General features: G+C 62.9%; 56 protein-coding genes (2 of these 56 only partly in view). 45 read left to right on the top strand and 11 right to left on the bottom strand.

Annotated elements, in window-relative coordinates:
• From AAG793_RS04590 to AAG793_RS04530, 13 genes are all read left to right on the top strand, one after another.
• Nucleotides 1-146 carry the 3' portion of a metalloregulator ArsR/SmtB family transcription factor gene (locus tag AAG793_RS04590; RefSeq protein WP_341904646.1) on the top strand. 238 nt of this gene lie to the left of the window's left edge, so only the last 146 of its 384 coding nucleotides appear in the window; the start codon falls outside the window, past its left edge; the stop codon is at nucleotides 144-146.
• Nucleotides 147-158: 12 nt separating this feature from the next.
• Nucleotides 159-1508: a sulfite dehydrogenase gene (gene soxC, locus AAG793_RS04585; RefSeq protein WP_341904644.1), complete on the top strand. Its 1350-nt coding sequence runs from the start codon at nucleotides 159-161 to the stop codon at nucleotides 1506-1508.
• A complete protein-coding gene (locus AAG793_RS04580; RefSeq protein ID WP_341904640.1) occupies nucleotides 1495-2634 on the top strand; it encodes a c-type cytochrome in 1140 nt (379 codons plus the stop codon). The genes soxC and AAG793_RS04580 overlap by 14 nt, the downstream gene beginning before the upstream one ends.
• Nucleotides 2635-2841: 207 nt before the next feature.
• Nucleotides 2842-3309, top strand: a complete 468-nt coding sequence (gene soxY, locus AAG793_RS04575; RefSeq protein WP_341904638.1) for a thiosulfate oxidation carrier protein SoxY — start codon at nucleotides 2842-2844, stop codon at nucleotides 3307-3309.
• Between the two features lie 101 nt (nucleotides 3310-3410).
• Nucleotides 3411-3722 (top strand): thiosulfate oxidation carrier complex protein SoxZ, encoded by a 312-nt coding sequence (soxZ, locus tag AAG793_RS04570; RefSeq protein ID WP_341904635.1) that lies wholly within the window; start codon nucleotides 3411-3413, stop codon nucleotides 3720-3722.
• Nucleotides 3723-3803: 81 nt separating this feature from the next.
• On the top strand, nucleotides 3804-4601 hold the full coding sequence (gene soxA / locus AAG793_RS04565; RefSeq protein ID WP_341904633.1) for a sulfur oxidation c-type cytochrome SoxA: 798 nt from the start codon (nucleotides 3804-3806) through the stop codon (nucleotides 4599-4601).
• A 35-nt stretch (nucleotides 4602-4636) separates the two neighbouring features.
• Nucleotides 4637-5293: a sulfur oxidation c-type cytochrome SoxX gene (gene soxX / locus AAG793_RS04560; protein WP_341904632.1), complete on the top strand. Its 657-nt coding sequence runs from the start codon at nucleotides 4637-4639 to the stop codon at nucleotides 5291-5293.
• Nucleotides 5294-5436: 143 nt separating this feature from the next.
• Nucleotides 5437-7161 carry a thiosulfohydrolase SoxB gene (gene soxB, locus AAG793_RS04555; RefSeq protein WP_341904630.1) on the top strand — a complete coding sequence of 575 codons (1725 nt, stop codon included), beginning with the start codon at nucleotides 5437-5439 and terminating at the stop codon, nucleotides 7159-7161.
• Nucleotides 7162-7455: 294 nt separating this feature from the next.
• Nucleotides 7456-10359, top strand: a complete 2904-nt coding sequence (locus tag AAG793_RS04550) for a 2-oxoglutarate dehydrogenase E1 component (RefSeq protein WP_341904627.1) — start codon at nucleotides 7456-7458, stop codon at nucleotides 10357-10359.
• A 54-nt stretch (nucleotides 10360-10413) separates the two neighbouring features.
• On the top strand, nucleotides 10414-11673 hold the full coding sequence (gene odhB / locus AAG793_RS04545) for a 2-oxoglutarate dehydrogenase complex dihydrolipoyllysine-residue succinyltransferase (RefSeq protein ID WP_341904625.1): 1260 nt from the start codon (nucleotides 10414-10416) through the stop codon (nucleotides 11671-11673).
• An 11-nt stretch (nucleotides 11674-11684) separates the two neighbouring features.
• On the top strand, nucleotides 11685-13124 hold the full coding sequence (lpdA, locus tag AAG793_RS04540) for a dihydrolipoyl dehydrogenase (RefSeq protein WP_341904622.1): 1440 nt from the start codon (nucleotides 11685-11687) through the stop codon (nucleotides 13122-13124).
• Nucleotides 13125-13144: 20 nt separating this feature from the next.
• Nucleotides 13145-14248 (top strand): cell division protein ZapE, encoded by a 1104-nt coding sequence (zapE, locus tag AAG793_RS04535; protein ID WP_341904619.1) that lies wholly within the window; start codon nucleotides 13145-13147, stop codon nucleotides 14246-14248.
• On the top strand, nucleotides 14245-14910 hold the full coding sequence (locus AAG793_RS04530) for a hypothetical protein (RefSeq protein ID WP_341904616.1): 666 nt from the start codon (nucleotides 14245-14247) through the stop codon (nucleotides 14908-14910). The genes zapE and AAG793_RS04530 overlap by 4 nt, the downstream gene beginning before the upstream one ends.
• A gap of 28 nt (nucleotides 14911-14938) precedes the next feature.
• Here the strand turns inward: AAG793_RS04530 and AAG793_RS04525 are convergent, their stop codons facing one another.
• Complete coding sequence (locus AAG793_RS04525) at nucleotides 14939-15709, bottom strand: protein phosphatase 2C domain-containing protein (protein WP_341904613.1); 771 nt, start codon at nucleotides 15707-15709, stop codon at nucleotides 14939-14941.
• An 85-nt stretch (nucleotides 15710-15794) separates the two neighbouring features.
• On the opposite strand from AAG793_RS04525, the gene AAG793_RS04520 reads away from it, so the two are divergent.
• Complete coding sequence (locus tag AAG793_RS04520; protein WP_341904611.1) at nucleotides 15795-15998, top strand: DUF465 domain-containing protein; 204 nt, start codon at nucleotides 15795-15797, stop codon at nucleotides 15996-15998.
• Nucleotides 15998-18010, top strand: a complete 2013-nt coding sequence (locus AAG793_RS04515) for an ATP-dependent DNA helicase (RefSeq protein WP_341904609.1) — start codon at nucleotides 15998-16000, stop codon at nucleotides 18008-18010. Before AAG793_RS04520 ends, AAG793_RS04515 begins: the two co-directional genes overlap by 1 nt.
• On the opposite strand, the gene AAG793_RS04510 is transcribed toward AAG793_RS04515, so the two are convergent.
• Entirely contained in the window at nucleotides 17973-18797 is an 825-nt protein-coding gene (locus AAG793_RS04510) for an outer membrane protein assembly factor BamD (protein WP_341904606.1), read from the bottom strand. The two genes, AAG793_RS04515 and AAG793_RS04510, sit on opposite strands and share 38 nt — an antisense overlap.
• 17 nt (nucleotides 18798-18814) lie before the next feature.
• Here AAG793_RS04510 and AAG793_RS04505 point away from each other — a divergent pair, with 17 nt between their 5' ends.
• From AAG793_RS04505 to AAG793_RS04400, 22 genes are all read left to right on the top strand, one after another.
• On the top strand, nucleotides 18815-19867 hold the full coding sequence (locus tag AAG793_RS04505) for an RluA family pseudouridine synthase (protein ID WP_341904603.1): 1053 nt from the start codon (nucleotides 18815-18817) through the stop codon (nucleotides 19865-19867).
• 106 nt (nucleotides 19868-19973) lie between these two features.
• Nucleotides 19974-20732, top strand: coding sequence for an SMC-Scp complex subunit ScpB (gene scpB, locus AAG793_RS04500; protein ID WP_341904601.1), 759 nt, complete (start codon nucleotides 19974-19976; stop codon nucleotides 20730-20732).
• A 10-nt stretch (nucleotides 20733-20742) separates the two neighbouring features.
• Complete coding sequence (locus AAG793_RS04495) at nucleotides 20743-22374, top strand: pseudouridine synthase (RefSeq protein WP_341904598.1); 1632 nt, start codon at nucleotides 20743-20745, stop codon at nucleotides 22372-22374.
• Between the two features lie 224 nt (nucleotides 22375-22598).
• Nucleotides 22599-23024 carry a nucleoside-diphosphate kinase gene (gene ndk / locus AAG793_RS04490; RefSeq protein WP_341904595.1) on the top strand — a complete coding sequence of 142 codons (426 nt, stop codon included), beginning with the start codon at nucleotides 22599-22601 and terminating at the stop codon, nucleotides 23022-23024.
• A 91-nt stretch (nucleotides 23025-23115) separates the two neighbouring features.
• The gene (gene rlmN / locus AAG793_RS04485) at nucleotides 23116-24264 is read left to right on the top strand and encodes a 23S rRNA (adenine(2503)-C(2))-methyltransferase RlmN (protein ID WP_341904592.1); all 1149 of its coding nucleotides are present in this window, start codon (nucleotides 23116-23118) and stop codon (nucleotides 24262-24264) included.
• Nucleotides 24261-25076: a type IV pilus biogenesis/stability protein PilW gene (pilW, locus tag AAG793_RS04480; protein ID WP_341904589.1), complete on the top strand. Its 816-nt coding sequence runs from the start codon at nucleotides 24261-24263 to the stop codon at nucleotides 25074-25076. Before rlmN ends, pilW begins: the two co-directional genes overlap by 4 nt.
• Nucleotides 25069-26133, top strand: coding sequence for a RodZ domain-containing protein (locus tag AAG793_RS04475; RefSeq protein WP_341904587.1), 1065 nt, complete (start codon nucleotides 25069-25071; stop codon nucleotides 26131-26133). Before pilW ends, AAG793_RS04475 begins: the two co-directional genes overlap by 8 nt.
• Nucleotides 26133-27419: a flavodoxin-dependent (E)-4-hydroxy-3-methylbut-2-enyl-diphosphate synthase gene (gene ispG, locus AAG793_RS04470; RefSeq protein ID WP_341904584.1), complete on the top strand. Its 1287-nt coding sequence runs from the start codon at nucleotides 26133-26135 to the stop codon at nucleotides 27417-27419. The genes AAG793_RS04475 and ispG overlap by 1 nt, the downstream gene beginning before the upstream one ends.
• A gap of 5 nt (nucleotides 27420-27424) precedes the next feature.
• Nucleotides 27425-28795 (top strand): histidine--tRNA ligase, encoded by a 1371-nt coding sequence (gene hisS, locus AAG793_RS04465; protein ID WP_341904581.1) that lies wholly within the window; start codon nucleotides 27425-27427, stop codon nucleotides 28793-28795.
• A 107-nt stretch (nucleotides 28796-28902) separates the two neighbouring features.
• Nucleotides 28903-29598, top strand: a complete 696-nt coding sequence (locus AAG793_RS04460) for a tetratricopeptide repeat protein (RefSeq protein WP_341904578.1) — start codon at nucleotides 28903-28905, stop codon at nucleotides 29596-29598.
• Nucleotides 29595-30755: an outer membrane protein assembly factor BamB gene (bamB, locus tag AAG793_RS04455; RefSeq protein ID WP_341904575.1), complete on the top strand. Its 1161-nt coding sequence runs from the start codon at nucleotides 29595-29597 to the stop codon at nucleotides 30753-30755. Before AAG793_RS04460 ends, bamB begins: the two co-directional genes overlap by 4 nt.
• Nucleotides 30756-30797: 42 nt before the next feature.
• On the top strand, nucleotides 30798-32141 hold the full coding sequence (gene der / locus AAG793_RS04450; protein WP_341904571.1) for a ribosome biogenesis GTPase Der: 1344 nt from the start codon (nucleotides 30798-30800) through the stop codon (nucleotides 32139-32141).
• A gap of 35 nt (nucleotides 32142-32176) precedes the next feature.
• Nucleotides 32177-32461 (top strand): RNA chaperone Hfq, encoded by a 285-nt coding sequence (gene hfq, locus AAG793_RS04445; protein ID WP_341904568.1) that lies wholly within the window; start codon nucleotides 32177-32179, stop codon nucleotides 32459-32461.
• 38 nt (nucleotides 32462-32499) lie between these two features.
• Nucleotides 32500-33639 (top strand): GTPase HflX, encoded by a 1140-nt coding sequence (gene hflX, locus AAG793_RS04440; protein ID WP_341905415.1) that lies wholly within the window; start codon nucleotides 32500-32502, stop codon nucleotides 33637-33639.
• A gap of 57 nt (nucleotides 33640-33696) precedes the next feature.
• Nucleotides 33697-35103 carry an FtsH protease activity modulator HflK gene (gene hflK, locus AAG793_RS04435; RefSeq protein WP_341904564.1) on the top strand — a complete coding sequence of 469 codons (1407 nt, stop codon included), beginning with the start codon at nucleotides 33697-33699 and terminating at the stop codon, nucleotides 35101-35103.
• A gap of 11 nt (nucleotides 35104-35114) precedes the next feature.
• Complete coding sequence (gene hflC, locus AAG793_RS04430; RefSeq protein WP_341904562.1) at nucleotides 35115-36017, top strand: protease modulator HflC; 903 nt, start codon at nucleotides 35115-35117, stop codon at nucleotides 36015-36017.
• 3 nt (nucleotides 36018-36020) lie between these two features.
• Nucleotides 36021-36209, top strand: coding sequence for a DUF2065 domain-containing protein (locus AAG793_RS04425; protein WP_341904559.1), 189 nt, complete (start codon nucleotides 36021-36023; stop codon nucleotides 36207-36209).
• 92 nt (nucleotides 36210-36301) lie between these two features.
• The gene (locus tag AAG793_RS04420) at nucleotides 36302-37498 is read left to right on the top strand and encodes an ATP phosphoribosyltransferase regulatory subunit (RefSeq protein ID WP_341904557.1); all 1197 of its coding nucleotides are present in this window, start codon (nucleotides 36302-36304) and stop codon (nucleotides 37496-37498) included.
• A gap of 52 nt (nucleotides 37499-37550) precedes the next feature.
• Nucleotides 37551-38891: an adenylosuccinate synthase gene (locus AAG793_RS04415; protein ID WP_341904553.1), complete on the top strand. Its 1341-nt coding sequence runs from the start codon at nucleotides 37551-37553 to the stop codon at nucleotides 38889-38891.
• 63 nt (nucleotides 38892-38954) lie between these two features.
• Complete coding sequence (locus tag AAG793_RS04410) at nucleotides 38955-39479, top strand: phosphoribosyltransferase (RefSeq protein ID WP_341904550.1); 525 nt, start codon at nucleotides 38955-38957, stop codon at nucleotides 39477-39479.
• A gap of 263 nt (nucleotides 39480-39742) precedes the next feature.
• Entirely contained in the window at nucleotides 39743-40930 is a 1188-nt protein-coding gene (locus tag AAG793_RS04405; RefSeq protein WP_341904548.1) for a PLP-dependent transferase, read from the top strand.
• Between the two features lie 68 nt (nucleotides 40931-40998).
• Complete coding sequence (locus AAG793_RS04400; RefSeq protein WP_341904545.1) at nucleotides 40999-41181, top strand: hypothetical protein; 183 nt, start codon at nucleotides 40999-41001, stop codon at nucleotides 41179-41181.
• 71 nt (nucleotides 41182-41252) lie between these two features.
• Here the strand turns inward: AAG793_RS04400 and mnmH are convergent, their stop codons facing one another.
• Nucleotides 41253-42305: a tRNA 2-selenouridine(34) synthase MnmH gene (gene mnmH / locus AAG793_RS04395; RefSeq protein WP_341904543.1), complete on the bottom strand. Its 1053-nt coding sequence runs from the start codon at nucleotides 42303-42305 to the stop codon at nucleotides 41253-41255.
• The gene (locus tag AAG793_RS04390) at nucleotides 42302-42928 is read right to left on the bottom strand and encodes an arylesterase (protein ID WP_341905412.1); all 627 of its coding nucleotides are present in this window, start codon (nucleotides 42926-42928) and stop codon (nucleotides 42302-42304) included. Before AAG793_RS04390 ends, mnmH begins: the two co-directional genes overlap by 4 nt.
• Before the next feature lie 164 nt (nucleotides 42929-43092).
• Between AAG793_RS04390 and AAG793_RS04385 the strand changes: the two genes are divergently transcribed.
• On the top strand, nucleotides 43093-43830 hold the full coding sequence (locus tag AAG793_RS04385; protein WP_341904540.1) for an ABC transporter ATP-binding protein: 738 nt from the start codon (nucleotides 43093-43095) through the stop codon (nucleotides 43828-43830).
• On the opposite strand, the gene AAG793_RS04380 is transcribed toward AAG793_RS04385, so the two are convergent.
• On the bottom strand, nucleotides 43831-45654 hold the full coding sequence (locus AAG793_RS04380; protein ID WP_341904538.1) for a hypothetical protein: 1824 nt from the start codon (nucleotides 45652-45654) through the stop codon (nucleotides 43831-43833).
• Nucleotides 45655-45827: 173 nt separating this feature from the next.
• Between AAG793_RS04380 and rlmB the strand changes: the two genes are divergently transcribed.
• Entirely contained in the window at nucleotides 45828-46586 is a 759-nt protein-coding gene (gene rlmB / locus AAG793_RS04375; RefSeq protein ID WP_341904536.1) for a 23S rRNA (guanosine(2251)-2'-O)-methyltransferase RlmB, read from the top strand.
• 36 nt (nucleotides 46587-46622) lie between these two features.
• Here the strand turns inward: rlmB and AAG793_RS04370 are convergent, their stop codons facing one another.
• Nucleotides 46623-47555, bottom strand: a complete 933-nt coding sequence (locus AAG793_RS04370) for a sodium-dependent bicarbonate transport family permease (RefSeq protein WP_341904532.1) — start codon at nucleotides 47553-47555, stop codon at nucleotides 46623-46625.
• Nucleotides 47556-47815: 260 nt separating this feature from the next.
• Between AAG793_RS04370 and nhaR the strand changes: the two genes are divergently transcribed.
• Complete coding sequence (gene nhaR / locus AAG793_RS04365) at nucleotides 47816-48730, top strand: transcriptional activator NhaR (RefSeq protein ID WP_341904529.1); 915 nt, start codon at nucleotides 47816-47818, stop codon at nucleotides 48728-48730.
• A 39-nt stretch (nucleotides 48731-48769) separates the two neighbouring features.
• On the opposite strand, the gene AAG793_RS04360 is transcribed toward nhaR, so the two are convergent.
• From AAG793_RS04360 to AAG793_RS04350, 3 genes are read right to left on the bottom strand one after another with little or no spacing between them, the layout of a single operon-like run.
• A complete protein-coding gene (locus AAG793_RS04360; RefSeq protein ID WP_341904527.1) occupies nucleotides 48770-49354 on the bottom strand; it encodes a chromate transporter in 585 nt (194 codons plus the stop codon).
• Nucleotides 49351-49935 (bottom strand): chromate transporter, encoded by a 585-nt coding sequence (locus AAG793_RS04355; RefSeq protein WP_341904523.1) that lies wholly within the window; start codon nucleotides 49933-49935, stop codon nucleotides 49351-49353. Before AAG793_RS04355 ends, AAG793_RS04360 begins: the two co-directional genes overlap by 4 nt.
• A gap of 57 nt (nucleotides 49936-49992) precedes the next feature.
• Nucleotides 49993-50871, bottom strand: a complete 879-nt coding sequence (locus AAG793_RS04350) for a HAMP domain-containing sensor histidine kinase (protein ID WP_341904520.1) — start codon at nucleotides 50869-50871, stop codon at nucleotides 49993-49995.
• A 296-nt stretch (nucleotides 50872-51167) separates the two neighbouring features.
• On the opposite strand from AAG793_RS04350, the gene AAG793_RS04345 reads away from it, so the two are divergent.
• Nucleotides 51168-51836, top strand: a complete 669-nt coding sequence (locus AAG793_RS04345) for a DsbA family oxidoreductase (RefSeq protein WP_341904517.1) — start codon at nucleotides 51168-51170, stop codon at nucleotides 51834-51836.
• Nucleotides 51837-51893: 57 nt separating this feature from the next.
• On the opposite strand, the gene AAG793_RS04340 is transcribed toward AAG793_RS04345, so the two are convergent.
• A complete protein-coding gene (locus AAG793_RS04340) occupies nucleotides 51894-52163 on the bottom strand; it encodes a hypothetical protein (RefSeq protein WP_341904515.1) in 270 nt (89 codons plus the stop codon).
• Between the two features lie 75 nt (nucleotides 52164-52238).
• Nucleotides 52239-52397: a hypothetical protein gene (locus AAG793_RS04335; protein WP_341904511.1), complete on the bottom strand. Its 159-nt coding sequence runs from the start codon at nucleotides 52395-52397 to the stop codon at nucleotides 52239-52241.
• Between the two features lie 214 nt (nucleotides 52398-52611).
• On the opposite strand from AAG793_RS04335, the gene AAG793_RS04330 reads away from it, so the two are divergent.
• From AAG793_RS04330 to AAG793_RS04315, 4 genes are all read left to right on the top strand, one after another.
• A complete protein-coding gene (locus AAG793_RS04330) occupies nucleotides 52612-53073 on the top strand; it encodes a CHRD domain-containing protein (protein ID WP_341904508.1) in 462 nt (153 codons plus the stop codon).
• Nucleotides 53074-53263: 190 nt separating this feature from the next.
• Nucleotides 53264-53725: a MarR family transcriptional regulator gene (locus AAG793_RS04325; protein WP_341904505.1), complete on the top strand. Its 462-nt coding sequence runs from the start codon at nucleotides 53264-53266 to the stop codon at nucleotides 53723-53725.
• A 20-nt stretch (nucleotides 53726-53745) separates the two neighbouring features.
• Nucleotides 53746-55068, top strand: coding sequence for a homogentisate 1,2-dioxygenase (hmgA, locus tag AAG793_RS04320; RefSeq protein WP_341904502.1), 1323 nt, complete (start codon nucleotides 53746-53748; stop codon nucleotides 55066-55068).
• Between the two features lie 96 nt (nucleotides 55069-55164).
• Nucleotides 55165-56214: the 5' end (the start) of a YgiQ family radical SAM protein gene (locus tag AAG793_RS04315; RefSeq protein ID WP_341904498.1), read on the top strand. Its footprint extends 1359 nt past the window's final position; the window shows 1050 of its 2409 coding nt (coding positions 1-1050); the start codon lies at nucleotides 55165-55167; its stop codon lies off the right edge, out of view.

Below are 56214 nucleotides of genomic sequence, written 5' to 3'. Positions count from 1 at the left end.
CGCAGGTGATTTACCGGGTTCAGAGCGAGAAGGCTGTGGCTCTGTGCCGCAGCGTGTGTACCCAGATCGCCATCGAGCTGGACGAGCCCGAGTCGGTGGTGGACGGTGAGCGTCTGTCGCCGCTGCCTGTGCCGTCGTCGCTTTGAAGGGGTGAGTTGATGTTGAACCGGTTCATTCGTCGTGCACCTGAAAACTTCCTGTCGTCTGCCGACGTGTTTGCCTTGCGCGCAGGGCGCCGCGGCTTTCTTGCGGCTGGCGTGGCGGCTGCGGTCACTGCCACCAGCCCCTCGCGCGCGCAGCCTGCGGTCAGTGCCGGTGCGGCAGTGGGTGCGGGTGATCCTGCGATTCTGGAGCATCAACCGCACAGCCAGGGCCTCGGGCAGCCGGTGGCCGCCCGGGGTTATGGCGTGCCCAGCGAGTGGGAGAAAAACCTGCAGCGCCGTGAAAGCCCAGGCCTGACGCGTGTGGGCCAATCGAGCGTGAGCTTCTGCCCGCTGCAAAGCCTGTTCGGGATCATCACGCCGAGTGGCCTGCATTTTGAGCGCCACCACCAGGGCTGGTGGGACATCAATCCGCAGAACCACCGCCTGATGATCAACGGCTCGGATGACACACTGCTCAAGCGGCCCATGGTGTTCGGCATGGACGACCTGATGCGGCTGCCCTCCATCAGTCGCATGCATTTCATCGAGTGCGGCGCCAACACCGGCATGGAGTGGGGCAATGTAGCGGTGCCTACCGTGCAGTACACCCATGGCATGCTCAGCTGCAGCGAGTTCACCGGTGTGCCGCTGCGCACCTTGCTGGACATGTGTGGGGTGGACTGGAAGCGGGGCAAATTCATCCTTGCAGAGGGTGCTGATGGTTCCGGCATGACACGGACCATTCCCATGAGCCTGGTCGCCAATGGTGAAGTGTTTGTGGCTTACGGACAGAACGGCGAGATGCTCAGGCCGGAGAACGGCTATCCGCTGCGTCTGGTCGTGCCTGGGGTGCAGGGCGTCAGCTGGGTGAAGTACCTGCGCCGCATTGAGGTCGGCGACATGCCTTACGGCACCAAGGACGAAACCCTTCACTATGTGGACTTGCTGCCCAGTGGTTTGCATCGGCAGTACACCAGCATCCAGGAGGTCAAAAGTGTGGTGACTTCGCCCAGCGGCGGGCAGGTGCTGCTGCAGAAGGGATTCCACACCATCACCGGTCTGGCGTGGAGCGGCCGTGGCCGCATTCGCCGGGTGGATGTGTCGACCGATGGCGGACGCAACTGGCGCGCGGCACGGCTTGAAGGGCCGGTGCTCTCGAAGTGCCTCACGCGTTTCAACGCCGACTTTGTCTGGGATGGGCAGCCGGCCATTTTCCAGAGTCGCGCAGTTGATGAGACCGGTCATGTGCAACCCACCTACAGCGAACTGCGCAAAGTACGCGCCTCGCGCAGCATCTATCACAACAACTCGATTCAGTCGTGGCTGCTTTCAGCCAACGGAGAGGTCAGCAATGTCCAGGTTTGACGCGTTGCTGCGGCTTCGACCGTGGGTGGTGGTGTGCGGACTGGTGCTGGCTACGCAGGTGATGGCGCAGCAGCCAAGCCCCAAAGGCCAGGCGCTGAACGCTACGGCCCTGCCGGGGATCGGGCGCACAGCCACTCCCCAGGAAATCCGTGCATGGGACATTGATGTGCGGCCAGACTTCAAGGGGCTGCCGAAGGGGCAGGGCTCCGTCAGTCAGGGGGAAGTGGTCTGGGAGTCCAAATGCGCTTCGTGCCATGGCACCTTTGGCGAATCATCCGACGTGTTCACGCCCATCGCGGGTGGTGTGCGTGCCGAAGACCTGAAAACCGGTCGTGTCGACAGCCTGATGCCCGGCTCCAACCAGCCCAGCCGAACCACGGTGATGAAGCTGTCTACGCTGTCCACCTTGTGGGACTACATCAACCGTGCAATGCCGTGGAACGCGCCCAAGACGCTCACCACGGATGAGGTGTATGCCGTGACGGCCTACATCCTGAATCTTGGCAACATCCTGCCTGCTGATTTCACGCTGTCAGACCGCAACATCCGCGATGTGCAGGCCCGCCTGCCCAACCGCAACGGCATGACCACCGCGCACGCCCTCTGGCCCGGCAAGGAACTCGGGGGCAGCACCCGGCCTGACGTGCAGGGTTCTGCCTGCATGCGTGACTGCAAGGCCGAGGTGGTGGTCAAGAGCTTCATGCCGGATTACGCACGCGATTCACACGGCAATCTGGCGGAGCAGTCCCGAACCATCGGACCCACTCGTGGTGCAGACACGACCCGGCCTGGCGCCGGGGCAAGTGTCGCTGCTGCAAGTGGCAGTGGCGGGGAGGGCAAGGCGGTCACTGTGGCAGCCCAAAACGCGCCATCAGCCCCCGATGCCCTGATGCGCAAAGGCGCCTGCCTGGCCTGCCACGGCATGGACAGCCGCGTGGTTGGCCCGTCTTTCAAGGAGGTGGCGGTTCGCTACAAAGACCGGTCCGACGCGGTGAATTACCTCTCCGGCAAAATACGCACTGGTGGCCAAGGCGTGTGGGGTGCGATCCCCATGCCGGCGCAGAGTCTGAGCCCCGCCGAGGCAGATCAACTGGCGGTTTGGTTGATGTCTCGCGAGGCCAAGTGATCAAGTGATCAAGCGATGGGCGGCGACAACAAGAAGCGGAATCGGGTTAGAGCAGGGGTAAAAGATGAAATCAGGGGCGGCCAGTGGGCCGGCGTCAGGACAAACACCCTGACGCGATGGTCTTTTTTTCGGTCCAATCGGTGTCAAGGCGGCTAACAGCGGCAACACCACTATCAGTTATCAAGAATTTTGAAGAAGGAGTTCATCATGGAACGTCGTGATTTTCTGGCCACCGGCTCCAGTGCAACCGCACTGGCCCTGGCAGCCGCCAGTGGCTTGAGCCCGGCACACGCGCAAAGTGCATCCAGCTGGAACAAGGCTGCGTTTGAGAGCAAATCACTGGCCGATGTGGCCAAGGCCATGGGTGGCGTGGGTGCACCCGTCGAAAGCAAGGACCTGGTGCTCCAGGCCCCCGAGATCGCTGAAAACGGCAACGTGGTGCGCGTGGGAGCCCAGAGCAATCTGGCCAACACCGTGCAGATCGCTCTGGTTGTCGAGAAGAATCCGAATGCGCTGGCTGCGCTCTTCGACATTCCCGCTGGTACCGATGCAAGTGTGGCAACCAATGTGAAGATGGGTCAGTCGTCCAATGTGTACGCCCTTGCCAAGGTGGGCGACAAGATGTTCTACGCCGTCAAGGAAGTCAAGGTCACGCTGGGCGGATGCGGCGGTTGAGTCTGCTGAAGCCACGCGCCGCGTGCGCCTTCGGGGTATTCCATTCACAGCAGGGCACCGCTCAGTCCGTGTCCGATCAAGTGCAAGTCAGGAGATAAAAAATGTCAGATCCAATGAGAATCCGGGCCCAGGTTCAGGGCGACAAGACCACCGTTCGTGTGCTGGTCAGCCACGACATGGAAAGCGGCCAGCGCCGCGATGCAGCCGGCAAAATCGTGCCCGCCTGGTTCATCCAGGACATCAGCGCCACCTGGAACGGAAAAGTGGTCATGCACGCGCAGTGGGGCGCAGCGGTGTCCAAGAACCCCTTCGTCCAGTTCAGCTTCAAAGGCGGAAAAGCCGGTGACAAGGTCGCCGTGAGCTGGGTGGACAACCGGGGCGACAAGCGCACCGATGAGGCCGCCATCGCCTGATCACGCGAGTGCCGGGCCATGGGCGGCGGCGTCAGGTCCGGCATGGCAGACAATGCATCCAATAACTATCAGGAGACATCCATGAAATGGAGCCTTTTCGGCATGGTGGCCTTGGCCGCCCTGCCTGTTTCAGTCATGGCACAGAAAAGCACGGCGGAGGGAATCGCCGAGTACCGTGCGATGCTGGCCGATGGCAACCCTGCAGAGCTGTACGAGGCCAAAGGCGAGGGCTTGTGGAAGCAGGCACGCGGCCCGAAGAACGCATCCCTTGAAAAATGTGATCTTGGCAAGGGTCCTGGCGTGGTCAAGGGCGCTTTTGTCGAGATGCCGCGCTTTTTTGCCGATACCCAGCGGGTGCAGGACCTCGAATCCCGGCTGCTGACCTGCATGGAGCAGCTGCAGGGTTTCAACGCCGAGGAAATCGCCAAAACCGGTTTTGGCCGGGGCGAGCAGCGGAACATTGAGTCGCTGGTGGCCTATGTTTCCGCCGAATCGCGCGGCATGAGCTTCAATCTGCCGCAGTCGCACGCCAAGGAAAAGCTGATGTACGAAGTCGGCAAAAAGGTGTTTTACCTGCGTGGCGGCCCGTACGACTTTTCCTGTGCCTCCTGCCATGGCGAAGACAACAAGCGCGTTCGCCTGCAGGACCTGCCCAATCTGACCAAGCAACCCGGCGCGAGCGTCGGATTTGGTTCCTGGCCTGCCTACCGCGTCTCCAGTGGTGACCTCTGGAGCATGCAGCGGCGCTTGAACGACTGCTACCGTCAGCAGCGGTTCCCGTTCCCTGGCTACGCATCTGACGCCACCATCGCGCTGGGCGTGTTCATGGGCGTCAACAGCAAGGGTGGCGCCTCCACAGCACCGGCCCTGAAGCGCTGATTACGGCCCTATTCCGGCACACAGGATTGAACATCATGAATAAAAAAATCAAACATGCAGGTGCGTTGACGGCGGGCATTGCTCTGACGGCGCTTCTGGCAAGCTGTGCAGTCGGCCCGACGCCGGCTGAGGTCGATGCCGCTACCGCGCAGGTGATCAAAAGCTCGTTTCGCGAGCAAGGCATCGCCAAAATGGATCGCCTGAATCTGGACGCGTCCAACCAGGCGTGCTCTGACTCAGAGGGCCGTCCGCTCGACGACAAGCTGGCCAAGGCGATCGAAGAAGCGAACTTGAAGACAGTCAAGCTGCCTGCCGATGGCAAGTATCTGGGCAACTGGGCCGAAGGTGAGAAAATTGCCCAGAATGGTCGTGGCCTGACATGGAGTGACCGGCCCGGCGAGGCCAATGGCGGCAGCTGCTACAACTGCCACCAGATCAGCAAGGCCGAGCTGTCTTACGGCTCCATCGGTCCAAGCCTCTACAACTACGGCAAACTGCGCGGCGTGGCCGACCCGGCGTCCGAGGCGAGCAAGCCCATCGTCGAGTACACCTGGGGCAAGCTGTGGAATGCCAAGGCCTACAACGCCTGCTCCGGCATGCCGCGGTTTGGCCACGGCGGCATTTTGAGCGAGCAGCAGATCCGCGACGTGATGGCCTTGCTGCTCGACCCGAAGTCGCCAGTCAACAACTGATCGTTGATCAACCTGGGTCGGGACCCCGAAACGGGGTACCCGACTACCGAATCCGGGGCCACCAAGGGCTGGCCCGTTTCCTGAACTTTTTGATGCTCGCTGGGACCGGTTGATACGGTTCGTCGGGCAGGGGTGACAACGTCATGAATCTTTCCCGTCGCGAGTTCACCAGCGTGTTGGCCGCTGCCATGGCCGCTGGCTTTCCTTTGGGTCGTGAGGCCACAGCCGCTCAGGCTGCCGCGCTGTATGACGTGCGCCCGACAGGCAATGTGCATTTTCTGCACATGACGGATTGCCACGCACAGCTGCTGCCCATCTACTTCCGGGAGCCGTCGGTCAATCTCGGCGTCGGCAGCATGCGGGGGCAGTGGCCGCATCTGGTGGGGGAGCAGTTGTTGAAAGCGGCCCGCCTCAAGGCAGGTAGCGCACAGGCCCACGCCTTCACCTATCTCGACTTCGAGCGGTCGGCACGCCAGTACGGCAAGGTGGGAGGCTTTGCCCACCTGGCGACCCTGGTCAAGCGGCTCAAGGCCAGCCGGCCGGGCGCCTTGCTGCTGGATGGCGGTGACACCTGGCAAGGCAGCGGCACGGCGCTGTGGACCGAGGGGCAGGACATGGTCGATGCGGCCAAGCTGCTCGGCGTGAACGTAATGACCGGGCACTGGGACTTTACCTACGGCGAAGCGCGCATCAAGAAAATCGTCGAGCAGGATTTTGCGGGCAAGGTGGATTTCGTCGCGCAGAACGTCAAGACCAGCGACTTCGGTGATCCTGTCTTCAAACCCTATGTGATCAAGGAAATGAACGGTGTGCCGGTGGCCATCGTCGGGCAGGCCTTCCCCTACACGCCAATCGCCAACCCGGCGTGGCTGACACCCAACTGGACCTTTGGCATCCGCGAGAGCGAAATGCAGGAGACCGTGAACGAGGCGCGCGCCAAAGGTGCCCAGGCGGTGGTGCTGCTCAGCCACAACGGCATGGATGTGGACCTGAAGATGGCCTCCCGCGTGACAGGCATTGACGTCATTCTGGGCGGCCACACCCACGATGGCGTACCGGTCCCGATCACCGTGAAGAACCGAGGCGGCCAGACGGTGGTGACCAATGCCGGCAGCAACGGCAAATTTCTCGGCGTGCTGGACTTGAGTGTGAGAAATGGCAAGGTGACGGATATCCAGTACCGCCTGCTCCCGATTTTTGCCAATTTGCTGCCCGCTGACCCGGAGATGGCAGCCCAGATTGCCCGCGGCCGTGCGCCCTATGAGGCCCGGTTGTCTGAAAAACTCGCGACCACCGAGGGCACGCTCTACCGGCGTGGCAACTTCAACGGGACGTTCGACCAGGTGGTTCTGGACGCCCTGATGGCGGTGCGCGGCGCTGAAATTGCCTTTTCGCCCGGTTTTCGCTGGGGGACTTCGCTGCTGCCCGGGCAGAGCATCACCCGCGAGCATCTGATGGACCAGACCGCCATCACCTACCCGTGGACCACGCTCACCGACATGCGCGGCGAAACTATCAAGACCATCCTGGAAGACGTCGGCGACAACCTCTTCAACCCCGATCCGTATTACCAGCAGGGCGGTGACATGGTGCGCGTGGGTGGGCTGAGCTACACCTGCGAGCCTGGGGCAAAGATGGGCGAGCGCATCCAGAACATGCGCCTGAACGGTCGTTTGATCGAAGCCGACAAGACCTACAAGGTGGCCGGCTGGGCGCCAGTGGCGGAGGCCAGCAAAAACGCCGGCCCGCCGGTATGGGAGGTGGTGGAGATCTACCTCAAGGCCCAAAAGACCCTTTCGGCCATCAAACCCAACCAGCCTGCGCTGGTCGGGATGGCTGGTAATCCGGGTGTCGCGGCGGCGTCCTGATCGCTTGAGCGTTCGATGGCCTTCTGCGCCAACCGTAGAGTCGATCTCTGCGCTGATTTCTGAGCCAACACCGCTCCTTGTTCATGCCTTATTCGTTTGAGGCATAACCATGTCTTGGGCGTGTCATGGTTCAGTGGCACAATCACAGCTGTTTCTGAAGGCCCTTCCTGCCACAGTCGCATCCGCTAATCGGTCCAGCCGTGTTGCGGAAGGTTAATCAACCGGCCATGACCCAGAATGATCTGGCGTGATGGCTAGCTAATGTTTCCCCAAGGGAAACGGAGGTCAGCGAGTATGAGTTCCATTCCGCAGACGCCTGCATCTGCAGCGCCGTCCGTCTATTCTGCCTATCAAGGCAACACCTACCTCTTCGGCGGCAACGCGCCCTACGTCGAGGAGATGTACGAAAACTACCTGGCCAACCCTGGCAGCGTGCCCGACACCTGGCGCGAGTATTTCGACGCGCTCCAGCATGTCCCGGCCGTGGACGGCACCAACGCCAAAGACGTTCCGCATCTGCCCGTTGTCAACGCCTTTGCAGAATTGGCCAAGCAGGGCCAGACCCGCGTGGTCGTCGCCAGTGGCGCCGATTCGGAAATGGGCCGCAAGCGCACCGCCGTCCAGCAGCTGATTGCCGCTTATCGCAACGTCGGCGCCCGCTGGGCCGACCTCGATCCGCTCAAGCGTGCCGAGCGCGACAAGATTCCTGAGCTGGAGCCCTCCTTTTACGGCTTCACCGATGCCGATCAGGAAACCGTGTTCAACACCAGTAACACCTTCTTCGGCAAGGAGAGCATGAGCCTGCGCGAGCTCATCAACGCCCTGCGCGAAACCTACTGCGGTACCATCGGCGCCGAGTACATGTACGCGACCGACCAGAACCAGAAGCGCTGGTGGCAGCAAAAGCTCGAATCGATTCGCAGCAAACCCAATTTCACCAAGGAAAAGAAGCTTCACATCCTGGATCGCCTGACGGCCGCAGAAGGCCTGGAGCGATTCCTTCACACCAAATATGTGGGCCAGAAGCGCTTCTCGCTGGAAGGTGGCGAGAGCTTCATCGCCAGCATGGACGAGCTGATCCAGCAGGGCGGTATCAAGGGCCTGCAGGAAATCGTGATCGGCATGGCCCACCGTGGCCGCCTGAACGTGCTCGTCAATTCCCTGGGCAAAGTGCCAGCAGACCTGTTCGCGGAGTTTGAACACACCGCACCGGAAGACCTGCCAAGCGGTGACGTCAAGTACCACCAGGGTTTCAGCTCGGACGTCACCACGCCTGGCGGCCCGGTTCACCTCACGCTTGCGTTCAACCCATCCCACCTGGAGATCGTCAACCCGGTAGTCGAAGGCTCGGTGCGCGCCCGCATGGATCGCCGCGCTGATCCCCAGGGCATGCAGGTGCTGCCCGTGCTGGTACACGGCGACGCCGCGTTTGCAGGGCAGGGCGTTGTCATGGAAACGCTGGCATTGGCCGAAACCCGTGGCTATTACACGGGTGGCACGGTGCACATCGTGATCAACAACCAGATCGGTTTCACCACCAGCGACCCGCGCGACAGCCGCTCGACGCTGTACTGCTCCGACGTTGTCAAGATGATTGAGGCGCCCGTGCTTCACGTCAACGGCGACGATCCGGAAGCCGTGGTGCTCGCCACCCAGCTGGCGCTCGAGTTCCGCATGGAATTCCACAAGGACGTGGTGGTCGACATCATCTGTTTCCGCAAGCTGGGCCACAACGAGCAGGACACGCCCGCACTCACCCAGCCGCTGATGTACAAGAAAATTGCCCAGCACCCTGGCACCCGCAAGCTGTACGCCGACAAACTGGCCGCACAGGGTTTCGGCGAGACGCTGGGTGACGACATGGTCAAGGCCACGCGCGCAGCGCTTGACGCAGGCAAGAGCACCTTCGACCCCGTGCTGACCAATTTCAAGAGCAAGTACGCCGTGGATTGGGCGCCTTACCTCGGCAAAAAATGGACGGACGCAGGCGATACCGCCATTCCTACAGCTGAATGGAAGCGCCTCGCAGAAAAGATCAGCACCATCCCGAACACCGTGACCCCGCACCAGCTGGTCAAGAAGGTGTATGACGACCGCGCAGCCATGGGTCGTGGCGACATTCCGGTGGACTGGGGCATGGGCGAGCACATGGCGTTTGCCTCGCTGGTGGCCAGTGGCTACCCGGTGCGTCTGTCGGGTGAGGATTGCGGACGCGGTACCTTCACGCACCGCCACGCCGTGATTCACGACCAGAACCGCGAAAAGTTCGATACCGGTACCTATGTGCCTCTGCAGAATGTGGCCGACAACCAGGCTCCGTTTGTCGTCATCGACTCCATCCTGTCTGAAGAGGCTGTGCTGGCTTTCGAATACGGCTATGCATCGAACGACCCCAACACCCTGGTCATCTGGGAAGCGCAGTTCGGCGACTTTGCCAACGGCGCCCAGGTGGTGATTGACCAGTTCATCGCCTCCGGTGAAGTGAAGTGGGGCCGCGTCAATGGCATCACGCTGATGCTGCCGCACGGCTACGAAGGCCAGGGCCCGGAGCACAGCTCGGCACGTCTCGAGCGCTTCATGCAGCTGAGCGCCGACACCAACATGCAGGTGGTTCAGCCGACGACGGCCAGCCAGATCTTCCACGTGCTGCGTCGCCAGATGGTGCGCAACCTGCGCAAGCCGCTGGTCATCATGACGCCCAAGTCGCTGCTGCGGAACAAGGACGCCACGTCGCCCCTGTCCGAGTTCACCAAGGGCAGTTTCCAGACGGTTATCGGCGAGAACAAGGAAGAAATCCTCAAGAAGGCCGACAAGGTCAAGCGCGTGGTGGTGTGCTCCGGCAAGGTGTACTACGACCTGGTGAAAAAGCGCGAGGAAAAAGGACACGATGACGTGGCCATCCTGCGCGTGGAGCAGCTCTATCCGTTCCCGCACAAGGCGTTCGCAACCGAGCTCAAGAAGTACCCCAACGCCACCGACATCGTCTGGTGCCAGGACGAGCCGCAGAACCAGGGCGCCTGGTTCTTCGTGCAGCACTACATCCACGAGAACATGCTCGAAGGACAGAAGCTGGGCTACTCCGGCCGCGCGGCTTCCGCGTCGCCTGCGGTGGGCTATTCCCACCTCCACCAGGAGCAGCAAAAGGCGCTGGTGGATGGCGCGTTTGGCAAGCTCAAGGGTTTTGTGCTGACCAAATAAGGTCGCCTCCACCTGTACCTGTCCAGAACATCAGAACATTTCCGAAAGAATCAAATGGCTATCGTAGAAGTCAAAGTCCCCCAGTTGTCCGAGTCCGTGGCGGAAGCCACCATGCTGCAGTGGAAGAAAAAAGTCGGTGAGGCAATCGCCATCGACGAAATCCTGATTGAAATCGAAACCGACAAGGTGGTGCTGGAAGTCCCCGCGCCGTCCGCCGGCGTTCTGACCGAACTGGTTGTGGCCGATGGTGGCACCGTGGTGTCGGATCAGGTCATTGCCCGCATCGATACCGAAGGCCGTGCCGGTGCTGCAGCGCCTCAAGCGGCTGCCGCTCCTGCCGCAGCAAGCGCTGCGGTGGCTGCGCCAGCGGCTCCCGCTGCTGGTGCGGCAGCCTCCATGGCTGGTGTCGCCATGCCGGCCGCAGCCAAGCTGATGGCTGACAACGGCATGGCGGCTGGTTCGGTTCCGGGCACTGGCCGAGATGGCCGCGTGACCAAGGGTGATGTTCTGGGCGCAGCCAGCAAAGTCGTTGCCCCGTCTGTCATCCCCACTGGCGCGCCTGTCACCGCCTTGCCGCAAGTGGCAGCGCCGTCCAAGGCCAACGACCTGGGCGACCGGCCAGAGCAGCGCGTGCCGATGAGCCGTCTGCGCGCCCGCATTGCCGAGCGCCTGCTGCAATCGCAATCGACCAATGCCATCCTGACCACGTTCAACGAAGTGAACATGGCGCCCGTGATGGACATGCGCAAGAAGTTCCAGGATGCATTCACCAAGGAGCACGGTGTCAAGATTGGCTTCATGAGCTTCTTCGTGAAGGCGGCTGTTCATGCGCTGAAGAAGTTCCCGGTGCTCAACGCCTCGGTCGATGGCAACGACATCGTCTACCACGGCTACTTTGACATCGGCATCGCGGTGGGCTCGCCACGCGGCCTGGTGGTGCCCATCCTGCGCAACGCTGACCAGATGAGCTTTGCTGATATTGAAAAGAAGATTGCCGAGTTCGGCAAGAAGGCGCAAGACGGCAAACTGGGCATTGAAGACATGACTGGCGGTACCTTCTCCATCTCCAATGGTGGCACCTTCGGCTCCATGCTGTCCACGCCCATCATCAACCCGCCGCAGAGCGCCATCCTGGGCGTGCATGCGACCAAGGACCGCGCGGTGGTCGAGAACGGCCAGATCGTGATCCGCCCGATGAACTACCTCGCCATGAGCTACGACCACCGCATCATTGACGGCCGCGAAGCTGTTCTGGGCCTGGTGGCGATGAAGGAAGCGCTGGAAGATCCATCGCGTCTGCTGTTTGACATCTGAGGAGCATCTTCATGAGCAAACAATTTGACGTGATCGTCATCGGCGGCGGTCCCGGTGGCTACATTGCCGCCATCCGCGCCGCACAGTTGGGCTTCAATGTGGCCTGTATTGACGAGTGGAAGAACGCCAAAGGCGGCCCCGCGCTGGGCGGCACCTGCACCAACGTGGGCTGCATTCCGTCCAAGGCCCTGCTGCAGTCGTCCGAGCATTACGAGCATGCTGGCCATCACTTTGCAGACCACGGCATTGACGTGAAGGGCCTCAGTCTGGATGTGGGCCGGATGATTGCGCGCAAAGACACGGTTGTGAAGCAGAACAACGACGGCATCGTCTACCTGTTCAAGAAAAACAAGGTCACTTTCTTCCACGGCCGCGGTTCTTTCGCAGCAGCCAAGGATGGCCTGTACGACATCAAGGTCGCGCCAGCTGCAACGGGTGCAGCCGAAGAAACCATCACCGGCAAGCACATCGTGGTGGCCACTGGCTCCAACGCGCGCAGCCTGCCCGGTGCGCCGTTTGACGAGGAAAACATCTTATCGAACGACGGCGCCTTGCGCATGGCAGCGGTTCCCAAAAAGCTGGGTCTCATCGGCTCCGGCGTGATTGGCCTTGAGATGGGCTCGGTCTGGCGCCGCCTCGGTGCCGAAGTCACAGTGCTGGAAGGTCTGCCGACCTTCCTCGGGGCGGTGGACCAGCAGATCGCCAAGGAGGCGCACAAGGCTTTCACCAAGCAGGGCCTGAAGATCGAACTGGGCGTGAAGGTCGGTGAAGTCAAGTCCGGCAAGAAAGGCGTCTCGGTGGCCTACACCGATGCCAAGGGCGAGGCGCAGACGCTGGAGGTGGACAAGCTGATCATCTCCATCGGCCGCGTGGCCAACACCGTTGGTCTGGCGCCTGAGGCGGTGGGCCTCAAGCTGGACGAACGCGGCGCCATCGTCGTCGACGGGGAATGCAAGACCAACCTGCCCAACGTCTGGGCGGTGGGCGATGTGGTGCGCGGCCCCATGCTGGCACACAAGGCAGAGGAAGAGGGCGTTGCCGTGGCCGAGCGCATTGCCGGCCAGCACGGGCATGTCAACTTCAACACCATCCCGTGGGTCATCTACACCAGCCCGGAAATTGCCTGGGTGGGTCAGACCGAAGAGCAGCTCAAGGCGGCAGGCCGCGCCTACAAGTCGGGCACCTTCCCGTTCATGGCCAATGGCCGTGCCCGTGCCCTCGGCGACACGACTGGCATGGTGAAAATGCTGGCGGACGCGGCAACCGACGAGATCCTCGGCGTGCACATCGTCGGCCCCATGGCCAGCGAGCTGATTGCCGAGTGCGTGGTGGCGATGGAGTTCCGCGCCAGCAGCGAGGACATCGCCCGTATCTGCCATGCGCATCCGTCGCTCAGCGAAGCGACCAAGGAAGCCGCGCTGGCGGTGGACAAGCGCACGCTGAACTTCTGATCCGTCCAGGTAAAGCATCGGTGACACAGCCGGTCCGGTCAGCTTACAACGCGGAGCTCGCTGCGCGGGGTTACAAAAGTGACCCCGCCCAGTTGCGGGCAATTGACGCGCTTGAGCGCTGTGCAACAGAATGGGCCAATTACAAGGAGCAGCGCTCCAACGCTTTCAAGAAGCTTATCAACCGCCCCGACATTCCGCGTGGCGTGTACATGCACGGCGGGGTAGGGCGCGGCAAGAGCTTCCTGATGGACTGCTTCTTCGGAGCCGTTCCGCTGAACCGGAAGGTGCGGTTGCATTTTCACGAGTTCATGCGGGAGGTGCACCGCGAACTGCAGGATTTGCAGGGTACGGCCAACCCGCTCGATGAACTCGGGCGGCGCATGGCCAAGCGCTACCGCCTGATCTGCTTTGACGAGTTTCACGTGGCGGACATTACCGACGCGATGATTCTTTATCGCTTGCTGTCGGCGCTGTTTGACAACGGAGTCGGCTTTGTCACCACCTCGAACTTCCGGCCGGATGACCTTTATCCGAACGGCATGCACCGTGACCGTATTCTGCCGGCCATCGAATTGTTAAAAGACAACCTGGAAGTCATCAGTGTGGACAACGGCACCGACTACCGCCGCCGCACGCTCGAGAATGCCCGGCTGTATCACACCCCTCTGGGGCCGCAGGCGGATGCCGAGATGACCGCCACCTTCAACGCCCTGGCCGAGACGCAGGACGAGAATCCTGTGTTGCAGATCGAGGCCCGGAAGATCTGGGCCCGTCGCAAGGCCGGTGGCGTGGTGTGGTTTGATTTCAAGTCTCTCTGCGGCGGCCCCCGTTCCCAGAACGACTACCTGGAAATTGCCACGCAGTTCCATACCGTCCTTCTGAGCGATGTGCCCCACATGCCGGTGCGCATGGCATCGGAGGCGCGGCGCTTTACATGGCTGATAGACGTGCTTTACGACCGTCGTGTCAAATTGATCCTGTCGGCAGAGGTGCCGCCTGAGGCGTTGTACACCGAAGGCCCTCTGGTGCATGAGTTTCCGCGCACAGTCTCGCGGCTCAATGAAATGCAGTCGACGGCCTTTTTGGGACTGGAAAGACGGAGCGTGGATACCGCGTTGACATGAACAAATCGCTTTGGATGAGTCTGCTGGTGTGCGTTTCGCCGTGGTTGATGGCGCAGACGCCTGCGCCTGCCGTCGCAGTTACGCCTGCCGTGCCAGCCTTCTCGATTGATGCAGAGCGCAGCCGTATCGCTGCAGACCGCGCCCGGCTGGAGGCTGGTTTTCTCGCAGAAGATGCGGCTTGTTACAAGCGTTTTGCGGTCAACAACTGTCTGGCTGAGGTCAATGTGCGCCGGCGCGAGGCGATGGCGGATTTGCGGCGTCAGGACATTGAACTCAACGATCTGGACAGACGCGCCCGGGCTGCCGAGCAGTTGCGCAAAACCGAAGAAAAATCGTCACCCCAGGCGCTTCGGGATGCCGAAGAGCGTCGTGCCAAAGCGGTGCAAGAATACCAGGAGCGCATCGAGCGCGAAAAGAAAAAAATCGAAGAGCGTGCGCTGACCCAGTCAGACGCCAAGGCCCGGAGCGATGCGGCGGCAGGCAAACTCAGCGCCAGTGAGCAGAAGGCCCGCGACCGCGCAGACAAGCAGGCCGCTGCCGCCGAAGAAGCAAAGAAATTCAATGAACGCCAGAAGGAAGCCGAAGAACGCCGCGCACGGCACGAGGAAGAACAGCGCAAGCGGGTCAAGCCGCCCGCCAAGTCCCTGCCTCTGCCTTCCTGAGGCAGGGCCTAGCCGGTTCACGACAGGCTTACTTTTTGGCGTCGCCCAGAGGCTCCAGTTTGACAATCACCAGTGACAGGTTGTCGCCGCCGCCCCGCGCACGTGAGCGTGCTTTCTGGATCAGGAACTCGGTGGCCTCGCGCGGCGACAGCATCGCAAGAGCTGAACCCATTTCGCTGGCGCTGAAGTAGTGCCACACGCCATCGCTGCACGCCAGCAGCACGTCATCGGGCTTGAGCTGGGGGATGAAGTGGTGTGAGACGGGTGGAACTTCTTCGGTACCGAGGCAGCCCATCAGGATGTTGGACTGCGGGTGCACATTGGCTTCTTCTTCCGTGATCTCACCCTTGTCGACGAGCGTCTGCACGTAGGAGTGGTCCACCGTGCGGTGAATCAGCTTGCTGCCGTGGTAGTGGTAGATGCGTGAGTCACCGGTGTGCACCCAGTGGCAGTCGCCACCCGGGTTGATCAGGAAGGCGGCCAGCGTGCTGTGCGGTTCCTGCTCTGCCGAAATGGCGGTGAGCTTGATGACGATGTGCGCCTCTTCGACGATCTGCTTGAGCATGGTTGGCGCATCGTCACTGTCGGGTGAGTAGCGCTCAAACAGCTGCTTGGCCGTCATCATGACCTGGTCGGAAGCCTTGCGACCGCCACTGCGACCACCCATGCCATCGGCCACGATGCCCAGCATGCAGCCCGGCACGCGCGCATGGCTGAACAGGTTGACCTGATCCTGCTGGTAGTCCCGGTCACCCTTGTGGATGCCGGTGGATGCGGTGATTCGGTAGCCTTTGGACATTGTCAGATCTTTCAAGCCCACAGGCTCGATTTATGGTCGCAACACACGTATTATCAGGCGAAGCGCTGCGAACCCGGAATCTACTTTGGACTTAAATTTACACTCGCCGGAGCGGCAGCTGATAGAGCTCAAGATCGAACATGCGGACCTCGATGCGCTGGTCGACATGGCCGCCCACGCGCTTCCCATCGATGAGCTCCTGCTGCGACGCCTCAAAAAGCGGCGCCTGCAATTGCGAGACCAGATCGCCCAGCTGGAGCAACAGCTGGACCCGCGCGAGCCTGCCTGATGCCCCTTGCCAGCGACGTCGAAGCCGCATTCGCCCCCGAGGGTGTCCTGTCCCGCGCAGACGAACACTTCGTGCCACGCCAGGGGCAGGTCGACATGGCGCTGGCCGTCGCTGCAGCCATTGATGACGCCCATCCACTGGTGGTCGAGGCCAGCACCGGTGTGGGAAAAACCTACGCTTATCTGGTCCCGGCCCTGCTCAGTGGCGAGCGCGTGCTGCTGTCTACCGCCACCAAGGCGTTGCAGGACCAGCTGTTCGGGCGTGACCTTCCCCGGCTGGTGGAGATTCTGGGGCTGCCCACCCGCACGGCTTTGCTCAAAGGGCGTGCCAGCTACCTGTGCCTGCACCGGATGACACTGGCGCGCCACGAGGCGCAGGTTTCCGATGCCACATCGTTGCGTGCGCTGGGCCGTATCGAGCAATGGTCGCAGGCGACGCGAACCGGCGATCTGGCCGAGCTGCCCGGGCTGGATGAACGCTCCCCGCTGATTCCACTCGTCACCTCCACCCGGGACAACTGCCTGGGGTCTACCTGTCCGCAATTCCGGTCCTGCCATGTCAATCTGGCGCGGCGCGAGGCCATGGCGGCCGATGTGGTGGTGATCAACCACCATCTCTTCTTTGCCGATCTTTCCGTGCGCGAGTCCGGTGTGGCTGAGTTGCTGCCCTCGGTGCGCATCGCGATTTTCGACGAGGCGCATCAGCTCAACGAGACTGGCATCCAGTTTCTGGGTACCCAGCTCAGCACCGGGCAGCTGCTGGACTTTTGCCGCGACACACTGGCCGCCGGACTGCAACTGGCGCGGGGCCTGGTCGACTGGCAGGCTGTGGTGGGTGCGGTGGAGCAAGCGGCGCGTCATTTGCGCCTGTGCGCCGGTCGGCAGTACCCGGGGACCAAATTGCGATGGACAGGGGCTGCGCCGGAAGGGCTGGACGACACCGAGTGGTCACAGGCGCTGGAGGCCGTGCATGCGGCCTGCCTGAAGCTTTGTGCAGCGCTGGACACGGTCAGCGAGATGGCCCCGGACTTTGTGCGTCTTCACGAGCGTGGCATGGTGCTGGCTGAGCGTTCGGCAGGCTTTTTAGGAGCCGCTGAACCCGGGGCGGTGCGGTGGGCGGATGTCGGTGTGCAGCTGCGGCTGGTCGAGTCGCCCATGGATATTTCCAAAACCGTGAAGTCCAAAATGCTCGGCGCTTCTGCAGAGGGTGAGAGCGGCAAATCATGGGTTTTCACCTCGGCCACGCTGGGCGATGACGAGCGCCTCACCTGGTTCACGGGGCCTTGCGGTCTCGAAGACGCGGCCGTGTTGCGGGTCGGAAGCCCTTTTGATTACGACAGGCAGGCCTGCCTGTATGTGCCGATCGATTTGCCCAAACCGGCCGATCCGTCGCATGCGCTGCGGGTGGCGGAGTCTGCTGCACGGTGGGCCCGCCAGTTGGGGGGGCGCACCATGATCCTCACCACGACCTTGCGTTCGTTGAGGACGATCGGCGACTCACTCAAAGCCGCGTTGGACGATGGCGGCGAGCTGCAGGTGCTGGTGCAGGGTGACATGCCCAAGCGTGCGCTGATCGAGCGCTTCAGGTCTGGCAGCGACAACGGCGAAAAGGGCTGCGTGCTGGTGGCGTCCGCGTCGTTCTGGGAGGGCATTGATGTGCCGGGTGAGGCGCTGCAGATGGTCATCATCGACAAGCTGCCGTTTCCACCGCCCAACGATCCGCTGGCCGAGGCACGCGCCCGGCTGCTGGAAAGTCAGGGGCGCAGCGCGTTTTCGGATTATTTTCTGCCTGAGGCGGCAGTCGCGTTGAAGCAGGGTGCCGGGCGACTGATCCGCCGGGAAACCGACAGCGGCATTCTGGTGGTCTGCGACAGTCGCTTGGCGACCATGGGCTATGGCAAGCGGCTGATCAAGGCACTGCCGGCCATGCGACGCCTGACGTCCGAAGAGGAACTTCAGGCGCAGATTGATGCGCTCACCAGAACTTGTACCAAGGGTTGTTCTGTGACTTGAAACCCTTGGTCATGTACTCGCTCTGCGGATAGGTTTTCTCGATGATGCGGCGGGTGTCGTCGCGCAGTTCGGTCATGCCTAATGCGTCGTAGGATTTGTACAGGATGTAGGTGGCTTCTTCGATTGCCGGCACATCCCGGTAATCGGCAATCGCGCTCTGCGCGCGATTGATGGCGGCCACATAGGCGCCACGCGTGTAGTAGTAGCGGGCCACATGAACTTCAGACTGTGCCAGCGAGTTCACGATGTAGGACATCCGCAGACGCGCATCAGTGGAGTACTTGGAGTCGGGGAAGCGGGCCACGAGCTCGCGGAAGGACTCGAAAGATTCCTTGGCGGCCTTCTGGTCACGCTCGGACAGGTCCTGCTGCGAGATGAAGGAGAAAATGCCCAGGTTGTCGTTGAAGTTGACCACGCCCTTGAGGAAAAGCGCATAGTCGAGCGCCGGGCTGGCCGGGTGCAGGCGGATAAAGCGGTCCAGCGTGGCGATGGCCTGGGCCTGCTCGCCGCCCTTGTACTGGGCATAGGCTTTTTCGAGCTGGGCCTGCTGCGCCAGCGGTGTGCCGGCTGCACGCCCTTCGAGTTTTTCGTAAAGGGGAATGGCCTTGTCGTAGGCGCCGGAGTTGGCCTCGTCCTTGGCTTCAGCGTAAATCTTGTTGGGGCTCCACGTGGCGGTCTTGTCGACGGCAGGGGTGCTGGAACAGCCAGCGAGCGTGAGCGCTATTGCGCTGAGAGCAGCCATCAGTGGCAGGGCAGGCGGAACAACCGATAATTTGCGGGAAAACATGGCGATTGACCTCATTGATGACTGACTCTGGATCGAGCGGCCCGATTATATCGGGCGTGAGGGGCGACTTTGCCATGCCGGCGGACGCCCATGACGACCCGGAAGGGGTCGAACTCGTCGATCAGGTCGAGCACCGCGACGTCGTTGTTCCGTCGGCGCAGCACGGTGCCCGGCTCGATCTGGCGCTGGCGACGCTCGTGCCGGAATTTTCCCGCAGCTACCTGCAGCAGCTGATCGCGGCAGGCGTGGTTCAGCTGGCTGGGCGGGTGCAGGCCAAGAGCTCGGCGAAGGTCAAGGCGGGCGATGCCTTGCAGATCGAGCTGCGGCCCACGCCGCAGAGCCAGGCGTTCAAGCCCGAGCCGATGGCGCTCGATGTGGTGTACGAGGACGACAGCTTGCTGGTCATCAACAAGCCTGCGGGTCTGGTGGTGCATCCGGCGCCCGGCAACTGGAGTGGCACGCTGCTCAACGGCTTGCTGGCCCGCGATGCCCAGGCAGCCTGCCTGCCGCGCGCCGGTATCGTCCACCGGCTGGACAAGGACACCAGCGGCCTGATGGTGGTGGCGAAGCAGCGCGTGGTGATGGACCGGCTGGTCGAAATGATTGCTGCGCGGACGGTGCACCGGGAATACGTGGCAATCGCCCACGGGGCGTGGGTTGGCGCTCCGGTACGACAGGTGGAGGCCCCCATAGGCCGTGATCCGCGCAATCGCCTGCGCATGGCGGTGGTCGATATGGACCGGCATTCCGGCAAGAGCGCCTCGACCCGAATCTCGTTGATGGTCAACGCTGCCAGGCACTGCCTCGTCGCGTGCAGACTGCAGACGGGCCGTACGCACCAGATACGCGTGCACATGGTGCACATCGGGCACCCGTTGGTGTCGGATGCGCTGTACGGGGGCGAAGCGGCTGGCGGCTTGACGCGGCAGGCGCTGCATGCCTGCCGACTGGCTTTTGAACACCCGGTGAGTGGTCAGGCGGTCGACCTTCGCGTGCCGCCGCCAGATGACTTTCAGAGCGCGGCCGCGGCGTTGGGGCTCGGATACAATTGGGCCAGCAGCCACCTGTGAGTCACGGCGTGGTGCTCTGGGCGATTGCACGCGCAACCACGATTGGCGCCATCAAGTGCCCCCCGGCTCCTCCCGGGTTTCCCCGACCTTTTTCGGAACGACAACCATGAATACGACGGATGCAAAGCGCGTCCTCGAAACGGCATTGATTTGCGCACAGCAGCCGTTGCCGCTGCGCGAAATGGGAGTGCTGTTCAACGGGGCGCTGACTGCCGATACCCTCAAGCTGCTGCTCGAAGACCTGCAGAGCGACTGGGCTGGCCGCGGCGTGGAACTGGTGCATGTGGCCAGCGGCTGGCGCTTTCAGAGCCGCCCGCAGATGCGCGAATACCTGGACAGGTTGCATCCGGAAAAACCACCGCGCTACAGCCGGGCGACGCTGGAAACGCTGGCCATCATTGCCTACCGCCAGCCTGTCACCCGCGGCGACATGGAAGACATCCGGGGTGTCACGATCAACAGCCTGCTGCTCAAACAGTTGGAAGACCGCGGCTGGGTCGAGGTCATCGGCCACCGGGAAACGGTGGGCCGGCCGGCACTGTACGCCACCACGCGGCAGTTTCTCGATGACCTGGGCGTGGAGTCTCTGGATCAGCTTCCCGCCATGGACGGCTCAGCCGGTCAACTGGCGATGCTTGAGCAGATCGAGTTTGGACTGCCAGACACCGCCCAACAGACGGAAGAAGCCGTGCAGACGGAAGACGGTGTGGTGAGCGCTGAGGGGAGTGCCGAGGCCAATTCGGCGGGTATCGGAGCGACCTTGTCCGACGGACATTTGGCAGACGGGTTGGAGGTGGCGGTCGACACCCTCAGCGGCAATGACCCTTTGGTCGGCGAGGCCGACACCCGACAGACGAACGAGTGAGAAGCACCGTATGAACGAACAAGAACAAGATAACGCTGGCAACGACGAGTCGCCGGTTCCCTTGGTGCGCTCCGCGCCATCAGCGACACCGGTTGAGTCTGCGGTCGATGCGGCCTCGCTGCAAAGTTCACCTGACGCAGATGCAGAGGCGCTGGCCGCTGCCGCACCGCCTGCGAGCGCGCAAGGCCACAACCGTCGGCAGGGCAAGCCGGTGATGGCGCAGATCCGTTTCGAGGATGTGGTCACCGGCCAGTTCGATGCAGACGAGGAAGATGTTGCATTGGAGCTGCCCAAACGGGTTTTGTCCGCCCAGCCGGAAACACCCAAGCTGCACAAGGTGCTGGCCCAGGCCGGGCTGGGCTCCCGGCTTGAGATGGAGCAACTGATTCTGGAAGGTCGTATTTCCGTGAACGGCGAGCCGGCCCACATCGGCCAGCGCATCCAGTTCGGCGACACAGTCAAGGTCAATGGCAAGCCGATCCGGGTCCGGATTGACCCACCGCCGCCGCGCGTGATTGCGTACCACAAGCCGGCAGGTGAGGTGGTCACGCATGACGACCCGCAGAACCGGCCCACGGTGTTCCGCCGTCTGCCCAAGCTGTTTCAGGGCAAGTGGCAATCTGTCGGCCGGTTGGACCTGAACACCGAAGGCCTGTTGTTGCTGACCAGCTCCGGTGAGCTCGCCAACCGGCTGATGCACCCGCGGTTCGGCTTGGAGCGCGAATACGCAGTCCGTGTGCTGGGCGCACTGACCAACGACGAGAAAGAGCGTCTGCTTCATGGCGTCACTCTCGATGACGGACAGGCCCAGTTCAGCTCCATCGAGGCCGGTGGAGGTGAAGGCGCCAACTGCTGGTACCGGGTCACCATCTCCGAGGGCCGCAACCGTGAGGTACGGCGCATGTTCGAAGCGGTCGGGCATGCGGTCAGTCGGTTGATCCGGATCCGCTACGGCGCGATGGTGTTGCCGCGCGGCCTCAAGCGCGGTGCATTCGTCGAGTTGGACGACCGCGACATCGCGGCCTTGACCAGTGCCGTGAATCGCTCGGAGTCACGCGCCAGAGACGTCGCCGTCAGCGACGCTGCGGGTGGTGAGTCCACTGAGCGGCGAGGTCCCCGTGGCCCGCGCCGCGACCGGAGTCGCCCCAATCGGGGTGGTGGTGCGCCGGTGCGCGATGTGACGGTCAGTGAACCTTCGGCTGATGGCGAAGGCGAGGTGGATCCTTACGAATTGCAACCGCCGATGGGGCAGCCGGCTGGCGCTCCACGTGGCAAGAACCAGAACCGCCGGGGCGGCAAGGGGCCGCGCCCTCAGGGCAACCGGCAACGGCCTGCGCCAGACGCATCGGGTGGCCAGGGCCAGCAGCGCCAGCGCCCCAACCGCGGTGAACCCGGCCGCAGCGACAAAGGCCCCGGCAACGCTCAGCCTGATCCGATGAAAACCTCATTTGGTTACATCGGCGCAGACACCTTCACCCGCCAACGGCAGGGTCAAGGCCAGGGGCAGCGTCGCACCGGCGGCTCAGGTTTTGGCGGCGGCAACAACGCTGGCAACGGGGGCCCACGCCGGGGTGGGGGTAACCGGGGTGGCGGCGGGGGCAGAAGCGGCGGCGGCGGTGGTGGACGGGGCGGCTCGCGCTAAACGACCAATTGCGACCGATTCCGACCGATTGGGGCCAGTTGCTGGCCCTCGAACACCACGTGTGGATCCCCCAGCACCCTGCGGGTCAACGTTACACGGCTGCGGGCTAACCCCTTTAGGCTGTACGGCTGCTCAGCTACCCGCTGTGCGCAGGTTAAAATCATGGGCTTTATTCATTTTGTGAATAATTTAAAAATTCAATAGATTTACTTCAAGGAAATTTCATGGCAATCGAACGCACTCTCTCCATCATCAAGCCTGACGCTGTCGCCAAAAACGTGATTGGCCAGATCTACGCGCGCTTTGAAGCCGCTGGCCTGAAAGTGGTGGCTGCGAAGATGGCTCACCTGTCCAAAGGTGAGGCCGAAGCCTTCTACGCCGTCCACAAAGAGCGTCCTTTCTTCAAGGACCTCGTGTCGTTCATGATTTCCGGCCCGGTGATGATCCAGGCGCTGGAAGGCGAAGGCGCGATCCTGAAGAACCGCGACCTGATGGGCGCAACCGACCCGAAGAAGGCCGCTGCAGGCACCATTCGCGCCGACTTCGCTGACAGCATCGACGCCAATGCCGTTCATGGCTCTGACGCCGCCGAGACTGCCAAGGCCGAGATCGCGTTTTTCTTCCCCGGCATGAACGTTTACAGCCGTTAAGTATGTCCAGCCCCAAGCCTTGCCATCCCTCGTCAGGGCTGCTGCCGGCGTCGGGGCTGACTCTGACTGCGACTGTTTGCCGCACCTTGTGATGACGGCCAACCTGCTCGACTTTGATCTGGAAGGCTTGATTGCCTTCTGCGAACGTCTGGGCGAGAAGCGCTTCCGTGCGACGCAGCTGTTCCGCTGGATTCATCAAAAGGGCGCATCGGATTTCGGCCAGATGACCGATCTGGCCAAACCGCTGCGTGAGAAGCTGGTGTCGTCGGCGCACGTGGCGCCGCTGCAGATGGTGTCTCGCCACGAATCGGCAGACGGCACCGTGAAGTGGCTGTTTGATGTCGGCGGCGGTGATGTCATCGAAACGGTGTTCATTCCGGAGACCGACCGCGGAACCCTGTGCATTTCGTCGCAGGCGGGTTGTGCAGTCGGTTGCCGGTTCTGCTCCACTGGCCATCAAGGCTTCAGCCGCAACCTGACGACGGGCGAAATCATCGCCCAGCTCTGGTATGCCGAGCACTTCCTGCGCCAGTACCTCGGGCGGCAGGAACGGGTCATCTCCAATGTCGTCATGATGGGTATGGGCGAGCCGCTGCAGAACTATTCCCAGCTGGTGCCCGCACTCAAGGTCATGCTGGATGACCATGGCTATGGCCTGTCGCGCCGCCGCGTCACGGTGTCCACCTCGGGTGTGGTGCCCATGATCGACCGGCTGGCAGCTGACTGCCCGGTGGCGTTGGCGGTGTCGCTGCATGCGCCCACAGATGACTTGCGCGACAACCTCGTGCCGCTCAACAAAAAGTACCCGATTGCCGAGTTGCTGCAGGCCTGCACGCGCTATCAGGCATCCGCGCCGCGCGACTTCATCACCTTTGAATATTGCATGCTCGATGGGGTCAACGACCAGCCGCAGCATGCCCGCGAGCTGGTTGCCCTGGTGAACGCGCAGCGCGCCGGCGGGCTGTCATGCAAATTCAACCTGATCCCGTTCAATCCATTTCCGGCCTCTGGCCTGAAGCGCTCCGCCATGCCCCAGGTGATGGCTTTTGCGAAAATCCTGATGGATGCCGGTATCGTGACGACAGTGCGAAAAACCCGGGGCGATGACATCGATGCGGCCTGTGGGCAGCTCGCCGGCGATGTTCAGGACCGTACCGACGTGGACAAGCGCATGGCTGCGCAGCGGCAGGGTATGCTCGGAGGCATCAAGGTGGTCGTGACCAAGGGGATTGAAGTATGAGTTTTGCCGCCAGATGGATCGGCGTCGCTTCCCTGTGCGGGCTTGTGGTGCTGCTCACGGCTTGCGGGAGCCAGCCGACGGCGTCCCCGGGTTCGTCGTCCGCCGGTGCTGACCGGATGACGGAGTCTGACGAGCCGGAAGTGCGCCGGCGCGCCCGGCTGCGCCTCGAGCTGGCTGCGGGCTATTTCCAGCAAGGCCAGACCGATGTGGCACTTGACGAGATCAAGCAGGCGCTGGCGACCGACCCCACTTTCGGTGACGCTTACAACCTCCGGGGCCTGGTGTACATGCGGCTCAACGACGTGCCGCTCGCCGAGGACAGTTTTCGAAGGGCTCTGGCCCTCAACCCGCGCGACGGCGACTCGGCCCACAACTACGGCTGGCTGTTGTGCCAGCAGGCCAGGTACCCGGACGCCTACCGGTACTTCGCCCAGGCCTCGGCCAATCCCGGTTACAGCGGCAAGTCCAAAACCCTCATGGCCCAGGGCCTGTGCCAGGCACGGGCAGGTCAGGTGAATGAAGCCGAGCAAAGCCTGATCCAGTCCTATGAGCTGGACCCCGGCAATCCGATCACCGGTTACAACCTGGCCAACCTTCTGTACACGCGCGGCGATCTGACGCGTGCCCAGTTTTACATTCGCCGCATCAACAACAGCGAGCTGGCCAATGCGGAAACCTTGTGGCTTGGCATCAAGATCGAGCAGCGGTTGAACAATCGGGCCGTCGTGGCGCAACTGGGTGACCAGCTGAAGCGGCGGTTTGGGCAGTCCCGTGAGGCCACCTCCTACGACCGGGGAGCGTTCAATGAGTGATTTGTCCCCCGCAGGCGATGAAACTTCCGATGTCCGCGGCGCTGCCTCCGGAGCTGAGGGTGCCGAGCCGGCGATGTCAGCGGGTGCGCTGATACGCCAGGCGCGTGAATCCGCCGGTTTGCATATTGCCGCCTTGGCCGTTGCGCTGAAGGTGCCGGTCAAAAAACTGGAAGCGTTGGAGCAGGACCGCTTTGACTTGTTGCCTGATGCGGTGTTTGTTCGGGCCCTGGCCTCCAGCGTGTGCCGAACCCTGAAGATCGACGCAGCCAGCGTGCTTGACCGCCTGCCCCAGACCACTGCGCCCAAGCTCATTTACCAGGGTACGGGAATCAACGCCCCGTTCCGCGCGCCGGGCGATGGTCCGGGCCCCACCATCTGGGCCCAGGTGTCTCGGCCTGCCGTGCTGGCGGGTCTGGCGTTTCTTTTGGGGGCGCTGGTCCTGATTTTCCTTCCGGCTGTCAAGCAGGATGGACTGGTCGACAAAGTGGTCGCCGTGGCGACGCCGTCGGGTGCTGCGCAGACTGATGCATCAGCCGCACCGGTCGGCGCGGCAGACGAGGGCGTGAAGATGGGCAATGCGCCCGGTCAGGTGCTGGAAGCAACCACAGCAACTTCCGGTCAAACGAACTCCGCTCCAGCCATGATGTCTTCTGCGTTGGTGGGTGGTACGTCGCCCGTCGCAGCAGCTGTTGCATCGGTCACACCGGACCCATTGCCGGCGCCAGCCACGCCTTCGTCGCCAGCTGCGCCTGCTGTACCCGCTACGACCGCACCGGCGAATGCTGCGGCGGCCGCCTCGACCCAGTCAGGCTCATCGGCCAGCGGGTTGCTGACGCTGCGGGCCAAAGGCGAGTCGTGGGTAGAGGTGGTGGATGCCAAAGGCGTGGTGGTGGTGCGACGCATCCTCACTGCCGGTGAGGTGGTGGGTGTATCGGGTGCATTGCCCATGACCGCCGTGATTGGCCGTGCAGATGCCACCCAGGTGACGGTGCGTGGTCAACCACTGGATCTGGCCCCGATCGCGCGTGACAATGTGGCCCGTTTTGAGGTGAAGTAGTGTCTGAAGCCTGTTTGCCTGTTGAGCCTGTTCAATCTGCGGCGCCCGCCGCGCGTCGCTCCACCCAGGTGCGCGTGACCTGGGGTGATCGTGTGGTCACCGTGGGCGGTGACGCCCCGGTGCGCGTGCAATCGATGACCAACACCGACACGGTCGACGCGATCGGCACCGCCATCCAGGTCAAAGAACTGGCGATTGCCGGTTCAGAAATGGTCCGCATCACCGTCAACACCCCGGAAGCTGCGGAAGCCGTTCCGCATGTGCGCGATCAGTTGGACCGCATGGGTATCGATGTGCCGCTGGTCGGTGACTTCCACTACAACGGCCATCGTCTGCTGACCGATTACCCGGCGTGTGCCGAGGCGCTGTCCAAGTACCGCATCAATCCCGGCAATGTGGGCAAGGGCGACAAGCACGACCGCCAGTTCGGTCAGATGATTGAGGTCGCAGCGCGCTGGAACAAGCCGGTGCGCATCGGCGTGAACTGGGGCAGTCTGGACCAGGAGCTGCTGGCCAGCCTGATGGACCAGAACAGCGCTCGGCCCAATCCATGGGATGCCCGACAGGTGATGTACGAAGCGCTGATCACCTCAGCAATCGATTCGGCGCACATGGCCGAACGCATGGGTTTGCGGCGTGACCAGATCATCCTGTCCTGCAAGGTCAGTGGCGTGCAGGATCTGATTTCCGTCTACCGCGAGTTGGCTCGCCGCACCAACCACGCGCTGCATCTCGGGTTGACCGAGGCTGGTATGGGCACCAAGGGCACGGTAGCGTCGGCGACAGCCTTGTCCATCCTGCTTCAGGAAGGCATCGGCGACACGATTAGGGTGTCGCTCACGCCGCAGCCGGGCGAGGCCCGCACGCAGGAGGTGGTGATCGCCTCCGAAATTTTGCAGGCGTTGGGCTTGCGCGTGTTCGTTCCCAGCGTGACCGCCTGTCCCGGTTGCGGCCGCACCACCAGCACCACTTTCCAGGAAATGGCCAAGCAAATTGACGATTTCCTTCGCGCGCAGATGCCGGTCTGGCGTGTTCGCTACCCTGGTGTCGAGGGCCTCAAGGTGGCTGTGATGGGCTGTATCGTGAACGGCCCTGGCGAGAGCAAGCATGCCGACATCGGCATCAGCCTGCCTGGCTCAGGCGAAGCGCCTGCGGCGCCCGTGTTCATCGATGGCGAGAAACGGCTGACACTGCGCGGCGACGCGATTGCCAGCGAGTTCCAGGCCATCGTCGAGAACTACATTGAAAAGCGCTTCGGTCAGACGGCTGACGTCGAAGCCGCGTAAAACCCATGACTGAGAACATCACTGCGGGCAAGGCAGGCCAGTCGCCCGTGCCCAAAACACAGAAACTGGCTGGCGTGAAGGGGATGAACGACATCCTGCCGCCGGACTCCGCCCGCTGGGAGTGGCTGGAGGACAAGGTGCGCTCTTTGATGCAGCGCTACGCCTACCGCAACATCCGCACGCCCATCCTGGAGCACACGCAGCTGTTTGTGCGTGGCATCGGCGAAGTCACCGACATTGTCGAGAAGGAGATGTATTCCTTTGAAGACCGCTCCGACAAATACGGTGACCACGACCACCTGACCATGCGCCCTGAAAACACCGCCAGCGTGGTACGTGCGGTGACCGAGCACAACCTGCTGTACGACGGCGGCAAGCGCCTGTTTTACATGGGGCCGATGTTCCGTCGGGAGCGGCCCCAGCGCGGCCGCTACCGGCAGTTTCACCAGATTGGCGCCGAAGCGCTCGGATTTGCCGGGCCCGATGTCGATGCCGAGCTGATCCTGCTTGCCGCGGCGCTCTGGAAAGAACTGGGCCTGACCGACTGGCGCCTGGAGATCAACAGCCTCGGCCAGCCGCAGGAGCGGGCGCTGCACCGCGCGCAGCTGATTGCGCACTTCCAGCAGCACGAAAGCCTGCTCGACGAAGAAGCGCGCCGCCGCCTGCACAGCAACCCCTTGCGCATTCTGGATACCAAGAACCCGGCGATGAGGCCGGTCGTCGAAAGTGCGCCGCGCCTGATCGATTTCCTGGGGCCTGAATCCCTGGCGCATTTTGAGGGGCTCAAGGCCATCCTCGACGCCAACGACATTCCGTGGACACTCAATCCGCGGCTGGTGCGCGGGCTGGACTACTACAACCTGTCGGTGTTCGAGTTTGTGACCGACCGGCTCGGCGCTCAGGGCACGATTTGCGCGGGCGGCCGGTATGACTACCTGATCGAGCAAATCGGCGGCAAGGCTGCGCCGGCAGTGGGCTGGGCACTTGGTGTCGAGCGTGTGCTGGAATTGCTGAAAGAACAGGGCACCGAGGTTCCCGCAGTGGTGCCTGATGCTTACGCGGTGGTTCCGGCTGCCAGCGCACTGCCGACGGTTCTCAAAGCCCTGCAGTCGCTGCGCGCCTGCGGCGTGAGCGTACAGATGCATGCCGCTGCCACCTCGGAAGGCATGGGCAGCATGAAGTCGCAGTTCAAGCGTGCGGATGCCAGTGGCGCACGCTTCGCGCTGATTTTTGGCGACAGTGAATTGGCCCAGGGCTGTGTGGCCGTCAAGCCCCTGCGAGGCGAGCAGCCAGACGCTGGCGGCGGGACGGGCTCGGCGCAGGTCCTGCAGCCGCTGGCAACGGTGGCTGACTGGGCGATCACGCTGCGCGGCTGAGCGAAGACGAGACCCCAGGGCTCCCAGGCCGCTTCCGGGCGGCCCTCTACAATCACCCATCCCGCGAACCGGCCCGACAGGGGCTGTCGGGCAGCAAAGAAATTCTTATGGCAAAACATCTCGATTTGGACGAACAGGAGCAGCTGGACCAGCTCAAGCACTTCTGGAAGCAGTACGGCGACCTGATCACCTGGGTGCTGATCGCCGTGTTCGGCGCATTCGCCGCATGGAATGGTTACCAGTACTGGCAGCGCAACCAGTCGGCACAGGCCTCGGTGATGTACGACGAGGTCGAGCGTGCCGTGCAGTCTGGCGATGTGGCACGCATTGACCGGGCTCTCGCCGACATGAAAGACCGTTTTGGCAGCACCACCTACGCGCAGCAGGCGGCCTTGCTGGCCGCGAGGGTCTACCACGACAAGGGCAATGCCGATGCATCCCGTGCCGCATTGAACTGGGTGGCAGACAAATCCCCCGATGAAGGCTACAAGGCCATTGCCCGCTTGCGTCTGGCTGCATTGCTGTTTGACAAGAAGTCCTACGACGAAGCGCTGCAGCAGGTGACCGGCACATTCCCGAATTCCTTTGCGCCGCTGGCCGCTGACCGGCGCGGCGACATTCTGCTGGCTCAGGGCAAGAAGCCCGAGGCGATTGCCGAATACGAAAAAGCATTCAAAGGCCTCGATGACCGGACCGACTACCGCCGTCTGGTGGAGGTGAAGCTCAACGCGTTGGGCGTGGACCCGGTCGCTGTCCAGACACCGAAGGCCGATTCAGCACCCGCAACCGAGGTAAAGAAATGATTCACGATTCACGGGTTTCTTTGGCGCGATCAGCCCGACTGTCAGCGACCATCCTGCTGACGGCAGCGTTGGCCGGTTGCTCCGTGTTCAGCATGTTCAGCGGCCCCAGCAAGCCTCAGCCCGCGGAGTTGCAGCCAGTGACGGCGCTGGTGTCGGCCCGTCAAAGCTGGGTCACGCGTGTCGGCAACATCAATTTCCCCGCAGAGATGGGTGTGTCTGGCAGCACCGTGGCGGTGGCCAGCGGTGACGGCACCGTGGCTCTCCTGGATGCAGCCAGTGGCCGTGACATCTGGCGTGTGGCACTGAACACCGGGATTGCCGCCGGTGCCGGCAACGACGGCAAGGTGGTGGCCGTGGTCACCCGTGCCAACGAAGTGGTCGCCCTGCAGGATGGCCGCGAACTGTGGCGTCAGAAGCTGGGCGCGCAGGCCTTTACGGCGCCATTTGTCGCAGGCTCACGCGTATTTGTGCTGGCTGCCGACCGCTCGGTCAATGCCTTTGACGGACAGACGGGTCGCAAGCTCTGGACGCAGCAACGACCCAACGAACCGCTGGTGCTGCGCCAGTCGGGTGTGATGCTGGCGGTGGGTGACACCCTGGTGGTGGGCCTGTCGGGCCGCCTGGCCGGGCTCAACCCGACCAATGGCAGCATCCGCTGGGAGGCGCCGATTGCCTCGCCCCGTGGAATCAACGATGTGGAGCGGCTGGTCGATCTGGTTGGCCGTGTCAGCCGTCAGGGTGATGTGGTGTGCGCGCGAGCCTTCCAGACCGGCATTGGTTGCGTGAATGCTGCGCGTGGCGCGGTACTCTGGACCAAGCCGGCCAACGGCGTACAAGGCATTGACGGTGATGACCGCGCGCTGTTTGGCACCGAAGCCGATGGCACCGTGAACGCCTGGAAGCGCACCGATGGCGAGCGGCTCTGGTCAACCGACAAATTGCGTTTCCGCAGCCTGACTGCTCCGCTGGTGGTCGGCCGGTCCATCGCCATGGGCGATTTCGCCGGCTTTATACATCTGCTGTCGCGTGAGGACGGTTCTTTGCTGAACCGCCTGCCCACTGACGGCTCTGCCATCGCCAGCTCGCCCGTGCTGGTCGGCAACACCCTGGTGGTGTTGACGCAAAACGGTGGCGTTTACGGATTCCAGCCCCAGTAAGGGGCGATACAAGGGGCGTTTTGCTCCGTCTGAAGCTGATTGATGAAACCTGTCATTGCACTGGTTGGCCGCCCGAACGTGGGCAAGTCAACCCTTTTCAACCGGCTGACCAAGACGCGGGATGCGATCGTGGCCGACTTTGCCGGACTGACACGGGATCGTCATTACGGTAACGGCAAGCTCGGCCCCCACGAGTACATCGTGATCGACACCGGCGGCTTTGAGCCCGACGCGGCTTCGGGCATTTACAAGGAAATGGCCAAGCAGACCCGGCAAGCAGTGGCCGAAGCCGACGTGGTGGTCTTTGTGGTCGATGCGCGCGCCGGCATCAGCGCCCAGGACCACGACATCGCCAAGTACCTGCGCAAGCTGGGCAAGCCCACCGTGCTCACGGCCAACAAGGCCGAAGGCATGACCGAGGGCGTGCAGCTTTCGGAGTTTTTCGAGCTGGGACTGGGCGAAGTGCTGCCGGTGTCGGCGTCCCATGGGCAGGGCATGCGCTCGCTGGTGGACATGGCCCTGGCACCTTTGCACCTGCCTGACCCGGACGAGGAGGTCGAACCGCAAGACCCGTCGGTCATCCGTCTGGCGGTGGCTGGCCGGCCCAATGTGGGCAAATCGACCCTGATCAACACCTGGCTGGGCGAGGAGCGCCTGGTGGCGTTTGACCTGCCCGGCACCACCCGCGACGCCATTTCCGTGCCGTTTGAAAAAGCAGGCCAGAAGTTTGAACTGATTGACACCGCCGGCCTGCGCCGCAAGGGCAAGGTGTTTGAGGCCATCGAAAAGTTCTCGGTGGTCAAGACCCTGCAGGCCATCGAGAGCGCCGACGTGGTGCTGCTCTTGCTGGACGCGACGCAAGGCGTGACCGACCAGGACGCCCACATCGCCGGCTTCATTCTGGAAAGCGGTCGGGCGGTGGTTCTGGCGGTCAACAAATCCGACGCCATCGATTCCTACCAGCGTGAACTGCTGGAGCGATCCATCGAGACGCGCCTCGGCTTCCTGAAATTCGCCTCCATTCACCCGATTTCGGCCATCAAGCGCCAGGGCCTGGGGCCGGTCTGGAAGTCCATCATCCAGGCCCATGCGTCTGCCAACCGCAAAATGTCCACCCCGGTGCTGACCCGCCTGCTCCTCGAGGCGGTGCAGTTCCAGCAACCGCAGCGTTCGGGCATGTTCCGCCCCAAAATGCGTTACGCGCACCAAGGTGGGATGAATCCGCCCATCATCATCATTCACGGCAATTCGCTGGAGCATGTCACCGAGTCCTACAAGCGCTACCTGGAAGGGCGCTTTCGCAAGGAATTCGATCTGGTCGGCACGCCGCTGCGCATACAGATGAAAAGCTCGCACAACCCCTTCACGGACAAGGAATCGGCCTAGTACTACGTGCGCCGCGGGGAGCCTGTGGTAAGGTCATGTTTCATCAACTTTTGAACACGGAAAATATCGTGAGCAACAACAAAGGCCAGCTTTTGCAGGATCCATTTCTCAACACCTTGCGTCGAGAGCATGTTCCTGTTTCCATTTACCTCGTCAACGGCATCAAGTTGCAGGGGCAGATCGAATCGTTCGACCAGTACGTGGTCCTGCTGCGCAACACGGTGACCCAGATGGTCTACAAACATGCCATCTCCACGATCGTCCCCGGTCGGGCCGTGAACTTTGCGACCAGCGAGCCTGAAGAAAGCCCCGCCAACTGAGTTCCGATGACACGCCGGTCAAGCCGCGTCCCCTGACCCTGCTGGTCGGGGTGGACCTCGGGTTGCCCAACTTCGATGCAGAGCTGCAGGAGCTCGGTTTGTTGGCCCAGACCGCCGGTTTGAATCCGGTGGCGCGGGTGACCTGCAAGCGCAGGGCGCCCGATGCCGCACTGTTCATCGGTAGCGGCAAGGCGGATGAAATCAAGCTCCTCGCACTGGACACCGGCGCCACCGAGGTGCTGTTTGACCAGTCGCTCAGCCCCGCCCAGCAGCGCAATCTCGAGCGGCACCTCGAGATGCCGGTCAATGACCGGACCCTGCTGATCCTCGAAATCTTCGCCCAGCGCGCCCGCAGCCACGAGGGCAAACTGCAGGTGGAACTGGCGCGCCTGCAATACACCTCAACCCGTCTGGTGCGTCGCTGGTCGCACCTGGAGCGCCAGACCGGCGGCGCGGGTGTGCGCGGTGGACCGGGTGAAAAGCAGATTGAACTCGACAAACGCATGATTGGCGAAGCCATCAAGCGCACACGGGAGCGGCTGGCCAAGGTCAAGAAGCAGCGTCAGACCCAGCGCAGGCAGCGTGAGCGCCGCAATTCCTTCACCATTTCGCTGGTGGGGTACACCAATGCGGGCAAGTCGACGCTGTTCAATGCGCTGGTTAAAGCCCGCGCTTATGCGGCCGATCAGCTGTTTGCCACGCTGGACACCACCACGCGGCAGCTTTACCTGGGTGACGCGGCGCGTTCTGTGTCGCTGTCCGACACCGTGGGGTTCATCCGCGATCTTCCCCATGGATTGATTGATGCCTTTGCCGCGACGCTGCAGGAAGCGGCCGATGCCGACCTGCTGCTGCATGTGGTGGACGGCTCCAACCCCGAGTATCTGGAGCAAATCGAGCAGGTGCAGCGAGTGCTGGCCGAGATCGGCGCCGCCGACGTGCCGCAGATTCTGGTGTTCAACAAGCTCGATGCCATTGAAAAAAGCAGCTACCCGCTGCATCTGCAGGATCAGTTTGATCTGAAGGACGCCTTCGAAGGGGCCAGCCGCAGCGTCGAGCGCGTGTTTCTCAGTGCACAGACCGGTGAGGGCTTGCCTTTGTTGCGCGCGCTGCTGGCGGCGCATGCCGCGTCTTCGCCTGCACCGGATATCCCCCAAACTGTCGAGGACGTTGCCTGAGAGGGCGATTTCATTAGGCACAATGTCGGTTACAGAAAACCAAGTGAGTTTGATCCCATGAATCTGAATCCCGTGCTGCAGACTTTGGCGAACTGGCCAGGTCGCTTGAGGCAACGCGCCCAAGGCATGTTCAACCTCAATGATCCGCGCTGGGGCCGGGATGAGGACAAAGCCTCCACCGACGACGCCAAGCCGGAGGCTCCGCGCGATGAACGTCCGCCGGTCCAGTCGGGTCGCCCGCAGGGGCAGGGCCCCAACCAGGGCCCGCCCGATCTGGACGAACTGTGGCGTGACTTCAACCGCAAGCTGGGCGGCCTGTTTGGCGGTGGCAAGGGTGGCGGCAACCGCGGTGGTTTCGGCCGTGGCGGTGGCACTGGCGGCGGTGGTTTCCAGCCCGACATGAAGAGCGCAGGCGTGGGCGCTGGTCTGATCGCCGGCGTGGCTGCACTGATCTGGCTGGGAACCGGCTTTTTCATCGTGCAGGAGGGTCAGCAGGCCGTCATCACCCAGTTCGGCAAGTACCACTCAACCGTCGGCGCCGGCTTCAACTGGCGCCTGCCTTACCCGGTCCAGCGTCACGAGATCGTGGTGGTTACGCAGATCCGCTCGGTGGACGTCGGCCGCGACGTCATCATCAAGGCCACAGGCCTGCGCGATTCAGCCATGCTCACCGAAGACGAGAACATCGTCGAGATCAAATTTGCGGTCCAGTACCGGCTCAATGACGCGCGCGCCTACCTGTTCGAGAGCAAGGACCCGGCAGCCGCTGTGGTGCAGGCCGCCGAAACGGCCGTGCGCGAGGTCGTTGGCAAGATGAAGATGGACTCGGCACTCGCCGACGAGCGTGACCAGATCGGTCCGCGCGTGCGCGTGCTGATGCAAACCATTCTGGACCGCTACAAGGTCGGTGTGGAAGTGGTGGGCATCAACCTCCAGCAGAGCGGCGTGCGTCCGCCCGAGCAGGTTCAGGCGGCTTTTGACGACGTGCTGCGGGCCGGGCAGGAGCGTGAGCGGGCCAAGAACGAAGCTGAAGCCTATGCCAACAACGTGATTCCCCGTGCAGTGGGTTCCGCCTCGCGCCTGAAAGAAGAGTCGGAAGCCTACAAGGCCCGTATCGTGGCGCAGGCACAGGGTGATGCGCAGCGTTTCCGCTCGGTGCTTGCCGAGTACCAGAAGGCGCCGCAGGTCACCCGCGACCGCATGTACACCGATGCGATGCAGCAGGTCTACACCAACGTGACCAAGGTGCTGGTGGAGTCGCGTCAGGGTTCCAACCTGCTGTACCTGCCGCTTGACAAGATCATGCAGGTGACCGCCCAGGGGGATGCCGCGAGTGTCGCCGATGCAGCAGCGGCAGCCGCCGGAAACGGCGCTGCGCCTGTGCAGGTGATTCCGCCAGCAAGCCCGTCCCAGGACGCCAGATCCCGCGATACCTCGCGGACCCGTGACCGCGAAACCCGCTGAGGAAGAACAAAGTGAACAGAGTCGGATTTATCGTTTCTTCGTTGCTGGTGGTGCTGGCCTTGCTGGGCTCCACACTGTTTGTGGTGGACCAGCGGCAGTTTGGTGTGGTGTATGCCCTTGGGCAGATCAAGGAAGTGATCACCGAGCCCGGTCTTCACTTCAAGATGCCGCCACCGTTCCAGAATGTGTCGTACATCGACAAGCGGCTTCTCACACTTGACAGTGTCGACGCCGAGCCCATGCTGACCGCTGAAAAGCAGCGCGTGGTGATCGACTGGTATGTGCGCTGGCGCATCACCCAGCCGAGCGACTACATCCGCAATGTGGGCCTGGATGAAAAAGCCGGAGCCAACCAGCTCAACCGTGTGGTGCGCAATGCGTTCCAGGAAGAGATCAACAAGCGTACGGTGAAGGACCTGCTGTCCCTCAAGCGCGAAGCGCTGATGGCAGACGTCAAGCGCGAAGTGCTGCAGGCGGTGCAGGGTACCCAGCCTTGGGGCGTGGACGTGGTGGACGTCCGCATCACCCGGGTGGACTATGTCGAAGCCATTACGGACTCGGTTTACAAGCGCATGGTGGCAGAGCGTCAGCGTGTGGCCAATGAGTTGCGCTCTACCGGCGCGGCCGAGGGCGAGAAGATTCGTGCCGATGCGGACCGTCAGCGCGAGGTGACGATTGCCAACGCCTACCGCGACGCACAGAAGGTCAAGGGCGAGGGCGATGCCGAGGCCGCCAAGGCCTACGCCGAGGCTTTCGGGCGCGACCCGCAGTTCGCGCAGTTTTACCGCAGCCTCGACGCCTACAAGGCCAGCTTCAGCAAGAAGAGCGACGTGATGGTGATCGATCCGTCATCCGACTTTTTCAAGGCCATGAGAGGCTCCGGCGGCGGTTCAGCGGCCGCACCGAAAAAATAAAGCGTGAGTGCAGACACCCTGTGGCTGGCACTGGCGCTGGTGCTGGTGATCGAGGGTTTGCTGCCCTTCGCCTCCCCGACGGGCTGGCGCCGCATGTTTGAGCAGATTCTGTCGCTCAGCGACGGCCAGATCCGCTTCTTCGGGCTCAGCAGCATTCTGGCTGGTGTGCTGGTGTTGTTTTTTCTGTCCTGACCCAGGACACTGCAAACCAGCGGGCATCGAGGCCAGAAAGTGGCCTCCAAGCCCGGTAAAATCGCTGTTTTAACAGCCTAAGAAAAATTCCCATGCCCGCCTGGTCGTCATCATGGCAATTGCCCGATCAAATTGCCGATGTCCTGCCCTCCGAGGCGCGCCACATTGAGGAACTGCGCCGGCTGTTTCTGGATACGGCCCGCAGCTACGGCTATGAACTCGTCATGCCGCCGCTGCTGGAGCATCTCGAGTCGCTGCTGACCGGGACTGGCGAAGCGCTGGATCTGCAGACTTTCAAGCTGGTCGATCAACTGTCCGGCCGCACCCTAGGCCTTCGGGCCGACACCACCCCCCAGGTCGCCCGCATCGATGCCCACCTGCTCAACCGCACCAGTGTGGCGCGGCTGTGCTATTGCGGCCCGGTGCTCCACACCCGTGCTGACCGGCCCAACGCCACCCGCGAGCCGCTGCAGTTCGGAGCTGAAATTTACGGCCATGCCGGACTCGAAGCCGATCTCGAAGCGCAGCTTCTGGCCCTGCAGGGTCTGCAGGTGGCCGGCGTCACCGGCTTGTCGGTCGACATGGCCGATGTTCGCATCGTCAGCAGCCTGCTGGCTGGCGCCGACGTTGATGCCCACACGCTGTCATTGATTCACTCTGCGCTCGCCGCCAAGGATGCTGGTGAACTGAACAGCCTCCTGGCGCGCCTGCACGGCACCCTCAGCGCTGCCGCACGCGAGGGCCTCAAGGCGCTGCTTCAGTTTTACGGGGACGCTGGCGTGCTGGTCGAAGCAAAAAAGGTACTGCCTGACCTCCCCGGCGTGACACAGGCGCTGCAGAACATGCAGTGGCTGGCCTCCCATATTGCATCGACTGATGGCACTGCTGCCGTGCGTGTGAGCTTCGATCTGGCCGACCTGCGGGGCTATGCCTATTACAGCGGCACCCGATTTGCGATCTATGGCCAGGGCGCCGAACTGGCCCGTGGAGGCCGCTACGACGAAGTGGGTGCCGTGTTTGGCCGCAACCGGCCAGCCGTGGGTTTCAGCCTCGATCTGAAAGAACTGGTGTGCGTGTTGCCACCACGGCCGCTGAAGGCTGCCATCCGCGCTCCATGGGGCGAAGACCCGGCCCTGCGCGCCGCCATTGCGCAGCTGCGCGCCCGCGGTGAAACCGTGGCCTGCGTGCTGCCCGGCCACGAGCATGAAGTCAATGAATTCGATTGCGACCGCGAACTGGCCCATGCGGCCGGTGCCTGGTTCGTCCAGCCGCTGGCTAGGGCTGCCTGAGGGCTTTGCCCCGCTCCGTGCTATCCCCCAAACACCTTAACGAGAATTGAAGATGACAAACAAACCAAGCGCAGCCGCGGGCCGCAATGTCGTGGTCGTGGGCACCCAATGGGGTGACGAGGGCAAAGGCAAGCTGGTCGACTGGCTCACCGAAATGTCCCAGGGCGTGGTGCGATTCCAGGGCGGCCACAATGCCGGCCACACGCTGGTCATCAACGGTGTGAAAACCGCGTTGCACCTGATCCCCAGCGGCATCATGCGCCCCGGCGTGAAGTGCTACATCGGTAACGGCGTGGTGCTGTCGGCTGCCAAGCTGTTTGAGGAAATCGAAGGTCTTGAAAAAGCGGGTGTGGAAGTGCGTTCGCGTCTGCGCATCAGCGAGGCCTGCCCGCTGATCCTGCCCTTTCATTCGGCGCTGGACATCGCCCGCGAAACCTTCCGCGAGAAGGGCGGTACCACCAAGATCGGCACCACCGGACGCGGCATTGGCCCGGCCTACGAAGACAAGATTGCCCGCCGTGCACTGCGCGTGCAGGACCTCAAATACCCTGATCGCTTTGCGGCCAAGCTGCGCGAGCTGCTGGAGCTGCACAACTTTGTGCTCACGGGTTTCCTCAATGCCCCGGCTATCGAGTTCGAGCCGGTTTACCAAGAAGCCATGCGCCACGCCGAGCTCCTCAAGCCCATGATGGCCGACGTGTCGCGCGAACTCAACGACGCGCACCGTGACGGTGCCAACCTGCTGTTCGAAGGCGCCCAGGGCACGCTGCTGGATGTGGACCACGGCACCTATCCGTATGTGACGTCGAGCAACTGCGTGGCGGGCAACGCTTCTGCGGGTGCCGGTGTGGGTCCGGGCATGCTGCATTACGTGCTCGGCATTACCAAGGCGTATTGCACCCGCGTGGGCGGTGGGCCGTTCCCGACCGAGCTCGACTGGGAGCAACCCGGTACCGTGGGTTATCACCTGAGCACGGTGGGCGCTGAGAAGGGTGTGACCACCGGGCGCAGCCGCCGCTGCGGCTGGTTCGATGCGGCGCTGCTCAAGCGTTCGGCCCAGGTCAATGGCCTTTCGGGTCTGTGCATCACCAAGCTCGATGTGCTGGACGGCATTGATGAACTTAAGCTGTGCACCGGCTATGAGCTGGACGGCCACATCACCGACATCCTGCCCATGGGCGCCGACGACATCGCCCGCTGCAAACCGATTTATGAAACCATGCCCGGTTGGAGCCAGAGCACGGTGGGCGTGATCGAGTACGACAAGCTCCCGGCGGCGGCGCAAAAATACCTGCGCCGGATCGAGGAAGTCACAGGTGTGCCGATCCACATGATCTCCACCAGCCCCGACCGTGACCACACCATCCTGCTGCGCAACCCGTATGCGGCCTGAGTCAGGCCAGCGTTTCTGCCTATCACTCTGCGTATCACCTGCGATTCAATCAGGAGCAACTCCATGTTGACCGAAGACGGCAAGCATCTCTACGTCAGCTACGACGAATACCACAACCTGATTGAAAAGCTGGCGATCAAAATCCATCAGTCCGGATGGGCGTTTGACACCATCCTGTGCCTGGCCCGCGGCGGTATGCGGCCCGGGGACATTCTTTCGCGCATTTTTGACAAACCCCTGGCCATCATGTCCACCAGCTCCTACCGGGCCGACGCGGGCACGGTACAGGGCAACCTTGACATTGCCCGCTTCATCACCACGCCCAAGGGTGAGATTGCAGGGAAGGTGCTGCTAGTCGACGATCTGGCCGATTCCGGCCAAACGCTGAACGCGGTGATCCACCAGCTCAAAAACAACTATGCCCCGATCACCGAGCTGCGCAGCGCCGTGATCTGGACCAAGGGTGTGTCGAGCTTCCAGCCTGATTATTCGGTGGAACTGTTGCCGACCAACCCGTGGATTCACCAGCCCTTCGAGGGCTACGACTCGCTGTCGCCTGCGCAGTTGATGGCGAAGTGGAAGTTCTGATCGGCCCCCACGCTTTTCACTTCGTGTAATGCGCTGCCCCCCGAGGGGGCGCATTTTTCCTCGGGGCGGCCCTTCGGAACAATACGGCCCCCCCCGGTCGCTCACTTCGTGTAGCTCCCTGCCCCCGAGGGGGCCGTCCGCCTGTGGCCCGGCGAAGCCGGTTCCACGGCTCCGCTTGCGAAAGACAATGCCTCCGCGGTCGACTTAAAGCCTTCGTTAGCTCTGAGGCATCGATGGATCGGGCTTGCCGTTAATATTCATGGATGACCGACCCATCCACGCATCTGATTCATCATCCTTACAAGCCGCCTGCGGGCTTTGACGCGATTCCACCCGGGGTTTACAAGGCGTCCACCATCGCATTTCCCACGGTGCATGCGCTTCGCAACCGTGACTGGAAACACAAGACCGGTTACACCTACGGCCTGCATGGCACGCCGACCACGTTCACGCTGGAAGAGCGCATTGCTACGCTGGAAGGTGGCAAGCACTGCACGCTGGTGCCCAGCGGTCTGGCGGCCGTGGTGCTGGTCGACATGGCGTTTTTGAAAGCGGGTGACGAACTGCTGATTCCAGACAACGCCTACGGTCCGAACAAGGCCTTTGCCACCAATGAGCTCAAAGGCTGGGGCGTGAGCTTTCAGTACTACGACCCAATGAATCCGGCGGACCTGGCCGCCAAACTGAGTCCCCAAACCCGTCTGGTCTGGCTGGAGGCGCCAGGCTCCATCACGATGGAGTTTCCCGACATGCTGGCGTTGGTGGCCGCAGTCAAAACGCACAATGCGTCGGCGCAGGCGCATCCGCAAGGAACCGTGACAGCGCTCGACAACACCTGGGGCGCGGGCATTGCCTTCAACGCCTTCGCGCTGGGTGCGGATGTGTCGATTCAGGCGCTGACCAAATACCCCAGCGGCGGGGCCGATGTGCTGATGGGCTCGGTGGTGACCCAGGACGAGGCACTGCATCACCTCATTCACTTTTGCCACATGCGTGTCGGCTATGGGGTGAGCGGCAATGACGCTGAGTTTGTGCTGCGCGGCCTGAACAGCATTCACATGCGTTACAGCGCGCAGGATGTCGCCACGCGCGCGTTGGCCGTCTGGATGCAGAGCCAGCCGCAGGTGGCGGCCGTTTTGCACCCGGCCTTGCCGGGCTCGCCCGGTCATGTGTTCTGGCAGCGTGACTGCACTGCAGCGGCCTGTCTGTTCAGCGCGGTGTTCAAGCCTGAACTCTCGCAGGCTCAGGTGGACCAGTTCTGCAACAGTCTGCAGCTCTTCAAACTGGGTTACAGCTGGGCCGGGCCAATGAGTTTATGCGCGCCCTACGACGTGCCCTCGATTCGCACCACTGCGTGGCCGCACAAGGGCGGACTGGTGCGGTTTTCTGTGGGTTTTGAGGCGGTTGCCGACCTGCAGGCTGACCTTCAGCAGGCCCTGCAACAGATGTGAGGCGGTGGCATGCAGCCACCCCGGGCGATGCAGTACAGTAAGGGTTACTTATTCACGAAAGCGACGCTGTGGCAACTCCCAATTACTCCTACGAAAAGCGCCAGAAGGAGCTCGCGAAAAAGCGCAAAAAAGAAGAGAAATTGAAGCGCAAGGCCGAAGGAAAGCCGGATGATGCGGCGGATGAGGCGTCTGGCGATACCGAGACCGATGCGGGCAACCCGGGCGCACCACCCGCTGACCCCGCTGCCTGACCCACCAGCTCACCGCTTTCAGACTTCTCCCGCCATCCCGGCCTCACCGTTCATCGGGGAGCCGGGATTTTTCATTCCAGCAGCCTTTTTGCCAGCGCAGTCATGGCCGCCACACTGCGGTCGCGCGGGGCGATGACCTTGGCTTTGCCGTACTCCACAAAGTTGCGGCGAATGGACTGCAGGTACACCGGGTCGTAGTGCTTGACCAGCAGCTCCTGCACCACAGAAGCCACGTCGCCCGCCTGGGCGCGGGTCTGCCAATCCTGCACAGTTTCCTTGCCACGCGCTTCGGTGAGCGCACCAAGCCGCTCGCAAAAAAACGCAATGTCTTTGACGAAGAAGTCGTAGTCTTCCATCAGCAGCGCAACGCGTTCGCTTTCGGGCAAGTCCAGCTGCAGGCATGGGCTGGCGCGCATCACGCGAATCAGACCTTCCGGCACAGTGACGTTGCCCACCTTTTTGCTTTCGCTTTCGATGTACACCGGCCGGGCCGGATCAAACCCGCGCAGGGCTGCCCAGATCAGGGTGTCAAAGGCCTTTTGAGTGGGTTGGGGCAGGCCGGGGATCATGCCCAGCACTGAGCTGCGGTGGTTGGCCAGTTCTTCCAGATCCAGCACTTGTGCGCCCTCGGCCCGCAGCGCCTGCAGCAGGCGGGTTTTGCCCGAGCCGGTGGTGCCGCAGATCACGCGGTATTGAAAGCGGCTGGCCAGGGTTGGCAGGTCAGCCACCAGCGCCGCCCGAAACGCCTTGTATCCGCCGTCAATCAGTGTGACCTTGAAGCCGATCTGGTCAAGGATGAGCGCCAGCGAGCCGCTGCGCTTGCCGCCGCGCCAGCAGTACACCAGTGGTTGCCATTCGCGTGGTTTGTCGAGCACTTCGCGCTGAATGTGCGTGGCGATGTTCTGGGCTACCAGTGCCGCCCCGAGCTTCTTGGCCTCGAAGGCGCTGATCTGCTTGTACTGCGTACCCACAATTTTTCGCTCATCGTCGTGCAGGCTGGGCCAGTTCACGGCACCGGGCAGGTGGTCTTCGGCGTACTCGCCCTCGCTGCGCGCGTCGATGATGGCAGAGAAACTGCGCAGCTGGCCGAGGGCCTCTTCTGCGGAAATCCGGTCCAGGCTCACTTGATCAGCTTTTTCAGTTCAGGCCACACATTGGCCAGCATCCGGGACTGTGACTTTTCGTTGGGGTGAATGCGGTCGGCCTGAAAGTTCGCGGCCGAATCATCGACGTCGGCAATTCCCTTGAGGAAAAACGGCACCACGGAAACTTTCTCCGCGCGGGCGATCTTGGCAAAGAGGCCTGCAAAAGCGCTGGTGTAGGCGCTGCCGTAGTTGGGCGGCACCTGCATGCCGACCAGCAGCACCTTGGCGCCAGCCTTTTTTGCGGCTTGTGTCATCGCGCTCAGGTTTTGCTCCGTCATGTCGAGCGGCAGGCCGCGCAGCGCGTCATTGCCGCCGAGTTCGATCACCACCACCGACGGTTTGTGCTGTGACAACAGGGCTGGCAGGCGGGAGCGACCTCCCGAGGTGGTGTCGCCGCTGATGCTGGCGTTGACCACCTTCGCACGGGTTTTGGTTTCGGCGAGTTGCTTTTCGAGCAGCTGGACCCAGCCGGTGCCACGGCGCAGCCCGTACTCCGCGCTGAGTGAGTCACCCACAATCAGGACCGTGCCTGGCGCAGTCGGGCCTGCTGCCGCCTGCGCCGGACCCTGCGCCCGGGCGCCAATGGCAAGGCTGGCCAGCATCGCCAGCACCACGCCAGACCGCCACAGTGCCCTTCGGGCGACGCCGGACTTTGCGTGCGGGACATCGCCTGCCGACAAGGGCTTGTTAAAGTCAGAATCTGTCATATCTATTGGCCTGGTTCCTGCGTCCATTCGGTACCGTTCACGTTTTTCAGAAGGCTGGCATGTTTGACCCTGCAATTTCTGCCCCCGGCGCGCCCCTTGCAGCTGATGCAAGCGCGCCTGCCTCTTCAATTATTTCCGTTGAGCACGTTTTCAAGTCGGTCACCGACTCGACTGGCGTGTTGACCATTCTGCGCGATATCCATTTTTCGCTGGCACCGAAGGAAACAGCCGCCATTGTCGGTGCTTCCGGTTCGGGCAAGAGCACGCTGCTGTCCATCATCGCCGGGCTGGACACGCCGACACAGGGCACGGTGCGTCTGGCAGGGCAGGATCTTTTCACGCTCAGCGAGGACGATCGCGCTGCGCTGCGGGCGCAGCAGGTGGGCTTTGTGTTCCAGAGCTTTCAGCTGATGGGCAACCTCACGGCGCTGGAAAACGTGATGCTGCCGCTGGAGCTGTCTGGTGCCCGTAACGCCCGCGCGCAGGCCACCGAAATGCTGGGCCGGGTCGGGCTGGGTGAGCGCCTGGGTCACTACCCAAAGGTGCTGTCTGGCGGTGAGCAGCAGCGGGTGGCGCTGGCGCGTGCCTTTGTGGTCCAGCCGGCGGTGCTGCTGGCCGACGAGCCCACTGGCAGCCTGGACTTCGCCACCGGCGAAACCGTGATGTCGCTGATGTTCGATCTCAACCGGGAACTGGGCACCACGCTGGTTCTGGTCACGCACGACCGTGCCATCGCAGCGCGTTGCGAGCGTCGCATCACCATCGAGGCAGGGCAGATCCGGGCCGAATCGGCCTGATCAAAGCGCGGCCGTCCGGCGCGCCCTGGCAAACTTCTGTTTCGCCAGCGCATCCGGAATGGCGGCCGACAGCACTTCGCGCAGGCCGTCTGCCGTCCAGCTGCGCAGCAGGGCTTTTTTGACCAGTGCGCTGGCCAGCGGTCCGATGGCCGCGGTGAGCTCGGCCTCTATCGTTCCAACCACTTCTGGCGTGAGTGACGCCAGCGCCGCGAAGGACGCCGTGCGCTCAAAGCCCGTCAGGGTGACAGGCGCCGCCGCCGGCCGGTGGCGGGGGTCCAGCACCTCGTAAATGTGGTGCGAGCGCAAGTGTTTGTCCATGTGCACGCCCAGTTCCCGGAACAAGCCCTGGGCGTTGTCAGACAGGCTGCCAATCAGGTCGTGCAGCGCGCGCGTCATGACGATCTGGTTCGGGCGCGCAAAGTCCGTGATGCGCTGGGCCACATTAGCGCCATCGCCCAGCACCAGGGTCTTGCCGTCATCGCCTGTCTGCAGGCGGATCGGCCCCAGATGCAGGCCGATGCGAAGCGCCAGTGCATGACCGCCGCGCTGCAGCAGTTCGCGCAGGCGCAGCGCAGATTCCAGTGCGTCCTCCGGGTCTTCGACAAAGCACATGATCATGCCGTCCGGCGTGTTCATGCGCAGATGCGATGAGTTTTTCAGGGTCTGCGTGCAGGCATCGGCGCAGTCCTGCAACAGCGCTTGCAGTGCCACCTGCCGGCCAGCATCGGCCTTGCCGTCGTTCACGATGCCGAGGGCCAGCAAAGTACCCAGCACAGACCGGTAGCGACTCTTGTCGCCCGGTGCGCCGCGTGACCGCTCCTGTGTGGCGGCCTGTGGGGTTGACGCATTCCCAGACGGTTGCAGCGCCGACATGCTCTGGGTGCGGCTCAGGTCCGTCGCTTCCAGGGCCTGCAGCAGTTCGCCCACATTCTGTGGCCGGCGGCTGGTGTCGAGGTCCAGGCACTGGTCAATGGCTCGCAGAAGGGGCTCGCCGTAGACCAGCCGGTTGCCGGCCTGAACCGCGCGAGGCAGTACGTCACCCTGCAGTCTGGCGGCCGCATCGGTCGGCTCATTGCCCGTGGCCAGCCAGTACATCAGTGCGCCCAATCCATAGATGTCCGTCCACGGGCCTGTGGCCTGGTCCGAGCCGCATTGCTCTGGTGCGGTGAAGCCGGAGGAGGGGCCGCAAGCACCGCGATGCGATGAGGGCAGCGTGACCAGGCACGGTGAGCCACCTGCCCGCATTCGGACGGTTTCGGGGGCAATGCCCTGATGCAGCAAGTCAGCCGAGTGGAGGGCGGCCAACGCTTCCAGCACCGGCCAGACTGTTTTCAGCAGGGTCGGGCGGTCCAGCGGCGGTTGCCGCAACCGCCAGCGGTCCAGCGCATCGCCGTCCTCATGCTGGACCGCGACATAGACACTGCCGTGGCGCCGCTCCTGGCGCAGCGTGCGGGTGATGCTGTCCTGCTGCAAGGCGGCCAGTTTTTCTGCCTCTGCCGTGATCTGCTTGAGGCCTTCTTCGAAAGGCACCAGGTCGTCCGGGCTGCGGATCAGCACCGAGCCGTCGGCCTGGCGTGATGAATAGGCCGCCGGGAAGAACTCCTGCAGCAGCACGGTTTTCCCCAGCACAGCATCCTGTGCCAGATAAAGGATGTCGGCATGGCCCAGCCCCAGCACCTGTTCAATCCGCCAGTCCCCCACCGGGTGTCCGGGCCGCAGCGCATCGGACTTTGGCCGCGCGAAGCCGGCCGCAGCATCGGCCACGCGAACCCGCCCGCTGGTGGCGACTGGCAAGGTCTGCGTCTTGTCGTAGGAGTGCGTCATGAGTGCTGGGTGTGCTGCTGCCCGCAATGCGTCGGCCATCGATCCTTGGAGAATGCCCCGAATGTAATACATTTTGTTACTTATTCGAAGCGGGCTGTGGGTGGAATGCTTGCGGCCACCTGAAGGGTTTCGGTCTGGGGCGGCAGCCCGGGCCGTGCAGGGATAATCAGGCGATGGTTTCCTCTCCCAAAGTGCTTTTCGGTTTTCACGCGGTCGGTGTTCGCATCAAGACGGCCCCCCAGTCTGTTCTGGAGGTATTTTTCGATGCCTCACGGCGCGATGCCCGCATGCGTCAGTTCACCGACCGGGCCCGCGAGGCAGGTGTGCGCCTGATCGAGTCCGACGGTCTGCGTCTGGCCAAAATGTGTGGCAGCCACGGCCATCAGGGCGTGGTGGCGCGGGTCGACGCGCTGGCGCAGGTGAAATCGCTGGACGAATTGCTGGAACAACTGGAAGAGGCGGGCGTGGCCAGCCCGCTGCTGCTGGTGCTCGATGGCGTGACCGATCCCCACAACCTGGGCGCCTGTCTGCGCGTGGCCGATGGTGCGGGCGCCCACGCCGTGATTGCGCCCAAGGACCATGCCGCAGGCATCAACGCCACCGTGGCCAAGGTGGCCAGCGGCGCGGCCGAGACCATGCCGTACTTCATGGTCACCAACCTGGCGCGCACGCTGGGTGAATTGAAAGAGCGCAACATCTGGTGCATCGGCACCAGCGACGATGCCGAGAAAACCATTTACGACGTGGACCTGAAAGGCCCGGTTGCCTTGGTGCTGGGCGCAGAAGGCGAGGGCATGCGCCAGCTCACCCGCAAGACCTGCGACGAGTTGGTCAGCATTCCGATGCAGGGCGCGGTGGAAAGCCTCAATGTGTCGGTGGCCAGCGGTGTCTGTCTGTACGAAGCCCTGCGGCAGCGACGCAGCGCCGGTTAGGCAAAGGCGCAGCAGCAGCGGGCACAGGCCAGCGCATCAGGCCACGGCCTTGGCCAGCATCAGGTAGAGCGGAATGCCCACCAGCAGATTGAACGGGAAGGTAATGGCCAGCGCGGCGGTAATCGACAGAGCTGCATTGGCCTCTGGTACCGCAATGCGCATGGCTGTCGGCGCTGCAATGTAGCTGGCGCTCGCGGCCAGCGTGGCAAGCAGCGCAATGCCGCCGACACTCAGCCCCAGCAGTTTGCCCACCAGCGCGCCGGCGAGTGCCAGCGCCAGCGGTGCCACCACGGCAAAGGCCACCAGCTTCAGGCCGTGGAGTCGCACCTCACCGGCGCGTGCGCCCACCACCAGGCCGAGCTCCAGAAGAAACAGCGCCAGCACACCCTTGAAGGGGTCCATGAACACGGCTTTCAGGGGGGCCATGCCGGCTTCGCCGATCACCGCACCAATCGCAAGACCTCCCACCAGCAGCAGCACCGACTTGCCCAGAAACACGTCGTGGGCGAGCACCTTCCAGTTGGCCGCCCGGCCCGGTTGGGACCAGCGTGCCAGGAAGATGGCCGCGACCAGACCGGGTGCCTCCATCAGGGCCACCCACAGCGCGGCATGGGACTCGTGTTCAACCCCCGCCTTGAGCAGGTAAGAACTCGCTACGGCGAAGGTGACCACGCTGACAGAACCGTAATGGCCAGCCAGCGAGGCGCTGTCGGCGGCCGAGAAGCGCAGCAGCCTCAGCACAGGCACCAGTACAAAGGGAATGGCGAAACCAAGGCCGAGACAGGCCAGCACTTGCGGCGCCAGTTCGGCCAAGGGCTGCCGGCTCAGCTCCACGCCGCCTTTCAGGCCAATGGCCAGCAGCAGATAGAACGACAGCATGTCGTACAGGCCGTCGGGCAAACGCAGTTCGCTGCGCACCAGGCGCGCCACCAGGCCGAGCACAAAGAAAAAGACGAGCGGATCCGTCACGGCGATCCTCCTTCCGGGATGTTGTTATGTGTTTTGTTTTTCCGGCGCGGGATGTCCTGCTTCCCTCTGTTCATCCCTTTTGGCCGGCGAGCGCTACTTTAGAAGTTCTGAACGTACAAGTAAATCCGAATTTAAAATCGTTAAAGTTCGAAAAAATCGAATAATTAAACTGGGTATTCAAAAAGCCTTCTGACGATATTTGTGAGGCGAAGCCTGGGCCAACGGCAGGCGTGCACCGGTACGGCAAGGCTGGAAATCAGATGAACTACAAACACCTTCACTATTTCTGGACCGTGGTTCATACCGGCAGTATTGCGAGGGCCAGCGAGCAACTGCACCTGACACCGCAAACGCTGAGCAGTCAGATCAAGCAGCTGGAGGCGCGCATGGGGCAGTCCTTGTTGCGCAAGGCGGGCAGGGGACTGGAGCCCACCGAAGCGGGCAGGCTTGTCATGCAATACGCCGACGGGATTTTCGCGCTCGGAGGTGAGCTGGAGGTCGCGCTGCGCAGTGGCAAGGACGGCCGGCAGACCCCGCTGTTCCGGGTCGGTATCACCGATTCCGTGCCCAAGTCAGTGGCCTACCGTGTCGTTGAACCAGGCATCCGGTCAGAGCCGTTGCCACGCCTGACATGCACCCAGGGAAAGCTCAGTTCGCTGCTGGCCGAACTGGCTGTTCACCGCCTGGACCTGGTGATTTCAGAGGTGCCTGTGCCAGCCAATCTGAGTGTGCGCCTGTTCAGCCATGCGCTGGGGCAGACCAGCGTCAGTTTTTTCGTCTCACCTGCGCTGCTCAAGAAAGGCGGGCTGCTCCTGCGCGACGCCCGCAAGCGTTTCCCGGCCAGTCTGCAAACACTGCCGCTGTTACTGCCGGGCGCAGAGTCAGCCCTTCGTGGGCGTCTGGAGGGCTGGCTGGTATCGCATGGTCTGGCGCCGCAGGTGAGCGGCGAGTTCAACGACAGCGCGCTGATGAAACACTTTGGCCGCGAAGGGCTGGGCGTTTTCGCCGCACCCACCGTGCTGGAGGCAGAAATCTGTCACCAGTACGGTGTGGTGTCGATGGGTGCTGCGCCGGATTTGCGCGAAGAGTTTTACGCCATTTCCATCGAGCGGCGCATACGCCACCCGGCGATTGCGGCGATCACCGCGTTTGCGCGCAACGAGCTGTTCCACTGACCGGGCTTGTCCACCGGGGCAGGCCGTCAGCTCAGGCTTTCAGATGAGTCCGTGCCAGCCCAGCACGGCACCGGCGCCCAGAAGCCACAGCAGGTGGATGCGTGTGCGCCAGACAATCAGCGCCGTGACGGCTGTGACCAGCCAGATCGGCCAATCTTTCCAGCCGCTACCGTTGGCTGTGGAGAGAATCCAGCTGGTGGCAATCAGCAGCGCCACCACCACCGGCCCCATGCCCTGCTTGAAGGCCCGCACCGCCCTGAGCTCTCGGTTGCGGTGGCCCCAGCGGGCAGCGGTGTAGGTGAGTGTGGTGCTCGGAATCAGGATACCCAGCATGGTGCAGAAAACGCCCAGCAAGCCTGTCAGCATGCCGCCGGCGTTGACGCCGACATTCCAGCCGAGCAGTGCGATGAACAATACATTCGGGCCAGGCGCAGACTGGGCAATCGCAATCGACGCGTTGAACTGCGCATCGGTCAGCCAGTGTTGTTCTTCGACCAGATAGCGATGCATGTCAGGCGCCGTGCTGATGGCGCCGCCCACCGACAGTAGCGAGAGGGACAGGTAGTGCAGAAAAAGGTCCAGCCACTCGGCGGCGCCAAAAACCAGTGAGGGGGGTGCTGTCATGGCTTGAGCCGCCTGAAAGCCAGCACGCAAGACATCCCGCCGAGGCCGATAAGCACATAGGCCAGTGGCAGGCGCAGCAGCGCAATCGCGCAGAACACCACCACGCCGATGGCCGCGCACAGACGCAGCCCGAGCACGTTTTTCTGCAGCGCCCCGAACAGCTTGAGGCCAGTGGCCGCAATCAACCCAGCCGCCACCGCCGCCATGCCGCGCAGCGCACCGGCGACGCCCGGATGGCTGGCCACCTGTGCATAGACCAGCGCGAGGATGAGCACCAGCAACAGGGGCACGGTCAGCATGCCGGCCAGTGCGGCCATTGCACCCTTGAGGCCAAAATACCGGCCCCCCACCATCAGCGACAGATTGACGACGTTCGGGCCTGGCATCACCTGTGCCACGGCCCAGTCCTCAATGAATTCCTCGCGTGTCATCCAGCGTTTTTTCTCGACCAGCTCGCGCTGCACCACCGCCAGGACACCGCCAAAACCCTGCAGCGCCAGCAGGGTGAAGGAAACAAACAGATCAGTGAGCGATTGGGGGCGCGGGCGCTCTTCTGACTGCGCGGTCGGTTCGGAATTCATATGTGTAATTATCGCCGCTGTCTCTGCCAATGAGGGCTGCGCGCCGGGGCATCAGGCTCAGGCAGGCTGGGGCTGTCCCGGCAGGGTGAAGAAGAACGCAGCACCTTTGCCAGGCGCCGATTCAGCCCTGATGTGCCCGCCGTGGCGTTCAATCACCTTCCTTGCAATCGCCAGGCCCATGCCCATGCCGGGGAACTCGTCGGGCCCATGCACGCGCTGGAAAGCGCCAAACAGCTTGTCGGCCCGGGCCATGTCAAAACCGGCACCCTGATCGCGAACCACATACACCGTGTTGCCCGCCGCATCAGGTTCAGGTTCACGCTCAAAGCGGATGTCGGTGACGGCTGTGCCCGTGCTGAACTTCCACGCGTTGTCGAGCAGGTATTCCAGTGCTGCCGAGAGAAGCCGTGTGTCCCCTTGCACCACCATGCCGTCAGCAATCGACAGGCGGGTCTGGCGCGCGGGGTCTGTTGCCTGCAGCCGGGTCATGATGGCTTGCGCGGTGGCGCTGAGATCCACCGCTTCGTTTTTCATGGGCGAGTGCGCCGCACGAGAGAGCACCAGCAGTGCGTCGATCAACTGCGCCATCTGCTTCACACCAGACTTGATGCGGGTGGCGTAGGTGCGGGGCCGCTCTGCGCCTTCTGCGGGCAAGGCCCGTTCCAGCAACTGCGTGAAGCCGTCAATGGTGTTCAGCGGACCCCGAAAGTCGTGCGACACGGTGTACAGCAATGACAGCATCTCCTGCTGTGCAGCGGCAAGCTCGGCGGCTGTCCGTGTCGCCTGTATCTTCAGCGCCGCATGGCGCAGTTGCAATTCCTGGTGCGCGGCCTGCAGGCTCTGCAACTGCTGCAACAGGTCACCCGAAGGCGCAATCACGCCTGACCGCTGGAGCGGGTCTGCTGCGTGGTGCGAATCGGAATGGATCTCGGCCATGGGGGTGGGGATTGGCTGCGGCGGACGCAAGTGGCCGGGCGCGGCAGGGTTGCCTTTCGTTTCCATATTAAACGACCTCGCAAGCCAGCCCAACAGCTATTTTGGTGACGCACAGTCACAACGAAAAGTATCAGCTGGCCGATGTCTCAAGGAAGGGCGCTCCACTGCCTGTGCCACTGGCGACCCTGCCACCGGCCGTGCCTTTGAAGCGTTCACCAGCAGCCGGGCTGCCACCGCGCCAAAATGGTGCTTTATCGCATTGACCTGTCGTCAGTCCCCCTTGCTGGAACGAACCCATGACCACCACCCTCAAGATTGATTTTGTTTCCGATGTCTCGTGCCCTTGGTGTGTCATCGGCCTGAAAGCACTGGACCAGGCCTTGGCCCGCGTTGGTGACGTGGTGCAGGCCGAGCTGCACTTCCAGCCCTTTGAGCTGAATCCGCAGATGGGGCCTCAGGGCCAGGAGATCACCGAGCATCTGACGGCGAAGTACCGCATCTCCGTTGAGCAGGCGAACATCAATCGCGACCGCATCCGTGACCGTGGTGCTGAACTTGGCTTCAAATTCAGCGGCCCCGACGAACCGGGTGGCGGCCGCAGCCGCGTCTACAACACCTTCGACGCGCACCGGCTGCTGCACTGGGCTGAACTGAAAGGGCCCGTGCCGCAGAAAGCGCTGAAGGAAGCGCTGTTCACCGCGTATTTCACAGATGGCCAAAGCCCGGCCTCGCACGATGTGCTGGCTGCCGCGGCGGTGAGAGCCGGTCTGGATGCCACCGAAGCGCGAGAGGTGCTTGAGTCAGGCGCGTACGCTGAAGAGGTGCGCGAGCGGGAGGCGTTTTACCTGCAGCATGGCATCCACTCCGTGCCAGCCGTCATCATCAATGACCGGCATCTGATTTCGGGCGGACAACCACCCGAGGTGTTCGAGCAGGCCTTGCGGAAAATCGCGGCTGAGGCCTGAGGGGCGGCAGTCCGGCTGCTGGTGCTGTGAATGACGGCGTGCGAGGCTCGCCGGTGTTTACCGATTGCCAGACTTGCAATCGAGCTGCGCATCAAACTGACGCCCGCCTTCGGCGTAGTCGCTGTCGGTGACCCGACACCCTGACGCACCCTCGATGGCCCGGCGCAGCAGGGCAGTGCCATCGGTGGTCTGTGGCAGAACCGTAGCGCGGTCTTGCGTCCGGGCGGTCCACGTCCCCGCCGTCAGTGGTGCGACGATCACGGTAATACCATCGATCACCAGCGTACGGGCGCCCGCCTCCGGCGTGGAACTTGCGCAGCCCGTCAATGCCGCGAGTGCGGTGAGCCGTCAGTGTCAGGCAGGCTGTCGCCGTGCGGGTGGAGAGGCGCCGAACCGTACTTGTCACGCTGGAGTCCGCGCATTCGCGGCAGGCGCGCCGCTGACCGGGCTTGCCGCCTTCGGCTCCGGAATCTGTGAGGGGGGCTTGGGCAGCTTGGTGTCCGGGCAGCCGGCGAGCAGCAGCATGACCGGAATGCACAGGGCGGCCAGAAGGTGTTTCATGGTGTGTCCTTTCACAACTTCATCACAACGCCAAAACGCTACAAAGCGGCGAAGCCTTTGAAATATAGTCGGCACGCCAGCCCGATACCAGTGCCCGGCCCCAAGTGGCGGCAACGGCCTACAGGTCGGCGGTGCAGGAGCCGCATCGGGTTTGTCCTACGGCTGCTGCATCGGGTGCCCCAGACAATGGTTCTTCAACTCCGAGGACCTGACCATGCTGATTCGCCGCCACGCCACCCGCGCCCTGCTTGCAACCGTCGCCCTTTCAGGGCTTACCTTTCTTGCCGGATGCGCCATGATGAAACCTGAGTCGAACCTCGTGACATTCACCACGCAGCTGCGAGGGGCCAACGAAGTCCCGCCGAACGCCAGCGCCGGTACGGGCACGGTGGATGCGATTTTTGACAAGAACACCAATCAGCTGCGCTGGAAGGTCAGCTATGCGGGCATGACCGGCCCGGCCACTGCGGCGCACTTTCACGGGCCTGCGGCGGTGGGCGCCAATGCCGGCGTGGCGCTCGGCTGGCCTTCACCCGTGCGCTCGCCGATGGATGGCAGCGCCACGCTGACGCCGGCTCAGGCGGCTGATCTGCTGGCCGGGCGCTGGTATGCCAACATCCACACGGCCGCCCATCCGGGGGGTGAACTGCGCGGGCAGATGACAGTGCGCAACTGATTCTTCTGCCAGCTTGCATGCGGTCGCGTCCATCCCGAAAGGGGTGGGCGCGATTTTTCTTGTCGGTGTATCCGCCGAGAAAAGGCTAAGGCGTAACCGGTCCATCAGGTTGTGCAGGCATTGCGATTGATTTATAGTTGCGTGCGCAACCATCAGTTGAATCGCCCTCAAAGCCATCCATGGTTACGTTATGGTCACACTCGACAGAACCCTGACCTACCGCCTGCACCTGCTGCACAAGCTGACCGATCAGGTCAGCCAGCGCGCCTACCTGAGCGGTACCGGCCTTTCGATGAGCGATGGCCGATGCCTGACGGCTGTTGGCAGCTTTGCGCCGCTCTCGGTGATGGATCTGGCGCAGAAGGCCAACCTGACCAAAGGGCAGGCCAGCCGTGCCGCCCAGTCGCTGGTGGATCAGCTGCTGGTGCGCAAGGTGGCCAGCCCGACCGATGGCCGTGGCGTGGTGCTCACGCTCACGCCCAAGGGCAGGGTGGTGTGGCGCCGCGCCATGGAAGTGGTGGCGCAGCGCAATGAGGAAATTTTCGGGGTGCTGAGTAGTGCTGAGCAGAAGCAGCTGAGCAGCATCCTCGATCGCCTGATTGCGCAGGCCCGGCTGGGCAGCAGCGATGGGCTGGAGGCGACAGGCGAATGACAACGCCACGGAGAGACAACATGACACACCACCACATTCCCTACCTGTCCGGCTTTGGCAACGAATTTGCCAGCGAGGCGGTCGCGGGTGCCTTACCGCAGGGGCGCAATAGCCCCCAGCGGGCCCCGCACGGCCTTTATGCTGAACTGCTCTCGGGTACCGCCTTCACAGCACCGCGCGCCGACAACCGCCGCACCTGGATGTACCGCCGCCAGCCCTCTGTGGTTGCCGGTGCTTACAAGGCGTATGCGCAGCCGCTGTGGACCACCGGTGCAGCCGGTGGTGTGGCGACGCCGCCAGAGCCTTTGCGCTGGCACCCGTTAGCAGTGCCTGAGCAGCCGTTTGATTTTGTGGACGGCCTGCGCACGCTGGCCGCCAATGGTGACGCTGACATGCAGACCGGCATGGCAGCGCTGGTGTATCTGGCCAACCAGTCGATGACGCGGCGCGCACTGGTCAACAGCGACGGCGAGATGCTGCTGGTGCCCCAGCAGGGCCGGCTGGTGCTGAACACGGAGCTGGGCGTGCTCGAAGTCCGGCCCGGCGAGATCGCTTTGGTGCCGCGCGGCATGGCCTTCAGCGTGGGTTTGCCCGACGGGCCTTCACGCGGCTACGTCTGCGAGAACTATGGCGCCCATTTCCGTCTGCCAGAGTTGGGGCCTATTGGCTCCAATGGCCTCGCCAATGCGCGGGATTTTCTGGCACCAGTGGCCGCTTTTGAAGCCGACAGCGACGGCGCTGCAACCCGGCAAGGTGTTGAGCTGATTAAAAAATACGGGGGGCGGCTCTGGTCGGGTACCCAGCCGCACAGCCCGTTCAATGTGGTGGCCTGGCACGGCAATCTGGTGCCCTGCAAGTACGACACCGCGAATTTCATGGTGATCGGCTCAATCAGCCATGACCATCCGGATCCGTCGATCTTCACCGTACTCACGTCGCCATCCGACACTGCGGGCACGGCCAATTGCGACTTTGTCATCTTCCCGCCCCGCTGGCTGGTGGCCGAGGACACCTTCCGTCCGCCCTGGTACCACCGCAATGTCATGAGCGAGTTCATGGGACTGGTGCATGGCCAGTACGACGCCAAGCCCGAAGGCTTCAGGCCCGGGGGGGCGTCGCTGCATAACTGCATGGTGCCGCATGGCCCGGACACGGAAGCCTTCGTGAAAGCCAGCCAGGCCAAGCTGGCGCCCCAAAAACTCGACGACACGCTGGCCTTCATGTTCGAGAGCCGCTACCGCTTTATCCCCACCCCGTTCGCGATGCAGGACGATTTTCTGGACAGGGGGTATGCGAACTGCTGGCAGGGTTTGAGGGACACATTCACGCGTGATTCGCGCTGAATCCGACAGTGCAGGTCTTCCTGCCAGCCGATCGAAGGGCTAATGGCCTGAAAAAGCGGGAAAAACGGGGTGCAACCTTACAATCAAGGGTTACCCATGAACGCCCCTGTTGACGTCTCCTTCTTTGCACGCGCCGCCAAGCCGCTGACCAGCTACCGCAAGTACTGGGCGGCCCGCTTCGGCACGGCCAAGTTTCTGCCGATGAGCCGGGCAGAGATGGACGTGCTCGGCTGGGACAGCTGCGACATCATCATCGTCACCGGCGACGCCTATGTGGACCACCCCAGTTTTGGCATGGCGGTGATCGGCCGCATGCTGGAAGCGCAGGGCTTTCGCGTCGGCATCATCGCCCAGCCCGACTGGCAGAGCGCCGACCCGTTCAAGGCGTTGGGCAAGCCCAACCTGTTCTTCGGCGTGACGGCCGGCAACATGGATTCGATGATCAACCGCTACACGGCGGACCACAAGATTCGCAGTGATGACGCCTACACGCCGGGTGATGTGGGCGGCAAGCGGCCTGATCGCGCAGCCATCGTGTATTCGCAGCGTTGCCGCGAGGCCTACAAGGACGTGCCGATTGTGCTGGGCGGCATTGAAGGCTCGCTGCGCCGCATCGCGCATTACGACTATTGGTCCGACAAGGTGCGCCGCTCCATCGTGGTGGACGCCAAGTGCGACCTGCTGCTCTACGGCAACGCCGAGCGGGCGATTGTCGAGATCGCCCACCGCCTGGCCGCCAAGGAGCCGGTCACGCAGATCACTGACGTGCGCGGCACCGCCTTCATTCGCCGCAGTGGCGACGAAACCGCCCAGGGCTGGTTCGAAATCGACTCCACCAGCGTGGACACGCCGGGCCGAGTCGAGGCGCATGTCAATCCCTACCTGATGATTTCCGAGCAGGCGCGCGAGCAGGGTGCGACCTGTGCCCGTGAGGAAGAGGCGGTTGAGGTGGCAGCGCAGGCCGAGTCAGCCGGAGCCTTGAAAGCCAACCCGGCCATCAAACCCCTGACCTTCGTCCCCAACCCCAGCCTGCCATCCACCGTGCAAACCGCGCAGGGCCGGGTGAAGGTGCCGCCGCGCGACCGCTCGGTGATCCGTCTGCCGTCCTACGAGCAGGTCAAGAGTGACCCGGTGCTTTACGCCCAC

The organism is Polaromonas sp. YR568 (assembly GCF_943372955.1).
In the GTDB taxonomy this organism is placed as follows: domain Bacteria; phylum Pseudomonadota; class Gammaproteobacteria; order Burkholderiales; family Burkholderiaceae_C; genus Polaromonas.
This window is presented reverse-complemented; position numbering and strand designations above follow the sequence as displayed.

Excerpts from the sequence above, each read along its gene's own strand:
- soxC (WP_341904644.1), top strand. The coding sequence starts at position 159 with ATGTTGAACCGGTTCATTCGTCGTGCACCTGAAAACTTCCTGTCGTCT.
- AAG793_RS04580 (WP_341904640.1), top strand. The coding sequence starts at position 1,495 with ATGTCCAGGTTTGACGCGTTGCTGCGGCTTCGACCGTGGGTGGTGGTG.
- soxY (WP_341904638.1), top strand. The coding sequence starts at position 2,842 with ATGGAACGTCGTGATTTTCTGGCCACCGGCTCCAGTGCAACCGCACTG.
- soxZ (WP_341904635.1), top strand. The coding sequence starts at position 3,411 with ATGTCAGATCCAATGAGAATCCGGGCCCAGGTTCAGGGCGACAAGACC.
- soxA (WP_341904633.1), top strand. The coding sequence starts at position 3,804 with ATGAAATGGAGCCTTTTCGGCATGGTGGCCTTGGCCGCCCTGCCTGTT.
- soxX (WP_341904632.1), top strand. The coding sequence starts at position 4,637 with ATGAATAAAAAAATCAAACATGCAGGTGCGTTGACGGCGGGCATTGCT.
- soxB (WP_341904630.1), top strand. The coding sequence starts at position 5,437 with ATGAATCTTTCCCGTCGCGAGTTCACCAGCGTGTTGGCCGCTGCCATG.
- AAG793_RS04550 (WP_341904627.1), top strand. The coding sequence starts at position 7,456 with ATGAGTTCCATTCCGCAGACGCCTGCATCTGCAGCGCCGTCCGTCTAT.
- odhB (WP_341904625.1), top strand. The coding sequence starts at position 10,414 with ATGGCTATCGTAGAAGTCAAAGTCCCCCAGTTGTCCGAGTCCGTGGCG.
- lpdA (WP_341904622.1), top strand. The coding sequence starts at position 11,685 with ATGAGCAAACAATTTGACGTGATCGTCATCGGCGGCGGTCCCGGTGGC.
- AAG793_RS04530 (WP_341904616.1), top strand. The coding sequence starts at position 14,245 with ATGAACAAATCGCTTTGGATGAGTCTGCTGGTGTGCGTTTCGCCGTGG.
- AAG793_RS04525 (WP_341904613.1), bottom strand. The coding sequence starts at position 15,709 with ATGTCCAAAGGCTACCGAATCACCGCATCCACCGGCATCCACAAGGGT.
- AAG793_RS04515 (WP_341904609.1), top strand. The coding sequence starts at position 15,998 with ATGCCCCTTGCCAGCGACGTCGAAGCCGCATTCGCCCCCGAGGGTGTC.
- AAG793_RS04510 (WP_341904606.1), bottom strand. The coding sequence starts at position 18,797 with ATGTTTTCCCGCAAATTATCGGTTGTTCCGCCTGCCCTGCCACTGATG.
- AAG793_RS04505 (WP_341904603.1), top strand. The coding sequence starts at position 18,815 with ATGACTGACTCTGGATCGAGCGGCCCGATTATATCGGGCGTGAGGGGC.
- scpB (WP_341904601.1), top strand. The coding sequence starts at position 19,974 with ATGAATACGACGGATGCAAAGCGCGTCCTCGAAACGGCATTGATTTGC.
- AAG793_RS04495 (WP_341904598.1), top strand. The coding sequence starts at position 20,743 with ATGAACGAACAAGAACAAGATAACGCTGGCAACGACGAGTCGCCGGTT.
- ndk (WP_341904595.1), top strand. The coding sequence starts at position 22,599 with ATGGCAATCGAACGCACTCTCTCCATCATCAAGCCTGACGCTGTCGCC.
- rlmN (WP_341904592.1), top strand. The coding sequence starts at position 23,116 with ATGACGGCCAACCTGCTCGACTTTGATCTGGAAGGCTTGATTGCCTTC.
- pilW (WP_341904589.1), top strand. The coding sequence starts at position 24,261 with ATGAGTTTTGCCGCCAGATGGATCGGCGTCGCTTCCCTGTGCGGGCTT.
- AAG793_RS04475 (WP_341904587.1), top strand. The coding sequence starts at position 25,069 with ATGAGTGATTTGTCCCCCGCAGGCGATGAAACTTCCGATGTCCGCGGC.
- hisS (WP_341904581.1), top strand. The coding sequence starts at position 27,425 with ATGACTGAGAACATCACTGCGGGCAAGGCAGGCCAGTCGCCCGTGCCC.
- AAG793_RS04460 (WP_341904578.1), top strand. The coding sequence starts at position 28,903 with ATGGCAAAACATCTCGATTTGGACGAACAGGAGCAGCTGGACCAGCTC.
- bamB (WP_341904575.1), top strand. The coding sequence starts at position 29,595 with ATGATTCACGATTCACGGGTTTCTTTGGCGCGATCAGCCCGACTGTCA.
- der (WP_341904571.1), top strand. The coding sequence starts at position 30,798 with ATGAAACCTGTCATTGCACTGGTTGGCCGCCCGAACGTGGGCAAGTCA.
- hfq (WP_341904568.1), top strand. The coding sequence starts at position 32,177 with ATGTTTCATCAACTTTTGAACACGGAAAATATCGTGAGCAACAACAAA.
- hflK (WP_341904564.1), top strand. The coding sequence starts at position 33,697 with ATGAATCTGAATCCCGTGCTGCAGACTTTGGCGAACTGGCCAGGTCGC.
- AAG793_RS04420 (WP_341904557.1), top strand. The coding sequence starts at position 36,302 with ATGCCCGCCTGGTCGTCATCATGGCAATTGCCCGATCAAATTGCCGAT.
- AAG793_RS04415 (WP_341904553.1), top strand. The coding sequence starts at position 37,551 with ATGACAAACAAACCAAGCGCAGCCGCGGGCCGCAATGTCGTGGTCGTG.
- AAG793_RS04410 (WP_341904550.1), top strand. The coding sequence starts at position 38,955 with ATGTTGACCGAAGACGGCAAGCATCTCTACGTCAGCTACGACGAATAC.
- AAG793_RS04405 (WP_341904548.1), top strand. The coding sequence starts at position 39,743 with ATGACCGACCCATCCACGCATCTGATTCATCATCCTTACAAGCCGCCT.
- AAG793_RS04390 (WP_341905412.1), bottom strand. The coding sequence starts at position 42,928 with ATGCTGGCCAGCCTTGCCATTGGCGCCCGGGCGCAGGGTCCGGCGCAG.
- AAG793_RS04385 (WP_341904540.1), top strand. The coding sequence starts at position 43,093 with ATGTTTGACCCTGCAATTTCTGCCCCCGGCGCGCCCCTTGCAGCTGAT.
- AAG793_RS04380 (WP_341904538.1), bottom strand. The coding sequence starts at position 45,654 with ATGACGCACTCCTACGACAAGACGCAGACCTTGCCAGTCGCCACCAGC.
- rlmB (WP_341904536.1), top strand. The coding sequence starts at position 45,828 with ATGGTTTCCTCTCCCAAAGTGCTTTTCGGTTTTCACGCGGTCGGTGTT.
- nhaR (WP_341904529.1), top strand. The coding sequence starts at position 47,816 with ATGAACTACAAACACCTTCACTATTTCTGGACCGTGGTTCATACCGGC.
- AAG793_RS04360 (WP_341904527.1), bottom strand. The coding sequence starts at position 49,354 with ATGACAGCACCCCCCTCACTGGTTTTTGGCGCCGCCGAGTGGCTGGAC.
- AAG793_RS04355 (WP_341904523.1), bottom strand. The coding sequence starts at position 49,935 with ATGAATTCCGAACCGACCGCGCAGTCAGAAGAGCGCCCGCGCCCCCAA.
- AAG793_RS04350 (WP_341904520.1), bottom strand. The coding sequence starts at position 50,871 with ATGGCCGAGATCCATTCCGATTCGCACCACGCAGCAGACCCGCTCCAG.
- AAG793_RS04345 (WP_341904517.1), top strand. The coding sequence starts at position 51,168 with ATGACCACCACCCTCAAGATTGATTTTGTTTCCGATGTCTCGTGCCCT.
- AAG793_RS04335 (WP_341904511.1), bottom strand. The coding sequence starts at position 52,397 with ATGAAACACCTTCTGGCCGCCCTGTGCATTCCGGTCATGCTGCTGCTC.
- AAG793_RS04330 (WP_341904508.1), top strand. The coding sequence starts at position 52,612 with ATGCTGATTCGCCGCCACGCCACCCGCGCCCTGCTTGCAACCGTCGCC.
- AAG793_RS04325 (WP_341904505.1), top strand. The coding sequence starts at position 53,264 with ATGGTCACACTCGACAGAACCCTGACCTACCGCCTGCACCTGCTGCAC.
- hmgA (WP_341904502.1), top strand. The coding sequence starts at position 53,746 with ATGACACACCACCACATTCCCTACCTGTCCGGCTTTGGCAACGAATTT.